Annotated in this window: 56 protein-coding genes and 5 tRNA genes (2 of these 61 only partly in view); 30 read left to right on the forward strand and 31 right to left on the reverse strand. The window is 59.0% G+C overall.

All coding sequences use genetic code 11. The features are described 5' to 3' along the window. The 7 genes from NN484_RS17790 to leuC all read right to left on the reverse strand — a co-directional run. Nucleotides 1–1977 carry the 5' portion of a motility hub landmark protein FimV gene (locus NN484_RS17790; protein ID WP_274657574.1) on the reverse strand. 669 nt of this gene lie to the left of the window's left edge, so 1977 of the gene's 2646 nt are visible here — the first part of the coding sequence; the start codon lies at nt 1975–1977; its stop codon lies beyond the left edge, outside the window. Between the two features lie 209 nt (nt 1978–2186). Continuing rightward, the gene (locus tag NN484_RS17795; RefSeq protein WP_215502500.1) at nt 2187–3197 is read right to left on the reverse strand and encodes an aspartate-semialdehyde dehydrogenase; all 1011 of its coding nucleotides are present in this window, start codon (nt 3195–3197) and stop codon (nt 2187–2189) included. Between the two features lie 274 nt (nt 3198–3471). After that, a complete protein-coding gene (asd, locus tag NN484_RS17800) occupies nt 3472–4584 on the reverse strand; it encodes an aspartate-semialdehyde dehydrogenase (RefSeq protein WP_003226428.1) in 1113 nt (370 codons plus the stop codon). Nucleotides 4585–4650: 66 nt separating this feature from the next. Then, nucleotides 4651–5733 carry a 3-isopropylmalate dehydrogenase gene (gene leuB, locus NN484_RS17805; RefSeq protein WP_003226430.1) on the reverse strand — a complete coding sequence of 361 codons (1083 nt, stop codon included), beginning with the start codon at nt 5731–5733 and terminating at the stop codon, nt 4651–4653. 54 nt (nt 5734–5787) lie between these two features. Further along, a complete protein-coding gene (locus tag NN484_RS17810; RefSeq protein ID WP_274657575.1) occupies nt 5788–6555 on the reverse strand; it encodes a class I SAM-dependent methyltransferase in 768 nt (255 codons plus the stop codon). Between the two features lie 112 nt (nt 6556–6667). Next, nucleotides 6668–7312, reverse strand: coding sequence for a 3-isopropylmalate dehydratase small subunit (leuD, locus tag NN484_RS17815; protein WP_274657576.1), 645 nt, complete (start codon nt 7310–7312; stop codon nt 6668–6670). 2 nt (nt 7313–7314) lie between these two features. Next, the gene (leuC, locus tag NN484_RS17820) at nt 7315–8745 is read right to left on the reverse strand and encodes a 3-isopropylmalate dehydratase large subunit (protein ID WP_274657577.1); all 1431 of its coding nucleotides are present in this window, start codon (nt 8743–8745) and stop codon (nt 7315–7317) included. 141 nt (nt 8746–8886) lie between these two features. Here leuC and NN484_RS17825 point away from each other — a divergent pair, with 141 nt between their 5' ends. The 3 genes from NN484_RS17825 to NN484_RS17835 all read left to right on the forward strand — a co-directional run bounded on the left by NN484_RS17825 (nt 8887) and on the right by NN484_RS17835 (nt 14902). Then, nucleotides 8887–9777, forward strand: coding sequence for a LysR family transcriptional regulator (locus NN484_RS17825; RefSeq protein ID WP_127650404.1), 891 nt, complete (start codon nt 8887–8889; stop codon nt 9775–9777). A 68-nt stretch (nt 9778–9845) separates the two neighbouring features. Next, nucleotides 9846–13151, forward strand: coding sequence for a sensor domain-containing protein (locus NN484_RS17830; RefSeq protein ID WP_127650402.1), 3306 nt, complete (start codon nt 9846–9848; stop codon nt 13149–13151). A 59-nt stretch (nt 13152–13210) separates the two neighbouring features. Next, nucleotides 13211–14902: a molecular chaperone HscC gene (locus NN484_RS17835; RefSeq protein ID WP_274657578.1), complete on the forward strand. Its 1692-nt coding sequence runs from the start codon at nt 13211–13213 to the stop codon at nt 14900–14902. Here the strand turns inward: NN484_RS17835 and NN484_RS17840 are convergent. The 12 genes from NN484_RS17840 to gltX form a co-directional block, all read right to left on the reverse strand. Beyond that, entirely contained in the window at nt 14899–17571 is a 2673-nt protein-coding gene (locus tag NN484_RS17840; protein ID WP_274657579.1) for a DUF805 domain-containing protein, read from the reverse strand. The genes NN484_RS17835 and NN484_RS17840 overlap by 4 nt on opposite strands. After that, the gene (locus NN484_RS17845; protein WP_127650396.1) at nt 17568–18263 is read right to left on the reverse strand and encodes a DUF1266 domain-containing protein; all 696 of its coding nucleotides are present in this window, start codon (nt 18261–18263) and stop codon (nt 17568–17570) included. The genes NN484_RS17840 and NN484_RS17845 overlap by 4 nt, the downstream gene beginning before the upstream one ends. Before the next feature lie 187 nt (nt 18264–18450). Next, nucleotides 18451–18897, reverse strand: a complete 447-nt coding sequence (locus NN484_RS17850; protein ID WP_127650394.1) for an Hsp20 family protein — start codon at nt 18895–18897, stop codon at nt 18451–18453. Nucleotides 18898–19019: 122 nt separating this feature from the next. After that, a complete protein-coding gene (locus NN484_RS17855; RefSeq protein ID WP_215502495.1) occupies nt 19020–19979 on the reverse strand; it encodes a tRNA dihydrouridine synthase in 960 nt (319 codons plus the stop codon). Nucleotides 19980–20156: 177 nt separating this feature from the next. Beyond that, a complete protein-coding gene (locus NN484_RS17860; protein ID WP_127650390.1) occupies nt 20157–20594 on the reverse strand; it encodes an acyl-CoA thioesterase in 438 nt (145 codons plus the stop codon). 48 nt (nt 20595–20642) lie between these two features. Then, nucleotides 20643–21476 carry an alpha/beta fold hydrolase gene (locus NN484_RS17865; RefSeq protein WP_127650388.1) on the reverse strand — a complete coding sequence of 278 codons (834 nt, stop codon included), beginning with the start codon at nt 21474–21476 and terminating at the stop codon, nt 20643–20645. Nucleotides 21477–21506: 30 nt separating this feature from the next. Then, nucleotides 21507–22046, reverse strand: coding sequence for a TetR/AcrR family transcriptional regulator (locus NN484_RS17870; RefSeq protein WP_215502493.1), 540 nt, complete (start codon nt 22044–22046; stop codon nt 21507–21509). A 181-nt stretch (nt 22047–22227) separates the two neighbouring features. Continuing rightward, a tRNA-Glu gene (locus NN484_RS17875) sits at nt 22228–22303 on the reverse strand. A gap of 77 nt (nt 22304–22380) precedes the next feature. Next, nucleotides 22381–22456 (reverse strand) — tRNA-Ala (locus NN484_RS17880). Nucleotides 22457–22509: 53 nt separating this feature from the next. Then, nucleotides 22510–22585: transfer RNA gene (locus tag NN484_RS17885), tRNA-Glu, on the reverse strand. Between the two features lie 79 nt (nt 22586–22664). Further along, nucleotides 22665–22740 (reverse strand) — tRNA-Ala (locus NN484_RS17890). Nucleotides 22741–22999: 259 nt separating this feature from the next. Next, the gene (gene gltX / locus NN484_RS17895) at nt 23000–24481 is read right to left on the reverse strand and encodes a glutamate--tRNA ligase (protein WP_127650384.1); all 1482 of its coding nucleotides are present in this window, start codon (nt 24479–24481) and stop codon (nt 23000–23002) included. A gap of 228 nt (nt 24482–24709) precedes the next feature. On the opposite strand from gltX, the gene NN484_RS17900 reads away from it, so the two are divergent. Then, complete coding sequence (locus NN484_RS17900) at nt 24710–25759, forward strand: HlyD family secretion protein (protein ID WP_274657580.1); 1050 nt, start codon at nt 24710–24712, stop codon at nt 25757–25759. Continuing rightward, the gene (locus NN484_RS17905; RefSeq protein WP_127650380.1) at nt 25749–27299 is read left to right on the forward strand and encodes an MDR family MFS transporter; all 1551 of its coding nucleotides are present in this window, start codon (nt 25749–25751) and stop codon (nt 27297–27299) included. The genes NN484_RS17900 and NN484_RS17905 overlap by 11 nt, the downstream gene beginning before the upstream one ends. A 151-nt stretch (nt 27300–27450) precedes the next feature. Here NN484_RS17905 and uvrB read toward each other — a convergent pair whose 3' ends face one another. Next, nucleotides 27451–29466 carry an excinuclease ABC subunit UvrB gene (gene uvrB, locus NN484_RS17910; protein WP_127650378.1) on the reverse strand — a complete coding sequence of 672 codons (2016 nt, stop codon included), beginning with the start codon at nt 29464–29466 and terminating at the stop codon, nt 27451–27453. Between the two features lie 337 nt (nt 29467–29803). On the opposite strand from uvrB, the gene NN484_RS17915 reads away from it, so the two are divergent. Together NN484_RS17915 and NN484_RS17920 are read left to right on the forward strand one after the other, a co-directional pair. Continuing rightward, on the forward strand, nt 29804–31000 hold the full coding sequence (locus NN484_RS17915) for an amino acid aminotransferase (protein ID WP_025111170.1): 1197 nt from the start codon (nt 29804–29806) through the stop codon (nt 30998–31000). 223 nt (nt 31001–31223) lie between these two features. Continuing rightward, a complete protein-coding gene (locus tag NN484_RS17920; protein WP_274657581.1) occupies nt 31224–31424 on the forward strand; it encodes a hypothetical protein in 201 nt (66 codons plus the stop codon). Here the strand turns inward: NN484_RS17920 and NN484_RS17925 are convergent. After that, complete coding sequence (locus NN484_RS17925; RefSeq protein ID WP_127650376.1) at nt 31421–31651, reverse strand: hypothetical protein; 231 nt, start codon at nt 31649–31651, stop codon at nt 31421–31423. The genes NN484_RS17920 and NN484_RS17925 overlap by 4 nt on opposite strands. Further along, on the reverse strand, nt 31648–31869 hold the full coding sequence (locus NN484_RS17930; protein ID WP_164747872.1) for a hypothetical protein: 222 nt from the start codon (nt 31867–31869) through the stop codon (nt 31648–31650). The genes NN484_RS17925 and NN484_RS17930 overlap by 4 nt, the downstream gene beginning before the upstream one ends. Before the next feature lie 10 nt (nt 31870–31879). Here NN484_RS17930 and NN484_RS17935 point away from each other — a divergent pair. Next, nucleotides 31880–31955: transfer RNA gene (locus NN484_RS17935), tRNA-Asn, on the forward strand. 203 nt (nt 31956–32158) lie between these two features. On the opposite strand, the gene NN484_RS17940 is transcribed toward NN484_RS17935, so the two are convergent. Then, nucleotides 32159–33685 (reverse strand): nucleobase:cation symporter-2 family protein, encoded by a 1527-nt coding sequence (locus tag NN484_RS17940; RefSeq protein ID WP_274657582.1) that lies wholly within the window; start codon nt 33683–33685, stop codon nt 32159–32161. A 254-nt stretch (nt 33686–33939) separates the two neighbouring features. Here NN484_RS17940 and NN484_RS17945 point away from each other — a divergent pair, with 254 nt between their 5' ends. Both NN484_RS17945 and NN484_RS17950 read left to right on the forward strand, forming a co-directional pair. Then, nucleotides 33940–34224: a BrnT family toxin gene (locus NN484_RS17945; RefSeq protein ID WP_215502488.1), complete on the forward strand. Its 285-nt coding sequence runs from the start codon at nt 33940–33942 to the stop codon at nt 34222–34224. A 3-nt stretch (nt 34225–34227) separates the two neighbouring features. Beyond that, complete coding sequence (locus NN484_RS17950; RefSeq protein WP_274657583.1) at nt 34228–34560, forward strand: BrnA antitoxin family protein; 333 nt, start codon at nt 34228–34230, stop codon at nt 34558–34560. Between the two features lie 2 nt (nt 34561–34562). On the opposite strand, the gene NN484_RS17955 is transcribed toward NN484_RS17950, so the two are convergent. After that, nucleotides 34563–35390, reverse strand: a complete 828-nt coding sequence (locus tag NN484_RS17955) for an arylamine N-acetyltransferase family protein (protein WP_215502486.1) — start codon at nt 35388–35390, stop codon at nt 34563–34565. 99 nt (nt 35391–35489) lie between these two features. Next, complete coding sequence (gene xth / locus NN484_RS17960) at nt 35490–36284, reverse strand: exodeoxyribonuclease III (RefSeq protein ID WP_127650366.1); 795 nt, start codon at nt 36282–36284, stop codon at nt 35490–35492. Between the two features lie 183 nt (nt 36285–36467). Here xth and NN484_RS17965 point away from each other — a divergent pair, with 183 nt between their 5' ends. After that, nucleotides 36468–36773 (forward strand): hypothetical protein, encoded by a 306-nt coding sequence (locus NN484_RS17965; RefSeq protein WP_274657584.1) that lies wholly within the window; start codon nt 36468–36470, stop codon nt 36771–36773. Nucleotides 36774–36860: 87 nt separating this feature from the next. On the opposite strand, the gene NN484_RS17970 is transcribed toward NN484_RS17965, so the two are convergent. Together NN484_RS17970 and NN484_RS17975 are read right to left on the reverse strand one after the other, a co-directional pair. Further along, nucleotides 36861–38429: a sensor domain-containing diguanylate cyclase gene (locus tag NN484_RS17970; RefSeq protein WP_127650362.1), complete on the reverse strand. Its 1569-nt coding sequence runs from the start codon at nt 38427–38429 to the stop codon at nt 36861–36863. A gap of 311 nt (nt 38430–38740) precedes the next feature. Continuing rightward, the gene (locus tag NN484_RS17975) at nt 38741–39406 is read right to left on the reverse strand and encodes a ribonuclease T2 (RefSeq protein ID WP_127650360.1); all 666 of its coding nucleotides are present in this window, start codon (nt 39404–39406) and stop codon (nt 38741–38743) included. 165 nt (nt 39407–39571) lie between these two features. Here NN484_RS17975 and NN484_RS17980 point away from each other — a divergent pair, with 165 nt between their 5' ends. Then, entirely contained in the window at nt 39572–40042 is a 471-nt protein-coding gene (locus NN484_RS17980; protein WP_215502484.1) for a hypothetical protein, read from the forward strand. A gap of 8 nt (nt 40043–40050) precedes the next feature. On the opposite strand, the gene NN484_RS17985 is transcribed toward NN484_RS17980, so the two are convergent. Further along, nucleotides 40051–40905 carry a LysR family transcriptional regulator gene (locus NN484_RS17985; protein ID WP_274657585.1) on the reverse strand — a complete coding sequence of 285 codons (855 nt, stop codon included), beginning with the start codon at nt 40903–40905 and terminating at the stop codon, nt 40051–40053. Nucleotides 40906–41006: 101 nt separating this feature from the next. Here NN484_RS17985 and NN484_RS17990 point away from each other — a divergent pair, with 101 nt between their 5' ends. The 8 genes from NN484_RS17990 (at nt 41007) to NN484_RS18025 (ending at nt 47433) form a co-directional block, all read left to right on the forward strand. Next, the gene (locus tag NN484_RS17990) at nt 41007–41648 is read left to right on the forward strand and encodes an FMN-dependent NADH-azoreductase (protein WP_274659314.1); all 642 of its coding nucleotides are present in this window, start codon (nt 41007–41009) and stop codon (nt 41646–41648) included. 90 nt (nt 41649–41738) lie between these two features. After that, nucleotides 41739–43445: a copper resistance system multicopper oxidase gene (locus tag NN484_RS17995; RefSeq protein WP_274657586.1), complete on the forward strand. Its 1707-nt coding sequence runs from the start codon at nt 41739–41741 to the stop codon at nt 43443–43445. An 11-nt stretch (nt 43446–43456) separates the two neighbouring features. Next, entirely contained in the window at nt 43457–44323 is an 867-nt protein-coding gene (locus NN484_RS18000) for a copper resistance protein B (RefSeq protein WP_274657587.1), read from the forward strand. A 31-nt stretch (nt 44324–44354) separates the two neighbouring features. Next, nucleotides 44355–44729 carry a copper homeostasis periplasmic binding protein CopC gene (gene copC, locus NN484_RS18005; RefSeq protein ID WP_127650350.1) on the forward strand — a complete coding sequence of 125 codons (375 nt, stop codon included), beginning with the start codon at nt 44355–44357 and terminating at the stop codon, nt 44727–44729. A 3-nt stretch (nt 44730–44732) separates the two neighbouring features. After that, nucleotides 44733–45602 (forward strand): copper homeostasis membrane protein CopD, encoded by an 870-nt coding sequence (copD, locus tag NN484_RS18010; RefSeq protein ID WP_274657588.1) that lies wholly within the window; start codon nt 44733–44735, stop codon nt 45600–45602. 58 nt (nt 45603–45660) lie between these two features. Continuing rightward, on the forward strand, nt 45661–46446 hold the full coding sequence (locus NN484_RS18015; RefSeq protein WP_274657589.1) for a transporter substrate-binding domain-containing protein: 786 nt from the start codon (nt 45661–45663) through the stop codon (nt 46444–46446). A gap of 130 nt (nt 46447–46576) precedes the next feature. Then, a complete protein-coding gene (locus tag NN484_RS18020) occupies nt 46577–47011 on the forward strand; it encodes a YeeE/YedE family protein (RefSeq protein WP_127650344.1) in 435 nt (144 codons plus the stop codon). 2 nt (nt 47012–47013) lie between these two features. Then, nucleotides 47014–47433, forward strand: coding sequence for a DUF6691 family protein (locus NN484_RS18025; RefSeq protein ID WP_274657590.1), 420 nt, complete (start codon nt 47014–47016; stop codon nt 47431–47433). A 19-nt stretch (nt 47434–47452) separates the two neighbouring features. On the opposite strand, the gene NN484_RS18030 is transcribed toward NN484_RS18025, so the two are convergent. Continuing rightward, the gene (locus NN484_RS18030) at nt 47453–47668 is read right to left on the reverse strand and encodes a hypothetical protein (protein WP_127650340.1); all 216 of its coding nucleotides are present in this window, start codon (nt 47666–47668) and stop codon (nt 47453–47455) included. A 99-nt stretch (nt 47669–47767) separates the two neighbouring features. Between NN484_RS18030 and NN484_RS18035 the strand changes: the two genes are divergently transcribed. Then, entirely contained in the window at nt 47768–48136 is a 369-nt protein-coding gene (locus tag NN484_RS18035; protein WP_425518789.1) for a DUF7079 family protein, read from the forward strand. A gap of 51 nt (nt 48137–48187) precedes the next feature. Here NN484_RS18035 and NN484_RS18040 read toward each other — a convergent pair whose 3' ends face one another. After that, on the reverse strand, nt 48188–48550 hold the full coding sequence (locus tag NN484_RS18040) for a DUF6124 family protein (protein WP_127650336.1): 363 nt from the start codon (nt 48548–48550) through the stop codon (nt 48188–48190). Between the two features lie 448 nt (nt 48551–48998). On the opposite strand from NN484_RS18040, the gene NN484_RS18045 reads away from it, so the two are divergent. The 9 genes from NN484_RS18045 (at nt 48999) to NN484_RS18085 (ending at nt 55903) form a co-directional block, all read left to right on the forward strand. Continuing rightward, nucleotides 48999–49544 (forward strand): PAAR domain-containing protein, encoded by a 546-nt coding sequence (locus NN484_RS18045; RefSeq protein ID WP_274657592.1) that lies wholly within the window; start codon nt 48999–49001, stop codon nt 49542–49544. A 10-nt stretch (nt 49545–49554) separates the two neighbouring features. Further along, nucleotides 49555–50337, forward strand: a complete 783-nt coding sequence (locus NN484_RS18050; protein WP_274657593.1) for a hypothetical protein — start codon at nt 49555–49557, stop codon at nt 50335–50337. Continuing rightward, nucleotides 50334–50693: a DUF7079 family protein gene (locus NN484_RS18055; protein ID WP_274657594.1), complete on the forward strand. Its 360-nt coding sequence runs from the start codon at nt 50334–50336 to the stop codon at nt 50691–50693. The genes NN484_RS18050 and NN484_RS18055 overlap by 4 nt, the downstream gene beginning before the upstream one ends. A gap of 107 nt (nt 50694–50800) precedes the next feature. Further along, entirely contained in the window at nt 50801–51520 is a 720-nt protein-coding gene (locus NN484_RS18060) for a putative periplasmic lipoprotein (protein ID WP_274657595.1), read from the forward strand. Beyond that, a complete protein-coding gene (locus NN484_RS18065) occupies nt 51463–52374 on the forward strand; it encodes a hypothetical protein (protein WP_274657596.1) in 912 nt (303 codons plus the stop codon). Before NN484_RS18060 ends, NN484_RS18065 begins: the two co-directional genes overlap by 58 nt. Before the next feature lie 323 nt (nt 52375–52697). Continuing rightward, on the forward strand, nt 52698–53684 hold the full coding sequence (locus NN484_RS18070) for a hypothetical protein (protein ID WP_274657597.1): 987 nt from the start codon (nt 52698–52700) through the stop codon (nt 53682–53684). A 1-nt stretch (nt 53685) separates the two neighbouring features. Further along, entirely contained in the window at nt 53686–54198 is a 513-nt protein-coding gene (locus tag NN484_RS18075) for a Panacea domain-containing protein (protein WP_274657598.1), read from the forward strand. A gap of 262 nt (nt 54199–54460) precedes the next feature. After that, the gene (gene dusA / locus NN484_RS18080; protein WP_274657599.1) at nt 54461–55456 is read left to right on the forward strand and encodes a tRNA dihydrouridine(20/20a) synthase DusA; all 996 of its coding nucleotides are present in this window, start codon (nt 54461–54463) and stop codon (nt 55454–55456) included. Between the two features lie 75 nt (nt 55457–55531). Next, complete coding sequence (locus NN484_RS18085; RefSeq protein WP_274657600.1) at nt 55532–55903, forward strand: DUF2388 domain-containing protein; 372 nt, start codon at nt 55532–55534, stop codon at nt 55901–55903. On the opposite strand, the gene NN484_RS18090 is transcribed toward NN484_RS18085, so the two are convergent. Further along, nucleotides 55904–55924, reverse strand: partial view of an undecaprenyl-diphosphate phosphatase gene (locus NN484_RS18090; RefSeq protein WP_127650326.1) — the end only. 810 nt of this gene lie beyond the right edge of the window; 21 of the gene's 831 nt are visible here — the last part of the coding sequence; its start codon lies beyond the right edge, outside the window; the stop codon is at nt 55904–55906.

Raw genomic sequence — 55924 nt, forward strand, 5'->3', positions numbered from 1 at the left:
CAGGCTCAGCTCGAACGCGCTGTCCAGATCGTCTGCCACTGGCGCAGGCTCAGGTGCAGGCGCCTCAGGCTCGTCGAGCAGCAGGTCCTTGACGTATTGCGCGTCCAGCTCGGCAGCGACCGCCGCTGCTGCCAGACCCGCAACAGCCACGACGGCCATGGCCGGGAAGCGTTTTTTCAGTTCTTCGACCTTGGCGAAGTTGTCGCCATTGGCCACCAGCTGACGCTCCTGACCGACGAACGCATCGCGGTCGCCCTGCTGACCGTAGACTTCCATCAGTTTCAGGCGCAGGTCGCTGCGTTGCGGCTCAAGGCTGACACCCTCTTCCAGCAGCGCAGCAGCCTGATTCAGGCGACCGGCGTTGATGTGCGACTGGGCCTTGTCCAGCACGTCATCGGAACGCTCGGCAGCCGGCGCAACCAGTGGCGCCGCAATCGGCTCAGCCATCACCACTGGCGTCACGACCGCTGCCGGGGCTGGAGCAAGCGCGGGTGCTGCGGTATTCAGCTTGACGCTGGCGGCAGGCACTTCCAGGCCTTCGAAGCTGCTTTCCGGCAGATCCTGTTCGGCGGAGAACTCTTGTTCCTCAGCCAGGGCACGCGCCATGCGCAGGTGCTTCTCGGCTTCCTGCTGGGCTTTACGGCGACGCGCCAGCAGCAACAGCAGAAGCAGCAGCACCACCGCACCGCCACCGATCAGACCCAACAGGATCGGATTGGTCAGCAGCTCGTTGAAAGTCTTGTCTTCATCGACAGCCGGTTTCGGCGCGACGACTGGCGTCTCGGCAGGCGTGTCGACCGGTGGCGCAATCGCCGATTCCGGGGTAGGCGCAGCTTCTGCCGGGGTCGCTGGCGGTGTCGCGGCCAGTTCGGCCGTGATCGCCGGCACGGCAGCGTTGGCGGCTGGCGCAGCGCCCGTACCGTCAGCCTGCATTTTCGCCAGTTGGTTGTTCTTCAGCTCGATCAGGCGTTGCAGCTTGTCCAGCTGGCTTTGCAGATCGGACATGCGGCTTTTCAGTTCCTCGTTGTCACGACGGGTCGTGTCGAGGCTTTCCTGAGTGACCGCCAGCTTGTTGCTCAAGGCCTTGGCATCGCCGGCCGGGCCCTTGCCTCGCGCCTTGGCGCTTTCGGCGGAAACCAGGCTCAGGTTGTCTTTGGCATTCTGGCCGGCACCGGCATTGCTGCGACCCCGTTTGGTGGCATCGAGCTGCTGCTGGCCGGTACCCGGCTTGGCGACATAACGACGGCCCTGACGCCAGGCTTCGTTCTGCGCGGCCACTTCAGCGATCGCTTTCGATTGCGGCAGCGCGGTGCTTTCGACCGAGTCCGGCAGACGCAGCACCTGACCGGTTTTCAGCCGGTTGATGTTGCCGTCGATGAACGCGTCCGGGTTCAGCGCCTGAATCGCCAGCATGGTTTGCTGCACGGAGCCACCGGTGCGCGCCTTCGCGGCGATTTCCCACAGGGTATCGCGCGGCGTGGTGGTGTATTGATTCGGGTGTGTGGCCCCGGTGGTCGGCGCCGTGATGGTCTGCGACGGTGCCGGTTGCGCGGCGGCGTCAGCGGTTTGCGGCGAGAACTTCGACGGATCGAGCAGCACGCTGTAGTCGCGCAGCAGACGGCCGTTGGGCCACATCACCTGCACGAGGAATTTCACCATCGGTTCCGACAGCGGTTTGCTCGAGGTCACGCGCAGTACGCTTTTGCCGCTGGCGTTGAGCACCGGGGTGAAGGTCAGATCGTTGAGGAAGGCCTGGCGATCGACGCCGGCCTTGGCGAAATCTTCCGGCGAAGCCAGGCTCGGCACCACTTCGGCAGCGGTGAGATCCTTGACGTCGAGCAGCTCGATTTCGGCCACCAGCGGCTGGTTCAGGGTCGACTTCAGGGTCAGCTCCCCGAGCCCGAGGGCATGCGCCATACCGGAGGACAGCGCCGAGGCGGCCGCTATTGCTAACACCAGTTTGCGAACTTGAACCATAGCCTCATCCTTTGTTTGAACGTTCCTCGGCCAGCGAGAAGATGTTGATTGCCGCTGCCGTAAGGCATTGCGCGCGACGACGACAGACTGCCGCGCGCGATCATTTCTTTGATGCCCCGGAAAGTCCCGGAGGGTGACACGTTATCAAGTGCTCCGGGCAAGCATAGCGCTCACCTAGAATCAGTCGACAAATTGTTGCCAAGTATCTTTTACAGCAGGTCTTTTATCAACAATTCAGCAACCTGCACAGCATTGAGGGCTGCGCCTTTGCGTACGTTATCTGACGTCAGCCACAGATTAAGTTCCGCCGGGTCGTCGACTCCGCTGCGCACGCGACCGACATAGACCACGTCCTGCCCCACCGCGTCACCCACCGCCGTCGGGTAATCGCCGGCTTCGACCAGCTCTATGCCGGGTGCATCTTCAAGTGCAGCGTTGACCTTTTCCAGGTCGACCGCGCTCGCTGACTGCAAGGTCACGCTATAGCTATCGCCAAAAAACACCGGGGCTTGAACGCAAGTTGCGGAAATCTTTAATAAAGGCTGCGCCAGCACCTGACGCAACTCGCGCACCAGGCGTTTTTCCAGCAACGTGTGGCCGTGGGCGTCCGGGGTGCCGACCTGGGCCAGCAGGTTGAAGGCCATCTGCCGATCGAAGAAAGTCGGCTCCAGCGGACGCATATTCAGCAGCTCGGCGGTCTGCCGCGCCAGCTCGGTCACGGCTTCGCGACCTTGCGCGGACACGGCCAGATTGGCGGTAACGTTGACGTATTGCAGGTCGATCAAGTCCAGCAGCGGCGCCAGCACCACAGCCAGCGTCGTGGCCGACGGGCTTGGGCTGCTGACCTGGAACGGCGCTTTCAGACCGGCGATGACCTCAGCATTGGCTTCCGGCACCACTTGCGGCGCCTGCTCGGCCGGCAATGCGCCGGAGAGGTCGATCAACGAGCAACCGGCCGCATGGACCCGCGCCGCGTAGCTCAGCGAGATCGCCGGGCCGGCGGCGAAGAACACCAGTTTGACCTTGCTGAAATCGAACTCGTCGACTTCGCGCACGCGCACGTTCTTGTTGCGGAACAGCACCGAACTGCCGGCGGATTCGCTGCTGGCCAGCAGGTGCAGGTTGCCGACCGGGAAGTCGCGCTCTTCGAGAATCTGTACGAGGGTTTCGCCGACAGTACCGGTGGCGCCGACGACGGCAATATCAAGGGTCTGGGTCATGGTGCTACCTCTGGCGAAACGGGGGGAGCGGCACTTTACCGGGTGACTGCCATGCAGGCAATTTCTGCCGGGCATTTGCGGCGTCTGCACCGGCCTCATCGCGAGCAGGCTCACTCCTACAGTGATCGGTGTTGATCAGAAAATTTGTGTACACCACCCTCCTTTGTAGGAATGGGCCTGCTCGCGATGAGGCCCGCCCGGGCAACCGAGAACCATCAGCCATAAAAAAACCCGCACCTCTCACAAGGCGCGGGTTCTTTCACGGCTCAAGCGATCAACGCTCCAGCAGGATCCGCAGCATGCGGCGCAGCGGTTCGGCCGCGCCCCACAGCAGTTGGTCGCCGACGGTGAAAGCACCGACGAATTGCGAACCCATGTTCAGCTTGCGCAGACGACCCACCGGGACATTCAGGGTGCCGGTAACCTTGGTCGGGCTCAGCTCCTGCATGCTGATGTCGCGGTTGTTCGGCACCAGTTTGACCCAAGGGTTGTGCTGGCTGATCAGCCCTTCGATGTCGGCGATCGGTACGTCTTTGTTCAGTTTGATGGTCAGCGCCTGGCTGTGGCAACGCATGGCGCCGATGCGCACGCAGATGCCGTCGACCGGGATCGGGCTCTTGAAGCGGCCGAGGATCTTGTTGGTCTCGGCCTGGGCCTTCCACTCTTCGCGGCTCTGGCCGTTCGGCAGTTCCTTGTCGATCCACGGGATCAGGCTGCCGGCCAGCGGTACGCCGAAGTTTTCGGTCGGGTATGCGTCGCTGCGCATGGCTTCGGCAACACGACGGTCGATGTCGAGGATCGCGCTGGCCGGATCGGCCAGTTGATCGGCAACTGCCGCGTGGGTCGCGCCCATCTGCTTGATCAGTTCACGCATGTTCTGCGCGCCGGCACCAGAGGCCGCCTGATACGTCATGGCGCTCATCCACTCGACCAGACCGGCTTCGAACAGGCCGCCCAGGCCCATCAGCATCAGGCTGACGGTGCAGTTGCCGCCGATGTAGTTCTTGGTGCCCGCGTCCAGTTGCTGGTCGATGACCTTGCGGTTGACCGGATCGAGAATGATCACCGCGTCATCGTTCATCCGCAGGCTGGAGGCCGCGTCGATCCAGTAACCCTGCCAGCCGGCTTCGCGCAGCTTCGGGAACACTTCGCTGGTGTAGTCGCCACCCTGGCAGGTCAGGATCACGTCGAGGGTTTTCAGCTCTTCAATGCTGTAAGCGTCCTTGAGCGGAGCAATGTCCTTGCCCACGGACGGGCCTTGGCCACCGACATTGGAAGTGGTGAAAAACACCGGCTCGATAAGATCGAAATCCTGCTCTTCCAGCATCCGCTGCATGAGCACGGAACCGACCATGCCGCGCCAACCGATCAGACCTACACGTTTCATCGCAACTACACCTTCTTGAAAAGTGGGCCACTGCTTTGTATTGAATTTCGCAGTGGGCCCGAGAGATTACAGATTCCGCAGCGCGGCGACTACTGCGTCACCCATTTCCTGCGTACCGACTTTAGTGCAACCGGCCGAATAGATGTCACCGGTGCGCAGGCCTTGATCCAGCACCACGCTGACGGCCTTCTCGATGGCATCGGCCGCATCGTGCAGATTGAAGCTGTAACGCAACATCATCGACACCGAAAGAATGGTTGCCAGTGGGTTGGCAATGCCTTTGCCGGCGATGTCCGGCGCCGAACCGTGGCAAGGCTCGTACATGCCCTTGTTGTTCGAATCCAGCGAGGCCGACGGCAGCATGCCGATGGAGCCGGTGAGCATCGACGCTTCGTCGGACAGGATGTCGCCGAACATGTTGTCGGTGACGATCACGTCGAACTGCTTCGGTGCGCGCACCAGTTGCATGGCGGCGTTGTCGACGTACATGTGGCTCAGTTCGACTTCAGGGTAATCCTTGGCGACCTGCTCGACCACTTCACGCCACAGTTGGCTGGACGCCAGCACGTTGGCCTTGTCCACCGAACACAGCTTCTTGCCACGGACCATGGCCATGTCGAAACCGACACGGGCGATGCGGCGGATTTCGCTTTCGCTGTACGGCAGGGTGTCGTAAGACTGACGCTCACCGTTTTCCAGGGTACGGGTGCCGCGCGGCGCGCCGAAGTAGATGCCGCCGGTCAGCTCACGCACGATCAGGATATCCAGACCGGCAACGATTTCTGGCTTGAGGCTCGAAGCATCGGCCAGTTGCGGGTACAGGATCGCCGGACGCAGGTTGCCGAACAGGCCCAGTTGCGCACGGATTTTCAGCAGACCGCGCTCAGGGCGGATGTCACGCTCGATGGTGTCCCATTTCGGGCCGCCCACCGCGCCCAGCAGCACGGCGTCGGCAGCACGGGCACGGTCGAGGGTTTCGTCGGCCAGCGGCACGCCGTGCTTGTCGATGGCAGCGCCACCGATCACGTCATGGCTCAGCTCGAAGCCCAGGCTGTACTTGTCGTTGGCCAATTCCAGCACCTTGACCGCTTCGGCCATGATTTCCGGACCAATACCGTCACCTGGGAGAATCAGAATCTGCTTGCTCATGCTTTCCTCGTGTCTTCAGTCGGTGCGCCACTGGTGGCGCGCCGGGAAAAATGCTTAGCGTTCAGCCATCAATACGATTACATCTGTACTGAACGAGCCGTCGGCATCAATCTCAAAATATTCGCGCACTTCGTTGCCCATCGACTGCTGCAACTGGCGGATCGCCGCGCGCATCACTTCGGGGGTGCGCATGCGCTCGACCCAACTGCTGTACTCCAGACGCAGCCGCTGACGGGTGGTGCTGCGGGTGTGCAGCCCGGCCTCGCTGACCTGGCGCAACCACTCACCGGCGGAATAATCGCGCACATGGCTGGTGTCGCGCAGCACTTCAACGCTCTGCAGGTAAGTGTCGAACAATGGGCTGCCCGGTGACAACACGTCGACGAACGCCGCCACGCCACCCGGTTTCAGCACCCGACGCACTTCGCGCAGGGCCACGCCGAGATCGCTCCAATGGTGCGCCGAATAACGGCTGAACACGAAGTCGAACTCGCCATCGGCAAACGGCAGACGCTCGGCGGCGCCGTTGACCGTGGCAATGTTGGCAAACCCGCGATCCACGGCAGCGGCGGCAACCACGTCGAGCATCTGCTGCGACAGGTCGTAGGCCACCACTTCCTTGACCAGCGGCGCCACATGAAAACTCACATGACCGGCACCGCAACCCAAATCCAGCACCCGGGCGTCGCCCTGCCCCGCCAGCTCAGCCTGTAGCAGCGCAAATTCAGTGCCTTGAGCGTGAACGGCGCTGCTCAGGTAGGCGGCGGCCTGTTCACCGAATTGCTTCTGTACGACCTGAGTGTGCTGGGCGGTGCTGGTCATTGGAACCTCCTTTTCAAGATCAAAAGATCGCAGCCTTCGGCAGCTCCTACAGGTGTACGACGCTCCATGTAGGAGCTGCCGAAGGCTGCGATCTTTTCGGTGTCACCTCAAATCAAGCGTCGCGGAACAACCAAGGCTGGCTCACGCGATGCCTGGCTTCGAACGCCGCAATTGCATCGCCGTCCTGCAAGGTCAGACCGATATCGTCCAGACCATTGAGCAAGCAATGCTTGCGGAACGCGTCGATCTCGAAGCTGTAGACCTTGCCATCCGGACGGGTCACGGTCTGCGCCTGCAGATCGATCTGCAATTGATAGCCCGGCTCGGCTTCAACCTGCTTGAACAATTCATCGACTTCAGCGTCACTCAAGATGATCGGCAGCAAGCCGTTCTTGAAGCTGTTGTTGAAGAAGATGTCGGCGTAGCTCGGCGCGATGATGCTGCGGAAGCCGTATTCCTCCAGCGCCCATGGCGCGTGTTCACGGCTGGAGCCGCAACCGAAGTTCTCGCGGGCCAACAATACACTGGCGCCTTGATAACGCTCGGCGTTGAGCACGAACTCCTTGTTCAGCGGGCGCTTGGAGTTGTCCTGGTACGGCTGGCCGACATCCAGATAACGCCACTCGTCAAACAGGTTCGGACCGAAACCGGTGCGCTTGATCGACTTCAAAAACTGCTTCGGAATGATCTGGTCGGTGTCGACGTTGGCACGATCCAGAGGCGCGACAAGACCCGTGTGCTGAGTAAAAGCCTTCATCGTTACTGTGCTCCTTGGATCAATTCACGAACGTCGATGAAACGACCGTTCACCGCCGCCGCAGCGGCCATGGCCGGGCTGACGAGGTGGGTACGACCACCGGCGCCCTGACGGCCTTCAAAGTTGCGGTTGGAGGTCGAGGCGCAATGCTCGCCCGATTCCAAACGGTCCGGGTTCATCGCCAGGCACATCGAGCAACCCGGCTCGCGCCATTCGAAACCGGCTTCGAGGAAAATCTTGTCCAGACCTTCGGCCTCGGCTTGCGCCTTCACCAGACCCGAGCCCGGCACGACGATGGCCTGCTTGATGGTCGAGGCCACTTTGCGACCCTTGGCGATCACGGCCGCCGCACGCAAGTCCTCGATGCGCGAGTTGGTGCAGGAGCCGATGAACACGCGGTCCAGTTGAATGTCGGTGATTGCCTGATTGGCGCTCAAACCCATGTATTTCAAGGCGCGGACGATCGAGTCGCGCTTGACCAGGTCCAGCTCTTTGGCCGGGTCCGGCACGTTCTGGTCAACCGCCAACACCATTTCCGGGGACGTACCCCAGCTGACTTGCGGCTTGATCTGCGCAGCGTCCAGTTCGACTACGGTGTCGAATTTGGCGTCGGCATCGGACACCAGGTCTTTCCAGGCTTCGACGGCCTGATCCCACTGCGCGCCTTTGGGGGCGAACGGACGGCCCTTGACGTACTCGACGGTCTTCTCGTCGGCCGCCACCAGGCCCACACGGGCGCCGGCTTCGATGGACATGTTGCAGATGGTCATGCGGCCTTCGACGGACAGGTCGCGGATCGCGCTGCCAGCGAATTCGATGGCATGGCCGTTACCGCCGGCGGTGCCGATCTTGCCGATCACCGCGAGGACGATGTCCTTGGCGGTCACGCCGAACGGCAACTGGCCTTCAACGCGCACCAGCATGTTCTTCATTTTTTTGGCGACCAGGCACTGAGTGGCGAGCACGTGCTCGACCTCGGAGGTGCCGATACCGTGCGCCAGTGCACCGAAGGCGCCGTGGGTCGAGGTGTGCGAGTCACCGCAGACCACAGTCATGCCCGGCAAGGTCGCGCCCTGTTCCGGGCTGATCACGTGAACGATGCCCTGACGGATGTCGTTCATCTTGAACTCGACGATGCCGTATTCATCACAGTTGTCATCGAGGGTCTGAACCTGCAAACGCGAAACCTGATCGGCAATGGCTGCGATGCCGCCCTTGCGCTCCGGGGTCGTCGGTACGTTGTGGTCCGGGGTCGCGATGTTGGCATCGATGCGCCAAGGCTTGCGCCCGGCCAGACGCAGGCCTTCGAAGGCTTGCGGCGAGGTCACTTCGTGGATGATGTGACGATCGATATAGATCAGCGCCGAGCCATCGTCGCGCTGCTTGACCAAATGCGAATCCCAGAGCTTGTCGTAGAGCGTTTTGCCGGCCATCAGACGGTTCCTCATCAGCTTGTTTCTATGCCCTGGGCTTATCAATAACCCTTTGGCTTGTGAGGCCGATCCTATGGGGTTAGATTAAATAACTCAAATTCATATTTTTTATGCTTTGGATAACAAACTGGAATACGACTCATGGATCTGGCCAACCTCAACGCTTTTATCGCCATCGCCGAGACCGGCAGCTTCTCCGGCGCCGGAGAACGCCTGCATTTGACGCAGCCGGCGATCAGCAAACGCATCGCCGGGCTGGAGCAACAATTGAAGGTGCGGCTGTTCGATCGACTGGGCCGTGAGGTCGGTCTGACCGAGGCCGGCCGTGCCCTGCTGCCCCGGGCTTATCAGATTCTCAACGTGCTGGACGACACCCGCCGCGCCCTGACCAACCTGACCGGCGAAGTCAGCGGCCGCCTGACGCTGGCCACCAGTCACCACATCGGCCTGCACCGCTTGCCGCCGCTGTTAAGGGAGTTCACCCGCCGCTACCCACAAGTGGCGCTGGATATTCAGTTCCTCGATTCGGAAGTGGCCTACGAGGAAATTCTCCATGGCCGCGCCGAACTGGCGGTCATCACCCTGGCGCCAGAGCCGCACACCCTGGTCAAAGCCACACCGGTGTGGGACGACCCGCTGGATTTCGTGGTGGCACCGGAGCATTCGCTGATCAGCAACGGCGCGGTGAATCTGGCGGACATTGCCGGTCATCCGGCGGTTTTCCCCGGCGGCAACACCTTTACCCACCATATTGTCCAACGCTTATTCGAGGCTCAGGGGCTGACGCCGAACATCGCCATGAGTACCAATTACCTGGAAACCATCAAAATGATGGTCTCCATCGGTCTGGCCTGGAGTGTTCTGCCGCGCACCATGCTTGATGAACAGGTCGCGCGCATACCTTTGCCGGGCATACAGCTCAGTCGCCAGCTAGGCTATATCGTGCACACCGAACGGACGCTGTCGAACGCGGCAAGGGCTTTCATGGCCTTGCTGGATGCACAAATCGATCTGCCAGGGACTCCCGGCTAACTTGTGCTAGTTCTATAGAGCCGCTGTCCCTGTGCCTAACGCCACCATCCGCTCAAGGCCCGTTAACAATGCCGAAATCTGTTGACCGAATTCCGCCGATGCCGCGTATTCAGGCCATTGATCCACGACGTTCCGAGCAGAGCTGGGAGAGTGCGCCGCAATTGCTCGCTGCGCTCAATGGCGCCCGGCTCGGCGCCTGGTATTGGGACATCGAGCGCGGGCAGATCAGCTGGTCACGGGGCACCCAGGCGCTGTTCGGCTTCGATCCACGGCAACCGCTGCCGCAGGATCTGGAATACCTCGACCTGTTGCCGCCCGAAGACCGGGCCAAAACCGTTCGCGCCTTCCACGCAGTGATTGCCGGCGCGCCGCTGGAACAGGCGATGCACCACCGCATCCGCTGGCCTGACGGCAGCCTGCACTGGCTGGAGATCAGCGGCAGTCTGCTACCGGACAAACACGGCCGCCCCCGAATGATCGGGGTGATTCGCGAAATCACCCACCAGCGCCAACGCGAGCAGGCTCTGAGCAGTTCGGAGAAACGTTTTGCCACACTCTTTCATCTATGCCCGAACATGGTGCTGCTGACACGCCAGGAAGACGGCCTGATCACCGAGGCCAACCAGTATTTCGAAAGCCTGTTCGGCTGGCCGGTGCAGAGCGCCATTGGCCGCACTACCCTGGAACTGGGCTTGTGGGTGTACCCGGAACAACGCGCAGAACTGGTGAAAAAGACCAAGGCCAAAGGCGAACTGGTGAGCATGGAAGTGCAGTTCCGCGCCAGCAACGGACAGATTCATGACGGCATCCTCAGCGCGCAGAAGGTCGAACTCGAAGGCCAGCCCTACCTGCTCAGCACCTTTCTCGACACCACCGAACGCAAAGCCGCCGAACACGCCCTCAAAGACAGCCAGGAACGCCTCGATCTGGCGCTGGACTCGGCGCAGCTCGGCACCTGGGACTGGCACATCCCCAGCGGCATGCTCTACGGCTCGGCGCGCGCCGCGCAGCTGCACGGGCTGGAGCCGATCCCGTTTCACGAGTCGTTCGAAGAATTTTTCGAAGGTGTACCCGGCGAAGAGCGCGACAGCATGCGCGATGCCTATCGCAGCCTGCGCGAAGGCCCGGCCGGCAACTATCAACTGACTTATCGCGTGCAACTGCCGGACGGCAGCTCGCGCTATCTGGAAAGCCGCGCCCGCCTCTACCGCGATGACAACGGCGCGCCGCTGCGCATGGCCGGGACGTTGCTGGACATCACCGATCAGGTCGAGCGCGAGCAACGCCTGGTGGCTTCGGAAGAGAAATTCGCCACGTTGTTCCAGGTCAGCCCCGACCCGATCTGCGTGACCCGACAGGACAGCGGCGAATTCATCGAAATCAATAACAGCTTCACCCAGACCTTCGGCTGGAGCGCCGCCGATGTGATCGGCCGCACCGCCGAAGACATCGGCCTGTGGGACGCTTCGGCGAAGAGCCTGCAACGCATCGAACGGGTGATCCGCGAACAGGGCCTGAGCAACGTCGCGATCATCGTCCAGCACAAGGACGGCCAGTCGCTGACCTGCGTGATTTCCAGTCGGCAGATCAGCGTCGGTGACCAGCCATGCATCGTCACCACCCTGCGCGACATCACCCAACAGCAGCGCTCCGAAGCCGCACTCAAGGCCAGCGAAGAGAAATTCGCCAAGGCGTTTCACTCCAGCCCCGATGCGATCACCATCACCGAGCGCGACACCGGACGCTACCTGGAGGTCAACGACGGTTTCTGCCGCCTCACCGGCTATCGGGCCGACGAGGTGGTGGGCAAAACCGTGTACCAGATCGGCATCTGGGCCGAGGAAAAACAACGCTCGGCGCTGCTCGCCGAACTGCAGATCAAGGGCCGCGTGCACCATCAGGAAATGCTCGGGCGCAACAAGCGCGGCGAGTTGCTGACCGTCGAAGTGTCGATCGAACCGATCACCCTCAACGAAACTGCGTGCCTGCTGTTGACGGCCCGGGACGTCAGCCTGCTGAAAAACGCCGAAGCGCAGATCCGTCATCTGGCCTATCACGACCCGCTGACCAACCTGCCCAACCGCGCCTTGCTGATGGATCGCCTGAGCCAGCAGATCGCCCTGCTCAAACGGCACAATCTGCGCGGGGCGCTACTGTTCCTCGACCTCGATCACTTCAAGCACATCAACGACTCGCTGGGTCACCCGGTCGGCGACACGGTGCTGAAAATCATCACCGCGCGGCTCGAAGCCAGCGTGCGCATGGAAGACACCGTTGCGCGTCTGGGTGGCGATGAATTCGTGGTACTGCTCAGTGGTCTGGAGGGCACGCGCAACGAGGTCAGCGCACAGGTGCGGGAACTGGCCGATACCCTCCGCGAACTGCTGTCGGAACCGATGTTCCTCGACGGCCAGCGCCTGCAAGTGACGCCGAGCATCGGCGTGGCGCTGATCCCCGACCACGGCTCGACCCCGACCGACCTGCTCAAACGCGCCGACATCGCGCTGTACCGGGCCAAGGATTCCGGGCGCAACACCACGCAGATGTACCACAACACCATGCAGAAAGCGGCCAGCGAACGGCTGCGCATGGAGACCGATCTGCGTCTGGCGCTGTCCCGGGGCGAATTCAACGTGCACTACCAGCCGCAGGTCGACGCGCAGGACAACCGTATCATCGGCGCCGAAGCCCTGGTGCGCTGGAACCACCCGGAACTCGGCGCGCAATCGCCCACCGAATTCATCAAGGTGCTGGAGGACAGCGGCCTGATTCTGGAGGTCGGCACCTGGATCCTCGACGAGGCTTGCAAGGCATTCAAACAATTGATCGCCTTGAAACTGGTCGACCCGCTCAATTTCAGCCTGTGCGTGAACATCAGCCCGCGGCAGTTCCGCCAGAACGACTTCGTCGAACGCATCGAACACAGCATGAGCAGCCATGGCCTGCCCTGCTCACTGCTGAAACTGGAGATCACCGAAGGCATCGTCATCCAGAACCTGGACGACACCATCAGCAAGATGCGCCGCCTGAAAAAACTCGGCGTGAGTTTCGCCATGGACGACTTCGGCACCGGTTATTCATCGCTGACCTACCTCAAGCGCCTGCCCGTGGACACCTTGAAAATCGATCAGTCGTTCGTCCGCGATGCGACCACCGACCCTAACGACGCCGAGATCATCCGCGCCATCGTCGCCATGGCTCGCAGTCTGGAGCTGGAGGTGATTGCCGAAGGCGTGGAAACACCGGAACAACTGGTGTTTTTGCAGGGGCTCGGCTGCCATTTGTATCAGGGTTATCTGCACAGTCGGCCGGTGGCGCTGGAGGAACTGAAAACGATGCTGGCGAGACGCGTGCAGCTTGCAACAGATCAATAATTGTCAGGATTTGCGACAACCTGTAGGGTCGCGTTTTTTGCGCCGTTTCGAGATCGATCATGCAGGATGCATCCCTTCCCCGCCCAGCCCTGCTGGGCATTGACCTTGGCACCACCAACAGCTTGATCGCCGTCTGGCAGGACGGTCAGGCCCGCTTGATTCCCAACGCCCTCGGCGAAGTGCTGACCCCGTCAGTGGTCAGCCTCGATGACGACGACACGATTCTGGTGGGCAAAGCTGCCCGCGCCCGCCTGACCACACATCCCGAGCGCACAGCGGCTGCGTTCAAGCGCTTCATGGGCAGCGACAGGCAGATCGAACTCGCAAGTCGCCACTTCAGCCCGCAAGAGTTGTCGGCGCTGGTGCTCGGCTCGCTCAAACAGGACGCCGAAGCCTTTCTCGGCCACCCGGTCTCTGAAGCGGTGATTTCGGTGCCGGCGTATTTCAGCGACGAGCAACGCAAACGCACGCTGTTTGCCGCCGAACTGGCGGGCCTCTCGGTGACACGCCTGATCAACGAACCGACCGCTGCCGCGATGGCCTACGGGCTGCACGAGCAAAAGTTCGAACGCACACTGATCTTCGATCTGGGCGGCGGTACGTTCGACGTCACGGTGCTGGAATACGCACTGCCGCTGATCGAAGTTCACGCCTCCACCGGTGACAACTTTCTCGGCGGCGAAGACTTCACTGCCGCGCTGTTGCAGGCCTGCCTGAAACACTGGCAACTGACCCCATCGTTGATCGACGCGCAAAGCATGGCCAGCCTTTGCGATGCGCTGGAACAGCTCAAGTGCAAACTCGGTGAAGGCACCCAACAACTGAGCTGGCGTCATGCCGACCGGTCATTTGAATGGTCGCTGGACGAAGCCGCCGCCGTGAAGATCTGGGAGCCACTGCTCGCCCGCCTGCGCGCCCCCATCGAACAGGCCCTGCGCGATGCGCGCCTGAAACCAAGAGATCTCGACAACCTGGTGCTGGTGGGTGGTGCAACGCGGATGCCGGCGGTGCAGCAAATGGTCGCCACGCTGTTCGGACGCCTGCCGTATCGGCATCTTGATCCGGATACAATTGTTGCGCTGGGGGCAGCGACGCAAGCGGCGTGCAAGGCGCGCGATGGGGCGGTGGAAGAACTGATCCTGACCGATGTCTGCCCGTACACGCTGGGAATTTCGACCATGCGTGGCGAAGGCATCAAAGGGGCTTTCTCGCCCATCATCGAGCGCAACACCATCATCCCGACCTCAAGGGTGGAGCGTTACCATACGACCTCTTCCCGACAGGAAGTCATCCGTATCGCGGTCTATCAGGGCGAACGTCCGTGGGTGCGCGACAACATTTTCATCGATGCCTTCGATGTCACGCTGACGCCCAGCGATCATATCCAGGCGCTGGATGTACGGTTCAGTTATGACATCAACGGTTTGCTCGAAGTTGACGTCACCCTGCTGGAGACGGGCGAACGCCACAGCCACAGCATCGACCGCAGCCCGACCGGGCTCGACGCGCAATCGCGCCAAGCCAGTCATGAACGCTTGAGTTCGCTGAAAATTCATCCCCGCGACACCCTTCCCAACCGGACCCTGCTGGCTCGACTGGAACGTGCGTGGACGCAAAGTCTGGGGGAAGAGCGCCAGCGTATCGCCGACTGGCTGGAGAGCTTCACCACGGTACTGGGCGGCCAGCGATCGGACGAAATCGCCGGCCACCGCTCACAACTCAACAAGGTACTGGATGAGTTGCGCCTCTAACCGATCAGTCGCCGCAATGTCGCTTGCAAACCACCGGACAGCGTGTCTTCACCACCACTGTCCGGTGGCACGCCGTAGCGATTGGGCAGCTTCTCCCCGGGAAAACCGAACAGTATCAGCGGCAGGAACGGCAGCACCGGCGACAGCATCACAAGAATCAGCAACATCGGAATGCCCCTGCCCATGTCATGCAAACGGCGCAGGACTGCAGCGAGCAGAAACGCCAGACCCAGCAGCAACACGATGATTCCCGACACAGGCGTTCCGCTGAGCAACGCCGCCACAGGCGTCACCAGCAACGCGCCAATCACCTGCCAGATAAACGCCCCGCGCCCCAGCCGGGTACCCAGACGCCAGAACGCAGTGGCGGGGGTTGGACGAGTTTCCGCCTTGGCCAGCAACAAACGCTCTGACCACGACAGCAACGCACTGAATGCGAAGCGCAGACCGAGTCCATTTTCCGGGTCATCTTTGGCCCGCTGCATGCGCAACAGGGTTTTCTGCCTCGGTACACCCAGATTGCCAAAACGCACCAGATCCTTCAGCACATCCAGCGCCAGGTAAAAGGCGTCGCCAACACCCTCCTCCGCCACCGCCTCACGCGGAGGATGAACGGGCTCCCCCTTGATCAGACTGTGACGGAAGCCGTCGAACCAGTCCTGAGGGTTGACCACCTCAGTGATACTTTCCAGCAGGTATTTGCGCTGTTGCGCATTGAGCAACGGATCGTGATACAGGACACCGCCCAAGAGCATGCGCCCGAGCAAATCCTCGTTGAAGCTAGCGATGTCGCTGCGCATGCACTCGAACAAACGGTCATTGCTCAACAGCCGAGTGCTGTCGAGCGCTTCTTGAACACTGAACAACTTGCGCGCGAGCAGCGAATGCACGGGATCCGCCGCTTGCAGCCAGCCGAGCAGGCCACTGGCGCTGCCCTGTTCGCGATTCAAGCGACAGAGCAGCGGCTGCAAACGTGCCAAGGGGTGTTCACGCGCAATGTTCATTGCGTCGATGCAGTGTGCCGATTGCGCGGCCAACCAACGCGTCGGCTCGTCGAGCGTGGCCAGCAGGTACATCGCCTGACGATGCCATTCCCAGACATCACAATGGCTATCGATTGCCGGAAGCAGCATGCCTTGCGCCGCCAATTGCGCTTGCAACTTAAGCATTTCAAGCCATTCGTCTCGTTTGTCGAGACTGAACGCTTCGGCCAGCCGCGCCAGCGATCGGGCGTCGTAAGCTCGCAAACGGCGCATCCACAGCAGGCTGAGCGCCTGCGGTTCGCCCTTTTCCAGCTCCGGTGGCAGCGTCGATGGCGAGTCGCTGGCCAGAAACGCTTCCAGGGCCAGGGGGATCGGCGCCCGGGTCAACCAGCAAATCTGCTGATCGGCTTGATACTGAAAGCCTTCCAGCACCAGTTGATCAAGTACATCCGACGGCTCGGGCGCCTCCATGATGCGTCGCAGCAATGGCACATCACCACGGTGCAAAGCCCAGGCGTGTTGGTAGAGCGTTTGCAGCGGACGGTCATCACTGTCAATGATCATCCACGCCAGCAACGGCAATTCGTCACCGCTGATGCGCCACTCAACGAAGGCATCGGCGATGCCTTGCAAGTCGAGCTGCCTGGCCCGGAACCAGCGCCCGAGTGTTTCCGGGCGCTGCGATGGACTGCCGTATTCCTGGGTGACATCGCTCAGATCATCGGACCAGTCGCGGAAGTTCTCCAGACGATCAAACGCCTGAATCAGCAGGGGCAAGCGTTGAGGCTGGTGACGCGCGCACAGCTCCAGCAGCCAGGTCGCAGCTTTCGGATGCTGATGTTCGCGCCACAGCTGTACCCACGCCTGCAGTGCCAACTCTTCCATTCCCAACGCACTGCGCTGACATGCCAACAGATACAGCCAGTCAACATCTTGAGGCGCAAGCCGATGCTGCTCACTGACGATATCGAGAAAGTCTTTACTGGCGATGCCGGCCTGACTGAACTGTATTGCCAGACGTTGCAACAAGCCATCATCAGCAGGCAGCGGAATACAGGTGTGAAGGCTGGCGAAATAACGGTAGTCATCCAGCGAAGCTTCTCGGTGCAGGTGATTCAGGGTGCGCACATACCAGAGTGTTTCCAGCTGCGCGGCAGCGGGCCAATGGCTCATCAAGGAGGTGTCGAACGGATCCGCCGCGTCGATACGCTGCAAAAACTCGTCGACATGCCGGGCGTTGTCAAAGTCCAGATCCAGCATGCGGCTTGCCCAGCCCAGGCGCTGGGCCAACAAACGGGCGCAGACATGGGAAATCGGGCCGGCGTCGAGCAACTCGCGCAACAATGGCCAACAAACTTCGTCCAGCACTTCCAGCGGCAGACGATCCAGCTCAAGGTTGAATGCCTGCCAGGCCGCTGGGTGGAACCGACGTGTTGAATCAAGCAGCAATGCGTCAAAGTCCGCCATCGTCTGATCGGCAGGACTTGCCTCATCGTCGGCCGGCTCATCCGGCTCGGCAGCTTCCTCACGGGCAAAGCGTAAAGCCAGCTCATAGGCTTCACGCAGCGCCTGAAAACCTTCAGGATCGGTTTCCGGGTGGTGTTGCGGCAAGCGCGCGCGATAGGCGCCGCGAATGGCGTCGTTGTCTTTGGTGGGCTCGATACCCAAGCGAATCCAGCAACTCATGACCAGTCGAACTCCCCTAGCGAGTCAGGCCGTTCGGGTAGCTGCAAGGGCATGTCCCATGGCAACTCTGCGAACAGCGCGCGAGCGTCACGATCAAGCTTTCTGATGACTACGGTGGTGCCTATGTAGTCGCCTTGCCGGTCATATTCGTGATTCAGCTCTTCGTCCTTGTTGCCGAGGCAATGCCAGAAGGCTTTACCAACGACAAAGCCATTCAGGTAGCTCGTCCAACTGTCGTAGTAGTACCGCGCGCGTGCCGCCATGCGACCGTGCAGCCAAAGGCTTTCGGTGAGATCTATCCAGCCGTGCAGCACCGCAGAACGCAGCAGAAAACCCATGCGGCCAATGTCCCAGGCACGGATGCCACCGGAACCGCACTCGCCAAATGTGCGACTGGCCAATTCGTAGAAAGCCCGCTGGCGGGTGTCGAGTGTTTCGAGCAAGGCTTGCCATTCGGACGGCAAACACCGCTCCCACTGCCGATAGGCTTCGTTCAACTGCGTAGCGTGGCCGGTGTCGGCAGTACTCAGCATGTCCAACAGTTGCTGGCGCGTCGTAATGCCCCAACCACCTTCGACATCGACATGTTTGAGATCAAAGCAATAGGTGGGTGCGGTGTAATCGGCGTCGGGATTGAGGGCGACCAAAGGCGCAGAAAGCGCATATAGCCAGCGCTGTTCCAATTCGTCCATGAACAAAGGCTCCGGGGCCAGCGGGATTAGGGAGTGCCGGCCTTGATGGCGCGGATTGTAAAGAGCTGCAACAGCAGCGGCAAACGTTGCGTCCGCTTTCTTTGCACGCACAAAAAAGGCCCCGACGTATCGGGGCCTTCATTCAGCGGCTCAGCGCCTGTTCAGACATTTTGTGTCTGCAAGTGAATCAGTGTTGCAGAGCCGGCTTCTGCGCCCCGTTGATCGGGATGCGCTTGGCTTTCGCCTCTTCCGGGATCACTCGCAGCAGGTCGATGCTCAGCAGACCGTTGCTCAGATCCGCAGCCTTGATCTCGATGTGATCGGCCAGACGGAAGGACAGCTTGAAAGCACGCTGGGCAATGCCCTGATGCAGGAAGGTCACGCCTTCGTTGGCATCACGCTTGCCGCCACTGATGGTCAGCACACCCTTCTCGACTTGCAGCTCCAGGTCTTCTTCCTGGAAACCGGCTGCCGCTACGACTATACGGTATTGATCGTCACCGTGTTTTTCCACGTTGTAGGGTGGATAGGTGCTGCCTGGCTCGTTGCGCAGGGCGGTTTCGAACAGGTCGTTGAAACGGTCGAAACCCACCGAGGAACGGAACAGTGGCGCGAGGGAAAAAGCAGTACTCATGGTTCAAATCTCCTGAAAACAAATCAGCAAGTTTTTGTGTCTCCGCGACCCGAATTCGGCATCGCGTACCCCTTAGATAGGGACCGCTGAAATGTTTTCAAGAGATTATTTGCAGATTTTTTTCACGCCGCTTCGGCGACCGGCAGGCCCAGCAAACGCGAGACCTGGTCCGGTTCTGTCTCGCGACGCAGCACGGTAAACAGCTCGGTGGCTTCGGGATAGTTGCGCGTCAGCATCGCCAGCCACTGCTTTAAACGACCCGGCGATTGCCGTGCGGTCATCTGCGCCTTGGCCTGCAGCCAGAAGTCCTGAATCAGCGGCAACAGCTCGGCCCAGGTCATCTCGACCACGTCTTCACCGGCACGCGCGGCAGCGATCTGTTTAGCCAGATCGGGGCGCGAGACCAGGCCGCGTCCGAGCATGATGTCTTCCACGCCGCTGATTTCGCGGCAACGCCGCCAGTCCTCGACGCTCCAGATGTCGCCGTTGGCGAACACCGGCACCTTGACCACGTCCTGCACCCGCGGAATCCACTCCCAGTGCGCCGGCGGCTTGTAGCCATCGACCTTGGTCCGGGCGTGAACCACGATGTGTTCGGCGCCGCCCTCAGCCAGCGCAGTCGCGCAGACCAGCGAGCCGTCCGGGCTGTCGAAGCCCAGGCGCATCTTCGCGGTGACCGGAATGTGCGCAGGCACTGCACGGCGCACATGCTCGACGATGCTGTTGAGCAGCTCGGGCTCCTTGAGCAGCACCGCCCCGCCCCGGGACTTGTTGACGGTCTTGGCCGGGCAGCCGAAGTTCAGGTCGATCACTTCGGAGCCTAGCTCGCAGGCCAGCGCCGCGTTTTCCGCCAGGCACACCGGATCGGAACCCAGCAATTGCACGCGCAGCGGCACGCCGGAACGGGTGCGGGCACCGTTGAGCAGCTCCGGGCCGAACTTGTGGAAGTAGGCCGGGGTGAGCAACTGATCGTTGACCCGAATGAATTCGGTCACGCACCAGTCGATGCCGCCAACGCGGGTCAGCACGTCGCGCAGGATGTCGTCGACCAACCCCTCCATGGGCGCCAGGGCAATTTGCATGGGGAAAACACTACTCAAGGAAAAAACGTGCGGCAGTTTACTGGATTACGAGAAAAACCACAGATCCCTGTAGGAGCTGCCGAAGGTTCGGGCCGCGTTCGGACGATCTTTTGATCTTGTTTTTTTACAATCAAAGTCAAAAGATCGCAGCCTCCGGCAGCTCCTACAGGGATCGGGTCAGGCTAAGGCCAGGATCGCCGGGCCGTAGCCTTCGATGAACTCCGCCGGCATGCGCTTGGGCTTGCCGCTGGACAGCTCGATACAGACGAAGGTGGTCTGGGCGCGCAACAGAGTGGCATTGTCGCTGGGGCGAATCAGCTGAAAATGCCGGGTCATTTTCAGGCGCTGGTCCCAATCGACGATCCAGGTCGCCAACTGCAGTTCATCGCCCTCGTAGGCGGCCGCCAGGTAATCGATTTCGTGACGCACCACCGCCATCGCCCGATCCAGGCGTCGGTACTCGACCAGATCCAGCCCCAGCCGCTGCGAGTGACGCCAGGCACAGCGTTCGAGCCAGGTCACGTACACCGCGTTGTTTGCGTGGCCCAGCCCGTCGATGTCCTCGGCGCCTACTTGCAGATCAATGGTGAACGGCGTTGCCCGATCCCAGCCCATGCCCCACTCCCGGTCAGATTATTTCAACCGGAGCAGTGTAACGGATGCTCAGGCCGATTGCCGTGCCTGAAGGCTGCGCCCCGCCAACAGTGATAACACGCCATCAACCACCCGAGGGTCGGCCAGCACGCGCTGGTGGCCACCGCTTTCCAGGCGCAACAAGCGACTGTCGAACCATGACTCGTGAATCAATTGTGATTCCTTGACCGAAACGAAGGTGTCGTCTTCGGCATGTACGATCAGGCCGGGCATATCCAGTTGATAGTGCGCGACATCCAGGGTCGCGGCGCGCATGCCGACGTCCTGCTCGACCTGCCGAATGAACGCGGAACGCGCCCTCGGCGGCATGCCGACGTAGCGGGCGAAACCACGTAGCACGCCGAGAATCCGTGCCGGAGCCGCGATGCTGACGAGGGTTTCGGTGCGCAAGCCCAACTGCACCGCAAGCATGGCACTGGCACCACCCATGGAGTGGCCGATCACGGCTTGCAACGGCGGCAGTTCGGCGGCGGCCTCAAGCATGGCGCGAGCGAACAGCACCACGTTGGCTTCACGCCCCGGAGAGCGGCCGTGAGCCGGACCATCCAGCGCGACGACGGTGTACCCTGCCTCGACCAGCGCGGTGATCAGCGCCGCAAACTGGGTGGGCCGCCCTTCCCAGCCGTGCATCAACAGCACCGCAGGTCCCTGCCCCCAGCGCAGCGCCGACAGGCCGAAGCGCAGGGTGATTCGTTCGGAGCTCGCCAGCAGCGGCAACTCCCAATCACGCAGCGGCAGCGCGCGCGGCGTCATGAACGCCAGGCGCATTTTGCTCGCCACTCGTTTCGGTGCAATCCAGCCCAAGGTGCCATTAACGCCGCGAACCCACTTCAACGTGTTCATCGCTCTCTCCTCAGGCGTATTGCCTTCAGGTCAACGCACCGCCGACTTGGCAGCGCGCAGCAATCGATCGGATAAATCGCCCGGGCCCAGCGCTCTTGCCAGCGCCAGACCACCCACCATCAACGCCACATCGGCCAACGCTTTGTCGGTGTCCTCGGGGCTGGACGCCAACTGCGCAATCATCAGTTCCAGGTGTTCGTTCAGCGCGATTCGGAACGACTCCGGCAAGCGCCCCAGCTCGCCAATAGAGGCTGGAATCGGACACGCCGCCTCACTGGAATCACGGTGCTTGCGCGACAGGTAGAACGCAGCGACCAGGGCGCGGCGCTCTTCACCGGTGAGCTGCGAGTCCATATCGGCAATCAGGTCGCGTCGACGGCCGAGCAATTGCTTGAACGCCTCGAGCATCATCGCGTCCTTGCTTTCGAAGTGCGCATAGAAACCACCGACGGTCAGGCCGGCGGCGCCCATCACTTCGCCCACGCTCGGGTCTGCCGGACCGCGCTGAATCAGCGCAGCGCTGGCAGCCTTGAGGATGCGTTCGCGGGTTTGAGCTTTTTTATCGTTCATCGTTGCCTCCGAATATTACGACTAGAATATTATTCGCATAATAATATTCTGCAAGTCGAGGATATGACCGCTGGTCTGAAGCACAGTGTAAGGAAAATGGAGAGTTGGCCAAACGCCAGACAAACAAAAGGGCCATTCAATAATTGAATGACCCTTATAAATCCCGCAGAGCGGGTAATCGTGGCGTCCCCTAGGGGACTCGAACCCCTGTTACCGCCGTGAAAGGGCGGTGTCCTAGGCCACTAGACGAAGGGGACGCAAACCCTTCTACAACTGATCAGTGCTGAGTGCTGATCGCTTCAAGGTCGGTGTGGCCAGACCTTGAAGTGTAAATTGGTGGAGCTAAGCGGGATCGAACCGCTGACCTCCTGCATGCCATGCAGGCGCTCTCCCAGCTGAGCTATAGCCCCGGATTTTTCGCCTCGCGGCGGAGCGACATCTTGCAACATCACTTCTGTAAAACTGGCGTCCCCTAGGGGACTCGAACCCCTGTTACCGCCGTGAAAGGGCGGTGTCCTAGGCCACTAGACGAAGGGGACGCAAACCCTTCTATACAACTGATCAACGCTGAGTGTTGATCGCTTCGGAGCCGGTGTGGCCAGGCTTCGAAGTGTAAATTGGTGGAGCTAGACGGGATCGAACCGTCGACCTCTTGCATGCCATGCAAGCGCTCTCCCAGCTGAGCTATAGCCCCTCATCGTTGATGTCATCGCTGAGGACGGGGCGAATCTTAAGGGCGTATCGAAAGCCTGTCAAACTTATTTTTGAAAAATTTCAAAGTTTTTTGTCGGCATAACAATCACTTACCGCCCTCCCCCCGAAAATCCGGGAGGTTTACGCGCACCGCCGACCTGTAGGAGCTGCCGCAGGCTGCGATCTTTTGACGTTGCTGTTTAAAGATCAAGATCAAAAGATCGCAGCCTTCGGCAGCTCCTACAGAGGGAGCCAAGCGTTTAGGCGATAGCGCCCAGCAGCTTTTCCCATTCTTTGTTTTCTTTCTTCGACACGCCGCCCAGCAGGTCAATCGCCTGGCGCAGACGGAAACGGGTCAGGTCGGGGCCGAGGATTTCCATCGCATCGAGCACCGACACCGAGCTTGCCTGACCAGTGATCGCGGCAAACATCAGCGGCATCGCGTCACGCAGTTTCAGCTCGAGGGATTCGACCACCGCCTGAATCGTTGCGGTGATGGTGTCCTTCTCCCACTGACGCAGGCTTTCGAGTTTCCACAGGATCAACTGCATCAACTGGCGAACCTGATCGCCGGAAAGCTTCTTCGACTCGAACAGCTTGGCGTCCGGGTTCACGCCACCGGCAAAGAAGAAGCCGCCCAGCGGTGCAACCTGGCTGAAGGTTTCCACGCGCCCCTGAACCAGCGGCGCGATCTTCATCATGTATTCGGCGTTGAACGCCCACTTCTGCACGCGCGCGGCGAACTCTTCCACCGGCAGATCGCGCAGCCACTGGCCGTTGAGCCACGACAGTTTCTCGATGTCGAAGATCGGCCCGCCGAGCGATACACGCTTGAGATCGAAGTTATCGACCATTTCCTGCAGCGAGAACTTCTCGCGCTCGTCCGGCATCGACCAGCCCATGCGGCCCAGGTAGTTGAGCATCGCTTCGGGCATGAAGCCCATGCGCTCGTAGAAGGTCACCGAGGTCGGGTTCTTGCGCTTGGACAGCTTGCTCTTGTCCGGGTTACGCAGCAGCGGCATGTAGCACAGCTCCGGTTGTTCCCAGCCAAAGTACTCGTACAGCAGAATCAGTTTCGGCGCCGATGGCAGCCATTCTTCGCCGCGCAGGACGTGGGTGATGCCCATCAGGTGGTCGTCGACCACGTTGGCGAGGAAGTACGTCGGCAGGCCGTCGGTCTTCATCAGCACTTGCATGTCCATGCGATCCCACGGGATCTCGACGTCGCCACGCAGCATGTCCGGCACCACGCACACGCCTTCGGTCGGCACCTTCATGCGGATCACGTGCGGCTCGCCGGCGGCCAGACGGCGCGCGACTTCTTCCTTGGACAAAAGCAGCGCGCGGCCGTCGTAGCGCGGGGTTTCACCGCGCGCCATTTGCTCGGCGCGCATCTGGTCCAGCTCTTCTGCGGTGCAGAAGCATGGGAATGCGTGGCCCATGTCGACCAGTTGCTGGCAGTATTTCTGGTAGATGTCACCGCGTTCGCTCTGGCGATACGGGCCGTGCGGGCCGCCGACGTCCGGGCCTTCGCTCCAGTCGATACCCAGCCAGCGCAGGGCGTCGAAGATCTGCTGTTCGGACTCGCGGGTCGAACGCAACTGGTCAGTGTCTTCGATGCGCAGGATGAACTCACCGCCATGCTGCTTGGCAAAGCAGTAGTTGAACAATGCGATGTAAGCGGTACCTACGTGGGGGTCCCCGGTAGGCGATGGCGCGATGCGAGTGCGGACGGTGGTCATGGCATGTCTCGAAAAGAATGAAAAGCAAAACAATCAAGCGGCGAATGGTAACAGGCGACACCCGCCCCGCTCCAGCAGGCAGGGCATTTAAGCCAAGTTTGCGGCTGGAACGCCCATACAGCGTGACGAATGGCCGAATATCAGCCGTTGGCATTTACCGTTTATCGGCTTCGTGCCAGATTCGCCTCCTGATAACTTTCCTTACAATTCCTCGACTACAGTTTGCCCATGCCTGCCCAACTCAAGCGTCGCCTGTTGATTTTCCTGCTGCTGGTTCTGTTGATTGCCGGGGGCTTCTTCGCCCATTGGTTTTTCAAGGGACGCTTTTATGAAAGCACCGACAACGCCTATGTCCAGGGCGAAATCACCCGTGTGTCGAGCCAATTGAGCGCGCGCATCGACGAAGTGCTGGTGCAAGACAATCAACACGTGGAAAAAGGCCAGTTGCTGGTGCGCCTCGAACCCAATGATTTTCGTCTGGCCGTCGATCGCGCCAATGCTGCCCTCGCCACCCGCGAAGCCGAGCGCCTGCAGGCGCAGAGCAAACTGACCCAGCAAGCCAGCCTGATCGCCGCCAGTGACGCACAAGTGGCAACCACCCAGGCCACGCTCGGCCGCTCGCAGATCGACTTGTCGCGCGCCGAAACCCTGCGCAAACCCGGTTACGTCTCCGAAGAACGGGTGACCACCCTCTCCGCCGACACCCACATCGCCCGTTCGCAAGTGGCCAAGGCCCAGGCTGATGCGCAGAGTCAGCGCCAGCAGGTCAATGCACTCGCCGCCGAGATCAAACGCCTCGACGCGCAGATCGCCAACGCCCGCGCCGACCTCGCTCAGGCCGAACTCAACCTGACCCGCAGCGAGATTCACGCTCCGATCAGCGGCCTGGTCGGCCAACGCGCCGCGCGCAACGGTCAGGTGGTGCAGGCCGGCGCCTATCTGCTGTCGATCGTCCCGGACGAAGACATCTGGGTGCAGGCCAACTTCAAGGAAACCCAGATCGGCCACATGCAGCCCGGACAAAAAGCCGAGCTGACCTTCGACGCCTACAGCGACACACCGATCGAAGCCCGGGTCGACAGTCTGTTCGCCGCTTCCGGTGCGCAGTTCAGCCTGCTGCCGCCGGACAACGCCACCGGCAACTTCACCAAAGTCGTGCAACGGATTCCGGTGAAGCTGACGTTCAAGGCCGACAACCCGCTGCACGGCAAGATCCGTCCGGGCATGTCGGTCACCGCCACCGTGAACATCAAAGACGCCCCGGACAATGGCCGGTGATCAACTGATCCGCCCCGCCGGCGAACCCACCCGGCGGGACTGGATCGCAGTGATGAGCGTGATGCTCGGCGCCTTTATGGCGGTGCTCGACATCCAGATCACCAACTCTTCGCTCAAGGACATTCAGGGCGCGCTGTCGGCGACGCTGGAAGAAGGCTCCTGGATTTCCACCTCGTACCTGGTGGCGGAAATCATCATGATCCCGCTGACCGCGTGGCTGGTGCAGTTGCTCTCGGCGCGGCGGCTGGCGGTGTGGGTGTCGCTGGGCTTTCTGGTGTCCTCGCTGTTGTGCTCGATGGCCTGGAGCCTGGAAAGCATGATCGTGTTTCGCGCCATGCAGGGCTTCACCGGCGGCGCGCTGATCCCGCTGGCGTTCACCCTGACCCTGATCAAACTTCCGGAACACCACCGCGCCAAAGGCATGGCAATGTTCGCCATGACCGCGACCTTCGCCCCCTCCATCGGCCCGACCCTCGGCGGCTGGCTCACGGAAAACTGGGGCTGGGAATACATCTTCTACATCAACATCCCGCCGGGGCTGATCATGATCGCCGGGCTGATGTATGGCCTGGAGAAGAAAGAAGCGCACTGGGAACTGCTGAAAAGCACCGACTACACCGGCATCCTCACCCTCGGTGTCGGCCTCGGTTGCCTGCAGGTGTTTCTCGAAGAAGGCCATCGCAAGGACTGGCTCGAATCGAACCTGATCGTGACCCTGGGCAGCATCGCCCTGCTGAGTTTGATCACCTTCGTCATCGTGCAAATTTCCAAACCCAATCCGCTGATCAACCTCGGCATTCTGCGCAATCGCAACTTCGGCTTGTCGAGCATCTCCAGCCTGGGCATGGGCGTCGGGCTATATGGCTCGATTTATCTGCTGCCGCTGTACCTGGCGCAGATCCAGAACTACAACGCCCTGCAGATCGGCGAAGTGATCATGTGGATGGGCGTGCCGCAGCTGTTCCTGATTCCGCTGGTGCCGAAGCTGATGAAGTTCGTTTCGCCAAAGTGGCTGTGCACCCTGGGTTTCGGACTGTTCGGGCTGGCGAGCTTTTCTTCGGGAGTGCTCAACCCGGATTTCGCCGGGCCGCAGTTCAATCAGATCCAGATCATCCGCGCCCTCGGTCAGCCGCTGATCATGGTGACCATTTCACTGATCGCCACGGCGTACATCCTGCCGCAGGACGCGGGGTCGGCGTCGAGCCTGTTCAATATTCTGCGCAACCTCGGCGGCGCGATCGGCATTGCCCTGCTCGCCACGCTGCTGGATGCACGCACCAAGACTTACTTCGATTATTTGCGCGAAGCCGTTGTGCCGACCAATCCGCAGGTGGCCGAGCGCCTGGCGTCGATGAGCGACAGGTTTGGCAGCGATACGGCGGCGCTGGGCAAGTTGAGCGAGATCGTGCATCAGCAGGCGCTGATCATGGCCTACAACGATGCGTTTCACTTTGTCGGGATTGCGCTGGGGGTCAGCATGCTGGCGATTTTGTTGACCAGGAAATTGCCGGAAGGGCTGAAGGCTGGGGAAGCCCATTGATTTGAAAATCAGTCCTTGTAGGAGCTGCCGAAGGTTCGGGCCGCGTGCGGACGGTCTTTTGATTTTGATTAAAAACAAGATCAAAAGATCGTCCGCACGCGGCCCGAACCTTCGGCAGCTCCTACAGGGGTTGGCGGTGTTCAGCCACTTTTCAAACTGCCAAAAGCCGCTCACGCAGTTTGGCAATCTCGTCACGCATCTGCGCCGCCGCTTCAAACTCCAGATCCCGCGCCAGCTGATACATCTTCTCTTCCAGCGCGCGAATGCGTTTGGTGATTTCGCTCGGCGAACGCAGTTCGGCTTCGTACTTGGCGTTTTCTTCGGCGGCCTTGGCCATGCCCTTGCGCTTCTTGCTGCGCGAACCCGGCACGGTGGCGCCTTCCATGATGTCGGCGACGTCCTTGAACACACCTTTGGGGGTGATGCCGTTGGCGAGGTTGAAGGCGATCTGCTTGTCGCGACGCCGCTCGGTTTCGCCGATCGCCCGCTCCATCGAACCGGTGATGCGGTCGGCGTAGAGAATCGCCCGGCCATTGAGGTTACGCGCTGCGCGGCCGATGGTCTGGATCAGCGAACGCTCGGAACGCAGGAAGCCTTCCTTGTCCGCGTCGAGGATCGCCACCAGCGACACCTCAGGCATGTCCAGACCTTCGCGCAACAGGTTGATCCCCACCAGCACGTCGAAGGTGCCGAGGCGCAGGTCGCGGATGATTTCGACCCGCTCGACGGTGTCGATGTCCGAGTGCAGATAACGCACGCGCACGCCGTGGTCGGCGAGGTAATCGGTCAGGTCTTCGGCCATGCGCTTGGTCAGCGTGGTGACCAGCACCCGCTCCTCCACTGCCACGCGTTTGGAGATTTCCGAGAGCAGGTCATCGACCTGGGTCAGCGCCGGACGCACTTCGACTTGCGGGTCGACCAGGCCGGTCGGACGCACCACTTGCTCGACCACTCGGCCCGCGTGCTCGGCCTCGTAGTTGCCCGGTGTTGCCGAGACGAAAATCGTCTGCGGGCTCACCCCTTCCCACTCGTCAAAGCGCATCGGCCGGTTGTCCAGTGCCGATGGCAGACGGAAACCGTATTCCACCAGCGTCTCTTTACGCGAGCGGTCGCCCTTATACATCGCGCCGACTTGCGGCACGCTGACGTGGGATTCGTCGATCACCAGCAAAGCGTCGGCCGGCAGGTAATCGTAGAGGGTTGGCGGCGCGGCACCGGCCGGGCGTCCGGACAGGTAGCGCGAGTAGTTTTCGATGCCGTTGCAGTAACCCAGCTCGAGGATCATTTCCAGGTCGAAACGGGTGCGCTGCTCCAGACGCTGGGCTTCCACCAGCTTGTTGTTGCTGCGCAGGTATTCGAGGCGCTCCTGCAACTCGACCTTGATCCCCTCGATGGCGTCGAGCAGGGTCTCGCGCGGCGTCACGTAGTGGCTCTTCGGATAAAAGGTGAAGCGTGGCATCTTGCGGATGACTTCGCCGGTCAGTGGGTCGAACGCGGAAATGCTCTCGACTTCGTCATCGAACAGCTCGATGCGGATTGCTTCCAGATCCGATTCCGCCGGATAAATGTCGATCACGTCGCCGCGCACACGGAACGTCGCCCGGGCAAAATCCATGTCGTTGCGGGTGTATTGCAGGTCAGCCAGACGCCGCAGCAAGGCACGCTGATCGAGTTTGTCGCCGCGATCGACGTGCAGCACCATCTTCAGATAGGTTTCCGGGCTGCCCAGACCGTAGATGCACGACACCGTGGTGACGATGATCGCGTCCTTGCGTTCGAGCAAGGCCTTGGTCGCGGACAGACGCATCTGCTCGATGTGGTCGTTGATCGACGCGTCCTTCTCGATGAAGGTGTCGGACGACGGCACATAGGCCTCGGGCTGGTAGTAATCGTAGTAGGACACGAAGTATTCGACGGCGTTGTTCGGGAAGAACGCCTTGAACTCGCCGTACAGCTGCGCGGCCAGGGTTTTGTTCGGCGCCAGCACCAGCGTCGGGCGCTGCACCTGAGCGATAACGTTGGCGATGCTGAAGGTCTTGCCCGAGCCGGTCACACCGAGCAGCGTCTGGTGCGCCAGCCCGGCTTCGATGCCCTCTACCATCTGGCGGATGGCTTCCGGCTGATCGCCGGCGGGCTCGAAGCGGGTGACTAGCTGGAATTCGGACATACACACCTCTGGGATCGCGGCGTTCCGAGCAAAGCGGAGCACCACGGGGACGACCGCAAACGACCGATGTCGCGCAAGAAAAAACCTGGATTGTGCTCAATGTGGAGTCGATTGCCTCGGCTTTCAAGGCAAACGTCCTACATCCGCTAAAGTCTCCGACAAGGCCAATCGACTAACGGTCAAGAAATAATCGGAAAAACTTACCCGAAAAGCCGATTCGCCTGTCGCCATTGTTCAGTGATGGCCTCTATACTAGCTCCCCGTTTGTGCACCGCTCTAGTGCATTCGGCTGGAGCGCGACACGTCCCTCCACTCTCCATTCAGAGCCGCCGTAATAATGAGCCTGTTCTCCGCTGTCGAAATGGCACCCCGCGATCCAATCCTGGGCCTCAACGAAGCATTCAACGCCGATACCCGGACCACCAAGGTCAACCTGGGCGTCGGTGTGTACTGCAACGAAGAGGGGCGAATTCCCCTGCTGCGCGCCGTGATCGAAGCCGAAACCATTCGCGCTGCTCAGCACGCTTCCCGTGGCTACCTGCCGATCGACGGCATCGCGGCCTACGACCAGGCGGTGCAGAAGCTGCTGTTCGGTAACGACTCGCCGCTGATCGCTGCCGGTCGCATCGTCACCACTCAGGCCGTCGGCGGGACCGGCGCACTGAAAATCGGTGCCGACTTCCTCAAGCAACTGCTGCCGAACGCCGTTGTGGCAATCAGCGACCCGAGCTGGGAAAACCACCGCGCGCTGTTCGAAACCGCTGGCTTCCCGGTGCAAAACTACCGTTACTACGACGCCGCCACCCACGACGTGAACCGTGCCGGCATGCTCGACGACCTCAACGCCCTGCCGAACGGCTCGATCGTTGTGCTGCACGCCTGCTGCCACAACCCGACCGGCGTCGACCTGACCCCGGCCGACTGGAAAAACGTGCTGGACGTGGTCAAGGCCAAAGGTCATGTGCCGTTCCTCGACATGGCTTACCAGGGTTTCGGCGACGGCATCGACGAGGACGCCGCGGCTGTGCGGCTGTTCGCTGAATCGGGCCTGACCTTCTTCGTATCGAGCTCGTTCTCCAAGTCGTTCTCGCTGTACGGCGAGCGCGTTGGCGCCCTGTCGATCGTCAGCGAGTCGAAAGAAGAAAGCGCGCGCGTGCTGTCGCAGGTCAAACGCGTGATCCGCACCAACTACTCCAACCCGCCGACCCATGGCGCCAGCGTTGTCGCCGCTGTGTTGAACAGCCCGGAACTGCGTGCTCAGTGGGAAGCCGAACTGGCAGAAATGCGTCTGCGCATTCGCGGCATGCGCGAGCAAATGGTTGCCCTGCTGGCCGAAAAAGCCCCGCAGCGTGACTTCAGCTTCGTTGGCCGTCAGCGCGGCATGTTCTCCTACTCCGGCCTGACCACCGAACAGGTGCATCGCCTGCGCAACGAGTTCGGCATCTACGCCCTGGACACCGGCCGCATCTGCGTGGCTGCGCTGAACCAGAGCAACATCAAAGCGGTAACGGATGCGATCGTTCAGGTCATCTGATTTCGCTTTGCAATGAAAAACGGGAAGCCTTGGGGCTTCCCGTTTTTTATTTGTCCGAATGAACGCCGCTTAACCTCTAGACTGCACCTGAATCCCATTGGAGGAGTGAGCCGGCTCGCGACAGCGGAGTGTCGGGCAATGATGCTTCGGCGGACGAGACGCTATCGCGAGCAGGCGCACTCCTACAGGTATGTGTACACCTTAGAATTTTGTGAGAACCCCTATGAAAAACGACAACCTGCGCGCCGACCGAGACGATCTGGATGACTTCATCCCTCGCACCACGGCCAAGCGCGACAAAAGCCTGGTGCGGCAAGTCGCCGCCGGGGTGTTTCTCGGCGGCCTGGCCCTGTGGCTGGTGCAACTGGCCGCCACGGCGGCTTACACCAAGCTGATGCTTGGCACGATTACCTTCGGCGGTTAAGCCAGTTCGGTCGCACGCTGACTGGCCGCATCGTCATAAGCGACGTACAGCGATTCGGCGATCTGGCTTTTGATCGCCTTGGTGCTTTCCAGGCCCAGCACAAACCCTTCGGCCTTGCCGCCAGCGCGGTTCAATTCTTCCGCGGTGCTGGCCTGGGTGATGGCATCGAAGAGTTTTTCGGCGTGCGGGCCGACGCCTTTGGGCAGGCTGATTTGCGCGACGCTCATGCGAGCACCTCGCGTGAACGGGAAACAAGAACGGGTTGATTCATGGCGCGTACCTTTTCGGCGAATGGCCGGCAGCGCGTGTGACCACTTCCGGGCAGCCATGGTAGACCTGTGAGGCGGTTCTGGTAATCGCCAATCACTGACAAATCACCGTCCGTCCTGATAAAACCGGAAAGTTTATAGTCGATGCTTGACTTCTCTTTTTGAATCAGTAACATACGCACCAATTCCGCAATAGCTCAGTTGGTAGAGCAAATGACTGTTAATCATTGGGTCCCTGGTTCGAGTCCAGGTTGTGGAGCCAAATAGCAAAGCCCCTGAATCGAAAGATTCAGGGGCTTTTTTGTGGGCGTTGGAAAAGTCAAAAGATCGCAGCCTGCGGCAGCTCCTACAGGTTGAAATGCATTCCTCTGTAGGAGCTGCCGCAGGCTGCGATCTTTTGATCTTCAAATGAAAAGGGCCGATCAGTCTCGTACTGATCGGCCCTTTTTCATTCACGAGCAACGATCAGACGTGCTCGCTGCTCTTCGCATGAGGCTTCGGCGCACCGTGACCATGGTCATGATCCGAATCGACCTCGATCACCGGCACTTCGTTGCCGTCGCAATCGTGCAGCTTGCCATCGCTGAAATAATCGCCTTCACGCAGCGCCGCCAGGTCGCGATAGCGCAGGGTCCGCTCCTCCGCCGCGGCAAACACCGACTGCTGATCCGAGTTACCGGCGGTGAAGTGGTTGAAGGTCAGGTTCAGCACGATCGCCATGATCGCCGACGAGCTGATGCCCGAGTGGAAAATGGTCGCGAACCAGCTTGGGAAATGATCGTAGAAGTTCGGCGCGGCAATCGGGATCATGCCGAAGCCGATCGAAGTCGCAACGATGATCAGGTTGACGTTGTTGCGGTAATCCACCTTCGACAGCGTGCGGATCCCGCTCGCCGCTACCGTACCGAACAGCACGATACCGGCACCGCCCAGCACCGAGGTCGGCACTGCAGCGATCACCCGGCCCATGAACGGCAGCAGACCGAGAATCACCAGGAAGATACCGCCGGTAGCCACCACATAACGGCTCTTGATCCCGGTCACCGCCACCAGCCCGACGTTCTGGGCGAACGCGCTCTGGGTGAACGAACCGAAGATCGGCGCAAACATGCTCGACAGCATGTCCGCGCGCAAACCGTTGCCCAGACGCTTGGAATCGACTTTGGTGCCGATGATTTCACCGACCGCCAGAATGTCCGCCGAGGTTTCCACCAGGGTCACCATGACCACGATGCACATCGACAGGATGGCGGCGAAGTGGAAGGTCGGCATGCCGAAGTGGAACGGCGTCGGGAAGCCGAACATCGGCCCTTGCGTGACACTGGAGAAGTCGGCCATACCAAGGAACACTGCCAGCACCGTGCCGATCACCATGGCCAACAGGATCGACAGACGCGAGATGGTCGAACTGCCGACCTTGCTCAGCAGCAACACCAGCACCAGCGTTATCGCCGCCAGACCGATGTTCTGCATGCTGCCGAAGTCCGGCGCATGGCTGTTGCCACCCATGGCCCAGCGCGCGGCCACCGGCATCAGCGTCAGGCCGATGGTGGTGATCACGATGCCGGTGACCAATGGCGGGAAGAACTTGGTGATTCGTGAGAACACCGGCGTGATCAGCAAGCCGATCAAAGACGCGGCAATCACCGCGCCCAGCACCGACTGGAAGCCGCCCTCCCCGCCACTGCTGACGATTGCGACCATGGTCGCCACACCGGAGAACGACACGCCCTGCACCAGCGGCAACTGACAGCCAAAAAACGGTAGACCCAGGGTTTGCAGCAGTGTCGCCAGCCCCCCCGCAAACAATGAAGCAGCAATCAACAAACCAATGTCCGCCGGCGACAGCCCGGCCGCCTGGCCGATGATCAGTGGCACCGCAACGATACCGCCGTACATGGTCAGAACATGTTGCAGGCCGTAAGCCATATTCGCGCCGACCCCGAGATTTTCGTCCTCGGGCCGTTGGTGTGAAACATGGGGCGTTTTCATGTGGGGGGTTCCCTGGTTTTTGTTATGCGCACACTGTATTCAATACTTGTGACAAATGTCCATAGAGTTGTATACAACTTGCTAGTCACATAATGAATAGGTAGCCACCCAACCTTCTATCCCCGCCACCACCATCGCTCACAAATCCGGCAACACATCCCCTCCTTCCCCCGGTTTTTATCGCACTAGGCTGAAGTGTTCATGGCGACCAGCGGTGCACCGGCGCTCTTTTTTATACATATAAAGTATGCATAATGAAGTCATTCCAGATTCAGTTCGACAAAAGCAAGAACGCAGCCAACAAACTCAAGCACAGGGGCGTCAGCCTTGCCGAGACCGAGCCGGTCTTTCACGACGAACGCGCCCTGACGATCGAGGACAACGACCATGACGAACAGCGCTGGATCATCCTCGGTCTCGATGGCAAAGGGCGTTTGCTGGTGGTTGCTTACAGTTATCGCGAAGCCAATGTCGTTCGAATCATTTCTGCACGTGTCGCCACACCGAGCGAACGTTGCGCTTACTTTCTGGAGGCTTGACCGATGAAAGACGAATACGACTTCTCGCAGGGCAAACGCGGGGCCCTGGCGCCCAACAAGGGCAAGACCCGTATCACCATCATGCTCGATGACGCCGTCATCGAAGCCGCCCGCACCGTGGCAGAAAACGAAGGGTTCGGTTATCAGACCGTGATCAACAACACCCTGCGCCATGCCCTGCTGGATGCCGAGAACAAACCGCAGCAGGCCGACTTGCCCCGCGCCGGGCAATTCAAGCAGGGGATTACCGCCGCCGACCTCAAGAGTCTGGAAAAAAAGCTGTCAGCGGCGGTCGGGGAAATCCGGCGGGTACTGGAGCCGGAAGCCAAGCCCTGAAATCAGGCGGGCACGAGCATCCGCGCCAGCGACTGACGCACATGCGGCTGATCAGGCAGACGCAGGTCGAATTCCTGCTCCAGCACTGCAATCAGTTCATCGACATCCGCCACCTCGCGCCGCTCACTGTCGCCCCCCATGCGATGAATCGCGAAGCTGCCGTTGTTCAGCGTGCGGCGCCAGCCATCGCCGGTACGCGCAACCATCAGGCGCCTGGCAAACGGTGATTCGGGGTGGGTCGAGACGTACCAGTTGCCGAGGGTGTAATCGATGTCTTCCTGGCGTTGCAGGTCAAACAGGTACATCGAGCGCCACTCGCCCGCGACATGGGCGCGCAGCATGTAGCCATCTGCCTGCTTCTCGATGCGATAGGACTCGTGCGGTGTCGGCTGTTCAGCCTCGGTATCGAGCAGCAGCGGCGCAGTTGGCACCATGCCGCCGAAGCCGACATCAGTGATGTAGCGCTCGCCGTCAATGACCACCAGGCTCAGGCGATGGGTGCGCGCCGCCCACGTGCCTTCGGGTTGCGCCAGCACCACGCGCCCCGAAATGCCACGCGCCTCGAAGCCCAGCTCCAGCAACAACGTCAGAAACAGATTGTTCAGCTCATAGCAGTAACCGCCACGGCCACCGTGGAGGACTTTTTGCTCGACCGACGCCAGATCGATCAGCACCGGTGCGCCGGTGATCGTCGACAGATTCTCGAAAGCAAAGACCCCGGTATGACGCAACTGCAATTGCCGCAGGGTCTCCAGGGTCGGTGCCGGTGGGGCATCGAACCCCAGGCGTTGCAGGTACAACGTCGGATTCGCCAGACGTGGCTCGCTCATTGCTCAGTCCTTTTGCATGTGACGCGGATCGCTGCGCCGATGGCCGACATGTATACGGGATTGCCCCTGGACTCCGACAATTGATTTCGCCAATCACCGCTACCGACGCTTGCGCGAACCGATGCGAATCCAGGTCGGTGCATGGTCGCTGGCGTGCGGCTCGTTGCGCACCCACGCGTCTACCCCGGCCTCGTGCAGATACGGGCTGAGTGCCGGGTTGAGCAGCAGATGATCGATGCGCAGGCCAGAGTTGGTTTGCCAGTGCTGACGGAAGTAATCCCAAAACGTGTAGAGGCGATCCTCGGGATACAGGTGGCGCAGCGAATCGGTCCAGCCCTGATCCAGCAACCGTTGATAACACTCACGGCTCTCGGGTTGCAGCAACGCATCCTTGAGCCAGGAGCGGGTGTTGTAGATGTCCATGTCGGTGGGCACCACGTTGTAATCACCGGCCAGCACCACCGGATGATCACTGCTTTGCAGGTCTTTTGCGTAGCGGATCAAGCGCTCGAACCAGGCCAGTTTGTAATCGAATTTCGGCCCCGGCTGCGGGTTGCCGTTGGGCAGGTACAGGCACCCGACCAGCACACCGTGCACCGCCGCCTCCAGATAGCGGCTGTGTTTGTCCTCGGGATCGCCCGGCAGACCGCGGCGGCTTTCCAGCGGTTGCGCATCGCGAGCGAGGATCGCCACCCCGTTCCATGACGCCTGCCCGTGCCAGATCGCGCCGTAACCCGCCGCCTCCAGTTCGGCGGCCGGGAAGGCACTGTCGACTGACTTGAGCTCCTGCAGGCAAGCGATGTCCGGCTGCTCGCGCTTGAGCCACTCCAGCAGGTTCGGCAGCCGCGCACGCAGGCCGTTGACGTTGAAGGTGGCGATCCGCAGGTTTTTCATGGTCCAGACTCCGGCGAATGGGGTGTGAAAATTGTGACCCTGTGGCGGCGACGGTGGTTGCATCGGATCATCCCGTGGTGGCGGACAACGCTGGACGTCGGAAACCGCTTGTCAGCCAATCGGCACCAACGACCACCGGTGTCAGACCAACGTCAGGTAACCGCCCCCTTCTGGAGACGTACCATGACTACGCGCCCACTCACCTCCTTGTTGCTCGCCGGCCTGCTCGCCACCGTCTCGGGTGCCACCTTCGCAGCGAACGACAGCGCCGGCACTTCCGGCACCAACCCCGACGTCAACAAAAGCACGCCCAAGCCACCGGACAATACCCCGGGCGCGCCTGCCGGCAGTAACAGTACTGGCAGTCCCGGTTCTGGCAACGGCACCGGTGTCAATGGCGGCGCCATGGGTTCGGGCTCGGGTGCTGGCGGCGGCACAGGCGCGGCCGGTGGCGGAACAGGTGGTGCAGGCGGTGGCTCGGGCAGCTGAATGAACCGGCGTGACGGTTGGTAGTAAGCCATGAACCGGTGGCGAAGGCGCTTGTTCCCCCCTCGCCACTGTGGATGCATGGATGCTTCAGCGATCCGACCGCATCAACTCGGCAACACTGGACTCCAGCGACAACACCGCCGCGCGATTACGCCCGGCATTTTTCGCCTGATACAGCGCTGCGTCGGCATGCTGGATGAACTCTTCCAGGCTGTCATTACCGCTGGGGATAAACGAATAGCAACCCAGACTGACCGTCAGATACCCGGTCGGCGAGCCGCTATGGGTGATGCACTTGTCCATCACACTGCGGCGGATCTGCCCGGCAATCGACAGGGTGCCGTTGATGTCGGTATCCGGCAGCAGCACCGCGAATTCCTCACCACCGTAACGCACCGCCAGGTCAGCCTTGCGCTGGCAGCAATTCTTCAACACTTGGGCCACCTGAATCAGGCAATGATCCCCTGCCACATGGCCGTAGGCATCGTTGTAGCGCTTGAAGAAATCGATATCGAGCATGATCAACCCGACCGGACTCGACTGCCGCGCACCGCGGGCAAATTCGATTTCCAGCGAACGCTCGAACAAGCGCCGGTTCGCCAGCCCGGTCAGGCTGTCGTGGGTGGCGATCTCCTCCAGCGCCCGTTGCGCCTTGCGCAGGTTCTTCTCGATGCGCTCGCCTTGACGCACCTGATGAATGAACACCCAGCCAAATAATCCCACGCCCAGAATCACCAGCGCGACGATCACGCTAGCCTGAAAGGCCCGTTCATACCAACCCTTGAGAATCGTGTCGCGCGACGAAGCCGCGGCGACCACCAGCGGATACATCCCCAACTGCCGATAGCCGTACAAACGCACCACACCATCGACCACCGATCTGATCGTCGCAGTGCCGGCCGGGGCTTCGGGCAGCAGTTTCGAGTAAATCCTGCCTTGCGCCAGCGATGAACCGATCAGGCTGTCGTCGAACGGCCGCCGCGCCAGCAAAGTGCCATCCTTCAGTCCGAGAAACATGATGCCGTTGTCATCGAGGCTGAAGCTTTTGAAGAACCGGTCGAAGTACGCCATCTTGATCCCGGCCATCAGCACGCCTTGAAAATGACCGTCGCGGTCGTTGATGCGTTTCGAGATCGGGATGATCCACTCGCCATTTTCGCGGCTGCGAATCGCCCGGCCGATGTGCGCCACGGTGGAAGCGTTCTGCAGGTGAAACTTGAAGTACTCGCGATCAGCCACGCTGTTGCCACGGGGCAGGTCCGGGTACGAAGTAATCACCCACTGGCCATCGCGGTCGAACAGGAACATGCCGTCCAACTGCTGCAGCTGCTGCACTCGGCGTGCGAAGGTTTTTTGCAGGCGAGGCCGTTGCGCGGCGCCGTAACCATCGTTCTCGACCCAGTCGACCAGACTGGTGAGCACCAGGTCCGCCGCCAGAAACGTGTCTTCGGCCTGCTGCGCCATGGCCCGGGTCAGGTTGGAAGAGGCTATCTGCGCGGTCGCCAGATCCTGGCGTCGCGTCTGCTCCAACTGCAAGTAGAGCAAGCCGGACAGGCACAGGCACACCGCAACGATAAACAGCGCTGCCGCCTTGCGCAGCGGCAGGCGTTTTAGCGTGCCGGGGGGTTGAAGCGGGTCGTGAATGGGGATTGTCAAAAACGTGTCCTGGGCAGGTACGACAGGGGCCGCAGCCCGAAACCCTTATTTTTTTGTGAGCGTAGCCCACCGGGGTGCGCACGGCAAACCCGCCGCGCCAACTCACGCCCGCCCAGTTGTATCGGCGCACAGGGCAATTGGATGAACTCCGCGCGTCGATTTATTTTCAGTTGTCGTTTGACGCGTGATCAGCGCCAATTATCAGGCAAGCGACTCTTTGCCGGAACACTCGAATTCACCAAAACCCTGTGGCAAGGGAGCTTGCTCCCTCGCCACAGATTCAGTGTTTGTCTTTGCTATTTTGCGTCACATCAACGCGACGGCGGCACCCGAATATCCCCGGCCCGGCACTGCGTCTTCACGCCCTTGCCGCACGCGCCAAACTGCAGATCCTTGCCCATGCACACCCGTACTTCCGAGAGTTCCGGGCCGCTGCAGATCACTGCGATGCCATTGGCCGGGATGCCCGGGTTGGCCTTGCGGAACAGGTCGGCGATTTCCTGGGCTTCGAAGTAGTACGAGCTGCTGAACGGTTGCAGCGCTTGCGGGATGTTCACCGCGCCGACAGCTTTGTCTGCCTCATCCAGATAACCCATCGCGCCCAGACCGCTGCAGGTGCCGTGCTTGGACCATTCGTGATCGAGCAGCTTTTTGGTCGGGAACAGCGTCAGGCCCTTGCTGGTTTCCGCCGCCGACAGCGTGGTCAGCGGTGGGCAGGATTCCGGCCAGCCGCCGTTGGCGTATTGCGGCCACAAGCCGTGCAGCACGAAGCCGTAGCCCTTGCCGGAACATTGCACGTCATCTTTGTGGGTGAGGCAGAACGTCGGCGACCAGGACAACGTCAGCAGGTAGTAATCGAACTGCCCCGCCACCGCTTCCGTTTGCACCTTGCTGGCGTTCGACTGACGCGCCGAACTCAGGCCGATGCTACCGGCCGTCAGCGCGATCAGCGCCAGAATTGTAAACAGCTTTTTCATGTACCCGCTCCTTGGGACGCCTGCGTCCGTGGTTTTCGATCCTGACCAGACTTGGCCAGCGCCGATTTCGACATGCTTGTGTTGCAAGCGCATGACGCAAGGCAACGCCGTACGCCGTTGAAAGGTCTACGATTAACAGGCAGACATCAAACCAAGGGATCCGAAATGAGTAAAGCAGACGAACTGGCCGCCAAGCTCAAGCAAACCCGGCACATCCATGCGGATGCCGCGCTGGAGATCGATTGCTGGCCGACGCAGGTCTATGACCTGTACCACCGCATCGAGGCCTGGCTGCAGCCAGTCACTGAAGTCGGCCTGAAAATCCGCCGCAATCCGACCCACGTTTGCGAAAGCTCACCCGATGGCGAAAGCCACGACTACGCGATCGACCAACTGGTGATAGATGCCAACCAACAAACCCTGACATTTGATCCCATCGCGCGGTTTACCGAGGACGGCGCCGGACGCGTGCAGATCACCCTGCCGGACCGCAACACCTATCTGCTGCGCACCGTCGATGAACACCACGAAAGCCATTGGTGGTTGCAGACGGTTGAGACCGGTCAGGAGCTGGATGCGATTGCGCTGACCGAGAACAACCTGTTGCAGGTGGTGCAGGAAGGCCTTGGCCTGTAACCCCACGGTCACTGCCGCCGTGTTGAACAAAACTCGACGATCACCTGCGATACCGAATCGAGCAGTTGCGGATCGGCATGCGGCGCGACGAACAAGCGGATTTGGGCGTCCGGCAACGCTGGCAAGCCCTGCTCCGCTCCCAGCGCGGCCAGACCGTGCCCCAGTTGACTGACCGGCATGGGGGCCACGGCAAATCCGGAGGCTGCCGCAGCGCGCAACCCGGCGGTGCTGGAGCACAGCATCGCGGTACGTTGCGCAATACCGGCTTGAGCCAACCTCACCAACGCCGCTTCGCGATACGGACACGGCTCGGGAAACAGTGCCAACGGTAAGGGCATCGGCAGTGGCGTGAACGGTTGTGCCGCCCATGCCCACACCAACGGCTCTTGCCAAAGCAGGCGCCCCGCATCACTGGCTTCACACAACGAACCGACGACCATGTCCAGTTCGCCCTGATGCATCTGGCTCAGCAACGTCCCTGGAATATTGACCTGAACATCGATTTCCATTCCTGGATGCTGCGCCGCGCAATCCTGCAACGCGCGCAACAACCGCGCCTCGACAAAATCCTCGGAAACGCCAATGCGAACCCGGCCTTGAAATGGCGTACGCGTGAGCTGCATCCAGGCATCGCGGTTCAACGCCAGAATCGCCCGCGCATAGGCCATCAGACGTTCACCGTCAGGGGTCAGTTGCTGGGAGCGAGTGGTGCGTTTGAGCAGCGGTTTGCCGACTTGCTCCTCCAGCCGCCGAAGATGACCACTAACGGCAGACTGGGTGAGATGGAGCTTTTCAGCGGCACGGCTGAAACCCTCCTCATCGACAACCGTGACAAAGGTCCTGAGCAACAAGGCGTCAAACATAGTTAGATACGTGATCAATGATTGGTTTGTTCACGATTTATAGTTTGAACCTAGCTATGTTGCAATGCCTCGCACTCATCAACCGCATGCCGAGGCCAAACGTGACCACCCTTCTGCACATCGAATGCTCACCCCGTAAACAACGCTCCGCATCACGGCAAGTCGCCCGCAGCTTCATCGAGCGCTATCAACTGCATCACCCCCAGATGCACATCGAAACGCTGGACCTGTGGGGGATACAGCTTCCAGAGTTCGGCGAACATGCGATGAACGCCAAATACGCCGGCCTCAGTGGTACGCCCCTGACACCCGCACAGCAATCGGCCTGGAATGAACTCAAGCACCTCGCGGCTTACCTGTACCGCGCCGACGTGATAGTGCTGTCGGTGCCCCTGTGGAACTTCAGCATCCCGTACAAGCTCAAGCACTTCATTGATCTGGTTTCGCAGAAAGACATTCTGTTCAACTTCGATCCTCAGCATGGCCTGAAAGGTTTGCTGAAAGACAAAATCGCTGTGGCCGCCTATGCCTGCGGGATGGACTTCTCTGCGCAATCAGCCACCCCAGTCGAGCGCTTCGACTTTCAGAAACCGTATGTGGCCGCCTGGCTCGGCTACATTGGCATCAGCGTGGTACATGAGTTGAGCGTCGAGAAGACGATTCTCGGCGAAGACATCGATCGTGACGCGCGGCTTGCGGCCTCACAGCAGGCGCGGGAACTGGCGGATCATCTCGCCGGCTGAACCTGTCAAAACTGTAATCCCCCTCTCAGCCAACTGAAAGCCAGCGCTGGTTAGTCTCCCCGTCATGTGTCAAACGGGGACTTCCAGCGCATGCCTTCCAACACTTCAAGACGCACCTTCGTCAAAGGCCTTGCCGCCAGCGGCCTGCTCGGTGGCCTCGGCTTATGGCGCGCGCCGGTCTGGGCGCTGAGCGGGCCGGGGCAGATCAACGAGCTGAGTGGCAGCGACTTCGAACTGTTCATCGGCGAAACCCCGGTCAACTTCACCGGCAGCCCGCGCACCGCCATGACCATCAATGGCAGCCTGCCCGGCCCGCTGCTGCGCTGGCGCGAAGGCGACACAGTGACGTTGCGGGTGCGCAACCGGCTCAAGGACAGTACTTCGATTCACTGGCACGGCATCCTCCTGCCGGCCAACATGGACGGCGTGCCGGGCCTGAGTTTTCACGGCATCGAACCGGGTGGTGTGTACGTCTACCAGTTCAAGGTGCGGCAGCACGGCACCTACTGGTATCACAGCCATTCCGGGTTGCAGGAACAGGCCGGGGTCTACGGGCCGCTGGTGATCGACGCCAAAGAACCGGAGCCGTTCCAGTACGACCGCGACTACGTGGTGATGCTCAGCGACTGGACTGACGAAGCCCCGGCCAGCCTGATGAAGACCCTGAAAAAGCAGTCCGACTACTACAACTACCACAAGCGCACCGTCGGCGACTTCATCGACGACGTCAGCGAAAAAGGCTGGGGCGCCACCGTCGCCGACCGCACGATGTGGGCGCAAATGAAGATGAACCCCACCGACATCGCCGACGTCAGTGGCGCCACCTACACCTTCCTGATCAACGGCCACGCTCCCGACACGAACTGGACCGGGCTGTTTCGCTCCGGTGAAAAACTGCGTCTGCGGCTGATCAACGGCTCGGCCATGACCTACTTCGACGTGCGCATTCCCGGGCTGAAAATGACCGTGGTCGCGGCGGACGGTTTGCACGTCAAACCGGTCAGTGTCGATGAGCTGCGCATCGCAGTGGCAGAAACCTACGACGTGATCGTCGAACCCGTCGCCGAGGCTTACACCCTGTTCGCCCAGGCCATGGACCGCACCGGTTACGCCCGCGCCACCCTCGCCACCCGCGCCGGTCTGGCAGCGCCGGTGCCTGCGCTGGATCCACGCCCGTTGGTGACCATGGACGACATGGGCATGGGTGGCATGGATCACGGCTCGATGGACATGAGCGCCATGGCGGGCATGGATCACTCGGCCATGGGCCCGATGCAATCGCACCCCGACAGCGAAAAAGACAACCCGCTGGTGGACATGCAAGCCATGAGCACCGCCCCCAAACTCAACGACCCTGGCCTGGGTCTGCGCAACAACGGTCGCCGCGTGCTGACCTACGCCGACCTGCGCAGCACCTTCGAAGACCCGGATGGCCGCGACCCCGGCCGCACGATTGAGCTGCACCTGACCGGGCATATGGAGAAATTCGCCTGGTCGTTCAACGGCATCAAGTTCTCCGACGCCGAGCCGCTGCGCCTCAAGTACGGCGAGCGCATTCGTCTGGTGCTGGTCAACGACACGATGATGACCCACCCCATTCACCTGCACGGCATGTGGAGCGATCTGGAAGACGAGAACGGCGACTTCCAGGTGCGCAAACACACCCTCGACATGCCCCCCGGCACTCGCCGCAGCTACCGGGTGACGGCCGATGCATTGGGCCGCTGGGCCTATCACTGCCATCTGCTCTATCACATGGAAATGGGCATGTTCCGCGAAGTTCGGGTGGAAGAATGAAGGGGCCGATCATGACTCGAATCACCGCGTTTTCTCTGGTGCTTGTCGGCACGTCGGCCATGGCCGCCAACGACATGCAAGGCATGGATCACAGCCAGATGCCCGGCATGGATCATTCGATGCAAAGCATGGACGACGGCATGATGCAGCCCGCCGCGCCGAGCGAAAGCCGCACGCCGATCCCGGCGCTGACCGACGCCGATCGCGCCGCCGTGTTCGTCAGCCCCGGTGGCCATCAGGTGCACGACAGCGCGATCAACAGCTACTTCCTCGCCGACAAACTCGAATGGCAGAACGCCGACGACGGCAGCGCTTTGGCCTGGGATCTGTCCGGTTGGATCGGCGGCGACATCGATCGCCTGTGGCTGCGCTCCGAAGGCGAACGCAGCAACGGCAAGACCGAGGACGCCGAGATCCAGGCCCTGTGGGGCCACGCGATTTCGCCATGGTGGGACGTGGTCAGTGGCGTGCGCCAGGACTTCAAACCGGGCGCGCCACAAACCTGGGCGGCGTTCGGTTTGCAGGGCATGGCGCTGTACAACTTCGAGGCCAAGGCCACGGCGTTTCTCGGCGAGGGCGGACAAAGCGCGCTGCGGCTGGAAGGCGACTACGACATTCTGCTGACCAACCGGCTGATCCTGCAGCCCACCGCCGAACTCAACGTCTACGGCAAAAACGACCCGCAACGGGGCCTCGGCTCCGGCCTATCGAACACTGAAGCCGGCCTGCGCCTGCGCTATGAAATCCGCCGTGAATTTGCGCCCTACATCGGCGTGACATGGAACCGCACCTACGGCAACACCGCCGATTACGCCCGCGAAGAAGGCGCGGATCGCAGCGAAGCACGGCTCGTGCTCGGCGTGCGGATGTGGTTCTGAATCCCATTAGAAAACAACCCAGAGGTCTTGCATGCGCACGTTGAATATCACCCTTGTACTCGCCAGCGGATTGCTCTTGAGCACCCTCGCCCAGGCCCACCCGAAACTGCTGTCGTCGACCCCGGCCGAAGGCGCTGACGGTGCGGCGCCCGGCAAGATCGAACTGCACTTTTCCGAGAACCTGCTGACCCAGTTTTCCGGCGCCAAACTGGTGATGACCGAGATGCCCGGCATGGCCCATTCGCCGATGCCGATGAAGGCCAAAGTCAGCGCCGGAGGTGACCCGAAAACCATGCTCGTCACCCCGCTCGCGCCGTTACCCGCCGGCACCTACAAAGTCGAGTGGCGCGCGGTGTCGTCCGATACGCACCCGATCACCGGCAACGTCACGTTCAAAGTGAAGTGAGCGATGGCTGAACTGATCAACATCCTCCTGCGTCTGGCGTTGTATGGGGATTTGCTGCTGTTGTTCGGGGTGGCGTTGTTTGCGTTGTACAGCGGTCACGCCAGCCTGCGGTTTAGCCCCCTGTTGCGCGGGTTGGCGTTGCTCGGCGCGCTGCTGTCGGTGGCGGGCCTGGTATTGATGACCCGCGCCATGAGCGGCGAAACGGAGTTCGCCGCGCTGTGGCCGCACCTGCAAATGATGTTGCTGGAAACGGAGGTCGGGCTGGCGTGGGCGCTGCGCATGCTGGCACTGATGGTGGTGTTGATCAGACCGGGTTGGGCGATCGCATCGATTGCCGGCGCGGTCGCCCTCGCCTCCCTTGCCTGGAGCGGACACGGAGCGATGGATGAGGGATCGCTGCGGTTCTGGCATTTCCTCAGCGACATCCTCCATCTGCTGGCGGCGGGTGCATGGTTGGGGGCGATGCTGGCGCTGGTGTTGCTCGCGCGCGGCCGTGTGGATGAAGCGCGGATTCGCCTGTTGACTCATGCGGTGAAACGCTTCGAATGGGTCGGCGCGGCGATTGTGCTGACGCTGTCGATCACCGGCGTGGTGAATTACCTGTTCATCGTCGGCCCGAGGCTGGATGACGTGCTGCTCGGCGCCTACGGGATGTTGCTGGCGATCAAGGTTTTGCTGTTTGCCGGGATGCTGGTGCTGGCCGCGTTGAATCGCTTTCATCTTGGGCCTGCGCTGGAACGATCGATACGCGACGGACAGCACGTCATCGCGGCAAATGCGCTCAGACGCAGCGTGCTGCTGGAGCTGGGCATGGCCCTGCTGATCGTGGCGTTGGTGGCGTGGCTCGGCACGTTGAGTCCGGACGCGGGATGACACCCGGGAGGGCCTTTCACTACACTGGCTCACCTTCCCTTTCAGAAGCCCGATCTCCATGACAATTCTAAAAAGCACCCTGATCCTTTGCGGCGCACTGACCTTGGCCGCGGGCGTTCGAGCCCAGGAAACCTCTTCGCACCTCGACAGCATCCAGCAACAAGGCCAGCTGCGCGTCTGCACCACCGGCGACTACAAGCCCTACACCTTCAAGCGCACCGACGGCGTTTTCGAAGGCATCGACATCGCCATGGCGCGCTCGCTGGCCGACAGCCTCGGGGTCAAAGTCGAATGGGTGCAGACCACTTGGAAAACCCTGATGCCGGACATGCAGGCCGGCAGGTGCGACATCGGCATGGGCGGCATCTCGGTGACGCTGGAGCGGCAGAAAAAAGCCTACTTCAGCAACACCCTCGACAGCGACGGCAAGATCCCGCTGGTGCGCTGCGCCGATCAGGCCAAGTACCAGACCATCGAGCAGATCAACCAGCCCAACGTGCGCCTAGTGGAACCCGCCGGCGGCACCAACGAAGCCTTCGTCCACGCCTTCCTGCCCAAAGCGCAACTGGCCCTGCACGACAACGTGACGATCTTCCAGCAACTGCTCGACAACAAGGCTGACGTGATGATCACCGACGCCTCGGAAGCCTTGTACCAGCAGAAACTCAAACCGGGGCTGTGCGCAGTGAATCCGCACCAATACATGCAGTACGGCGAGAAGGCGTACCTGCTGCCGCGCGATGACATCAGCTGGAAACTGTACGTCGATCAGTGGCTGCATCTGAACAAAGTCACCGGCAGTTATCAGAAGGTGATCGGTGAGTGGCTGGCTGTGCCGCAGTAAGTCTCTGCACCGGCACTCAACGGCGTAAGGTGACTTATCCGCTCAACCCGAATTCATTACGACGTCACCGTATCGGTTGAGCTGTACTGTTGAAACCGCACATCACTCTTTATTGCTATCGAGGCGCCCCATGAATGTCGACTGGCTCAATTTCACTCCCTGGTCGTCCCTGGCCGGTGGCGCGCTGATCGGGCTGGCTGCCAGCCTGTTCGTGGTCGGCAATGGCCGTATCGCCGGCATCAGCGGCTTGATCGGCAGCCTGCTGCAACGCAACAGTGAAGGCGCCAGCGAAAAAGCCCTGTTCCTGCTGGGCCTGCTGGTTGCGCCGCTGCTCTGGGCATTGTTCAGCGCGTTGCCGCCGATCGAGTTCCAGAACGGCTGGCTCGGGCTGAGCGTCGCGGGGTTATTGGTGGGGCTGGGCACACGCTACGGTTCCGGTTGCACCAGTGGCCATGGCGTTTGCGGCATATCGCGCCTTTCGCCGCGCTCGATGATCGCCACCGCCTGCTTCATGCTCAGCGGATTCGTCACGGTGTTTATCCTGCGCCATCTGCTGGGAGCCTGAACATGATCAGATTGAATGCATTCGTGGCGGGCCTGCTGTTCGGCCTCGGCTTGCTTCTGGCGGGTATGGCCAATCCAACGAAAGTCCTGGCATTTCTGGATGTGGCCGGGGCTTGGGATCCGTCGCTGGCACTGGTCATGGTCGGCGCCATTGCCATCGCCTTCGGCCCCTTGACCTGGGCGCGCCGGCAGCGCCAATCGCTATTGGGCAAGCCCATGCAAATACCCACCAAACGAGAACTGGATCGGCGCCTGATCGGCGGCAGTCTGTTGTTCGGTGTCGGTTGGGGAATAGCCGGTATCTGCCCCGGCCCGGCAGTGACCATCCTGCTGACGGGTCACTGGCAAGCGATCGTATTCGTGTTGGCGATGTTGGCCGGCATGTGGCTGTTCACGCTATTGGAAGCCCAACGCAAGCCTTAATCGCCGTAAAACCGCTTATTCAGTCGTCGTGCAGCATGCCAGAGCTGTACTGGTTCAGACTGCTGCCAATACTGTTGCCACCAAACTTCAGGGTCGTCGCATTACTGCGCCCCTCCGGCGACTGGCAATCGGCAGAAAAACAACTGGTGGTGGTCAACCCACCGCCGCCCGAACAGGCACTCAATACCGAGACAGCTGCAGCGATCAACAGCACTTTGACGACATTGGTGCGCATGGTACGGCTCCCCTGGGGATGATCTTGTCCCGGCATCGTAAGCCTTCGCCGCGCGTGGCAAGATGAAACTTTGCGGATCGACAGCACGGGTTCAGCTTCATGGGACACTCACCCACTCCTTGCGAGTTGTACAAAATCAGGGCCGCCCTGTCAGACATCTTTGTCGACACAGGAGTGGATTACCCCTACATCGCTGAGCAAATCAAAGGCTACGAGCCGGAACTGATCAAAAACATCCTCTACTCGGAAGTCGCCGTCGTCTGCGCCGACAACCTGGAATGCGTACTTCCCCCGATCTGGACAGGCTTCGAACCTGACTCGCTGAACCGGGAGATCGAGCAAATGCTGCTTGCAAACAGGACCAGCAGGATTCGGCGGCAACTTCATAAGCTACATACCGCCTGGCTGCGCTTCAGCTATCGCGACGTCTGGAAAGAACTGTCAGCCCACCTCAAACAATCGAGCTGATACACCCCTCCGTGGCACCGGCCTGACCGCTCGCCACAGAGGCACCACACCTTAGCCCTTCAACTCAACGTTATCCAACGCCTGATTCACCGCCAACTCCCCCAACATCACCACCTGCGCAATACCCAGCAGCGTCTTGCGGTGCGAGATATCCAGCAACGCGGCGAAATCGTTGAGCATGGTGGTGGCAGAACCCAGGGATTCACTGGCGTTGGCGAGCAGGGATTCGGTGTCGTACGCCGGGTTGGCGAGGAACATGGGTTGGGCGGTATTGGCGCTGGCCATGATCTGGCTGGCCGGGGTGAGGTAGTGATCGAGGGCGCGCTCGGCGGCTTCGTGGAGTTTGCGGGGGTCGAGGGATTCGTAGGGGGATGCGGGGTCGGTTTCTGGAGGATTCGGTGTTGGTTTGAACATGGTGTAACTCCTGACGGATAAACGAAAAGGAGCCATCACTCTCGCTACCAAACGAAGGGTGGAGGCCATACGCAGGTTGGTAGACCGGTCGTCAGGAACCCCGGCGCATCCGAAGACGCCCCGCGCATGACCACCATAAAACGAAGACGAGAAACGCCCTCGCAAGACAGTAGTCTTGTGCTTCTGACGGAGACGGGCTACCAAACCCGATCACTGGTTTTCAGTGACGTAGAGACGATAGAACCCGTGAGCTAGAGGCACAAGCCGGCGGATTCTGTCTTAGGTGTAGGGGATGGTGCAAGGTGGTGTAGGTCAGAGGCAGTGCCGACAACCACATTTTAAACATGCTGGATCTCAACCGTTTAAATTGAAGGCGCTGTACCAAGGCACGGGTCGAAACAAGTCTGATAAAGTCGGCACCGGTTCATTCGTTGACAGGGAGTCAAACATGGCAAAGCCAGCCGCACGCATCACCGATCCCACCAGTTGCCCAATGCCTGGGCACGGCCCCAAAGCCATCGCCTCCGGTTCCCCCGACGTATTCTTCGACGGACTTGCAGCCGCCCGAAAAGGCGACACTTGCACTTGTGGCAGTGCATTGGCATCAGCGGTTTCAGGGACAGTTTTCATAAACGGCAAAAACGCCGCGCTTGTCGGCACCACTGGTACGCATGGAGACGTTGTGATTGGTGGATCGGGAACAGTGATCATCGGTGACTCCCATACACCAGCTGCTTTTACAGCCCCTACCCCGATCATCGTTCACCCTGGTTGGATCAGCTTCAATATTCCAGGGGAGGAGTCATATCAGGGCATGAGTTGCACCGCACACTTTGACGACGGATCTACCCTATCAGGCGTTTTTGATAACACTAACACTGTGAAATTTCTCAATATCCCCGGGAAAATCTGTCACAAGCTTGAATTCGGTACACAAGAGGAATCGGCCGCTGGTTCGATCTTCGATACGTTATTCAACGCTTCTTTGAAATAAGGATTTTTTCATGACTGAACCATTGCTCGTCACGGGAAGCTACGTTGTCCAGAAAGCACACGCGCTCGAAAATTCGCCCTTGGATATGGCTATTGCGGGAATGGAAGGTGCTGCTACAAGATTTTCTGTTGACGCTATATCGGATGCAAAAGTACGCACCAACTACATGAACAACATCAAACGTATGTCAGTGGAAACAAAAGCCGAAGTCGCTGCTGGAAGGCTCAGTGCTAAAGAAGGAGCAGCGTTTTGCCAAGAGATGCGAAACAGAATCTTGCTAGAGCATCGAAAATATACTTCGGCACAAGGCGTGGCCTTTGCCGAGAGAAAAAAGAGACTTCCTCCAACGCTTCAGGAAACACTAGATAAATACGCACTAAAAACCGCAAAAGTGGAGTACAGCAAACTTACTCCGGAACAAAAAAGCAAAGTTTACTATGAGATTCTTGACTCAGCAGGTCGGGACAATGCACCGGTAAGTAGGGGAACCAAGAAATTAAGAATTATGGGAAAAGTCGGTTTATTGGTCACCGCCACCTTCGCCGTTTATGAAATTATGAATGCTGACAACAAAGTGAAGGAAACAGCCAGACAAGGAATCATCATCGGCGGTGGTGCTGCGGGTGGTGGGTTGGCGGGTTTGGGCGTTTCCGCATTTTGCGGGCCTGGTGCCATTGCATGTGCTGTAGCAATCGTCTTGGCAGGCAGTATCGCAGGAGGCATTGCTGGTAGCGTTGTTGCTGATACCTTTGATGAAGAGTTGGAGGAATTTTCCAAATGGGACACTCTATGACAAAGCAACAAAGAGCGGATATTCGCTGGGCATTGTCAGACGCATTCGTTGATAACGAAGTCGACTATGCTGCGATCGCGCGGCAGACAGAAGAGTTTGATAGAGACGAAATCAAACGAATTTTGTTTGAAGAGGTAGCGCCTGTTTGTCACTCCAACCTTGAAAGCACACTTCCTACAATATGGCTTTGTTTCAATAGAGCAGAATTAGAAGACAACATTGAAAAAATGTTGGGGGCAAAAAAAAACAGCTGGTTTAAAAGAAAAGCCAACACCTTACTGGTGACGTGGCTGAAGAGCAGATACAAATACATCTGGATAGAAATAGAAAATCAGTACCAAAACATCAGCCAATAACAAACGTCGCAGTGAAGACGATTGCGTCATCCTTTTTTTCTTGAGCTATACTCAAACGTGAAAAACACATAACTGAGCCAAAATATAATTACTTCAAGGACCGATACATGAAAGAAAAAATAATCGCAATCTTTCTTGCATGTTTACTACTCGCTGCTTGTTCTGACCCAAAGCAGGCCAAACTTCCTGCCGACGTCAGTAAATGGTCAGAGGACAAAAGGCTAATGGAAGCTGTTGGTAAACTCGATGAAAGCGATAGAAAGCTGTTTGGCGGCTATGCTGCCCGGCAAGTGGTGGCCAGCACATTCGGCGGTAGCAAAGTTGTTGCAGATTCAACACTGGGTGATGCGCTGAAAACACAACAGGTCTGGATCGAAGCCAAAGCTGCCGAAGCGGAAAAACAAAAAGCCCTGGCTGAGCAAGTAAAACAGCAACAGCTTGTGGCACTGAAAGAAATGAACGGAACGCTTACAGCGTCTCTTCTCAAACTGAAATTGAATCCTGCCGACTATAAAAACAAGCAATACAGCGAATATTTTTCCATTGAAGTCGCACTTCACAACAATACGACTGAGGCCCTATCTGGCGTAAAGGGAACGGTTGTACTTAGTGATATGTTTGGCGATCCTATAAAAAGAATTGGCCTCACCAACGATATCCAGATCGACCCAGATCAAACGTATATCTATAGCGGGACAATGGATTACAACCAATTTCAGGCTGCCGATAAAAAGCTGGCTGCTTCCGATACTGAAAAAATGAAATTTGAATGGGTGCCAGACACTTACATTTTCACCAGTGGAAAAAAGCAAACCATGCCAAAGTGACACCAACAAAAAGGGGTGGGGGCAGATTAATTTGCAACTTAAAAATGCAGAATAAAATTAATCGCCCCCCATTTTTTGCCCCTTGTTCACGCCGACCAACATGGCTCAACAAATACAGGCCAGCAAAACCAATGTTAAACACTGGAATATTCATATTCGCCTTTTTTGCTTATTTTTTTATGACCTATCTTTTCAAGCTAGCGATTTACAAGTACTCAGAATTTAAAAAACCACCTCTCCCTGCCTGGAAAGAGGGTCAAGAATTAGCGCTAATCTTTAGTCCTGACTTGTGGTGGGCCTTCAGATTCAAAAACCGCATATACGACCCTGAGCCTGAAAAAATAAAAACACATTGCAAGAAATTCGTACAACGCAACAATGCATTCAACTTATACTTTAGCTTTTCCTTCGGCTTACTAACACTAATCATTGGCAGTTCTTTTCCCATATCGTATCTCGGACAGCTACTATTATGCCTTTCGATTATTCGATTTATCTCTAGAAGCTATGAAATTACTTATGCCTTTACAAAAGATGCCTTTCAAGATCCAGAAACAGCATCAGCTACAAACCTGAACAGTAAAGAACGAATCAAGCTTGCGATGAAAAGCTATATCGAGATCTATTTTTACTCAGCACCGGCATATCTAATTCTTACCAAAGGCTTCGATCCATGGGCCGCCATTAGCCTTTCACTCAACGTAGGGACTCTAACAAACGTGGGTCTTGCATTCTCTAACGTATGCAGTGGATTCGGAATAAACATTATATTTTTTCAAGTATTCACAACATTAAGCCTTATAATTTTCAGCTTGGCGATGTATTTGGCTCGCACTGAAAAAAATCAACATTAAACCCTCTTAACTTTATAATAACCATAAAATCAAGCCCCAAAAAGTGGCAGCTTTATTTTCAGCGTAAAAACATCAAATAAAAAACCAACATATGGTGACAGATTTATTTATCACTTAAAAAATAAATCTGTCCCCTTTTGATGCCTTTTGATGAAGCACATTCGATCAAAAAAATTGACGATTCATGTATAACACCGCAACCAAAAAATACACCTGTCAATTTTCTCACCAAACAATTTCATGTACACTTGATCGGAGACTTTATTTTTTGAAATCATTTTGATATCATTTGAAAAAATATGTATTCATATCGGACTTGATACATGTCATCAAATATCGAACAAAAAATCAGACAGAGCATTGTTAATGCAGAAATCGATCGTGAAGCCGACAAAAAAATCGAGAAATGGCTTGTTTACCTAAGCAGAATACTAAATAAATCAAAGTTTGAAATTGGAAACTATCTAGCAAGACTGATAGTAAAGCTTAGCAAATACAACCTTCCTCTAACTATACTTTGCTCTGTAGCATTCAGCTATATCGCTCTCAGCGAAGACGTCAGAGCGGCAACACGACGTATCGTACCCGCCCCCATTCGATTGTATTTTATTGAAAAATACAGTGTCACAGAAATAACTCTTGCTTTGGCAATAGCAACAATAGTTATTGCAGCCTGGCTACTTTGCTCCACATCGCTTAGCGACATCATATTAAAAAGACAAAACAAACGCCTTTCCAAAGAGCTTGACTTGCTCAAGCAAGTGCACAACAGCAAATCCATAGACTGCACAGATCTCTTTAGCAAATATCTTTACTCAATGTATAGAAAATATGGGTACGACATTACAGAGCGCATAAGTCTCTACATACTTGAACTTGACCACTTCCGATGTATCGGGAGATACTCCGACAACCAGAAGCAGACGGAACTGCCGAAAAAAATGTACCCCAAGGAGCTAGGATTAATAGGACAGGCTTGGGTGGAAGGTAAGTCATCCGCAGAAAACCTCCCTGATCCAAAAACAAACATGGACGACTGGATCGCGTCAAACAATGAACTTGGCGTCACGATTTCTGAGAACACCCTTCGCGCCCTTGGAATGAAAAGCAGATCTCTTCATTGCCTTAGAATAAAAAACAGCAAAAGCACATCTGTAGCTGTAATCGTATTTGAGTCGACCAAAACCAGTTTGCCAAACTCGATAGAAAAGGATTTTGGAAAAAATGAGTCTAGAACCATAGCAAATCTGCTGGACGCACTTAGGCCTCATATGGTTAGCCTTGAAATCGCAAATCGGGCAGGATTCTAAAATGACAAGCACTTTAATAAACATTATCAATTTTATACTTTCGGAGCAAACCGACCGCTCTGGAATATCCATTTCGAAACTTACAAAAATCATTTACCTAATCGATTGGCGATCGTCAATCACAATCGGACGACAGATTACGGATTTACAATGGCACTCCAACATCCATGGCCCCTACACAAAAACCATACTTGACGAGTCAAAGAAAGAAAAAAACATAATAATCACAACAACAACCAACGAACTAGGGAATAAAAAAACCTTTCTTACTTTAGAATACCCACGAAAACTTGAATTAAATCGTGACATTATTGACACTATAAACTTTGTACTTGACGCCACTAAAAACAAAATAAACCGCGACTTAAAAAAACTTGTAGACTCCACATACCCAATAGTCTCAAGCGAAAAATACAGTGAACTAGACCTTGCCCAGAAAGCTATGGAATACAAAAATTATTTAGTCAGCACACAAAAATACCGAAGCAACCTCAACAAACCAGAAGACAAATAATTATGCACTCACTTACACATCAATACTTTACAAACCGAAGGTCGCTTGGTGCATAGCCTTTAGATGATTGACTCTACTAGCCATGAACCTGCAGAACTGATTTGTGAAAATGTGAAAACGGGGACTAATTTACTTTCGCCCCTTTTCACACTGCATCCCGTTAACACACCAGTCAGACGCCCCCAAGCCCCACCTCCCCATTCCTGATAAACTCCCACCTCCCACCTCCCACCTCCCAGCCCCACCCATTCCAGAACCGCCAATGTCCCCAATCACCGCCACACCCGCCCCACTCTCCCGCCGCTTCTCCGTCGCCCCGATGATGGATTGGACTGACCGCCATTGCCGTTTCTTCCTACGCCTCCTGTCGAAGAACGCCCTGCTCTACACCGAAATGGTCACCACCGGCGCGCTCCTCAACGGCGATCACGAACGCTTCCTCCGTCACAACGAAGCCGAGCACCCGCTCGCGTTGCAGTTGGGCGGTAGCGTTCCATTGGACTTGGCAGCCTGCGCCCGCATGGCCCAGGACCACGGTTACGACGAGGTAAACCTAAACGTGGGCTGCCCGAGTGATCGGGTGCAGAACAATATGATCGGTGCGTGCCTGATGGGGCATCCGCAGTTGGTGGCGGATTGTGTGAAGGCGATGCGTGATGCGGTGTCGATTCCGGTGACGGTGAAGCATCGGATCGGGATCAATGGGCGGGACAGTTACGCCGAGTTGTGTGATTTCGTCGGTACGGTGCGGGATGCCGGGTGTACCAGTTTTACCGTGCATGCGCGGATTGCGATTCTGGAGGGGTTGTCGCCGAAGGAGAATCGCGACATTCCGCCGTTGCGTTATGACGTGGCGGCGCAGTTAAAGGCGGATTTTCCGGAGCTGGAGATTGTGCTGAACGGTGGGATCAAGACGATGGAGGCCTGCCATGAGCATTTGCAGACCTTTGACGGTGTGATGCTGGGACGTGAGGCTTATCACAATCCGTATTTGCTGGCGGAGGTGGATCAGCAGTTGTTCGGCAGCAGCGCGCCGGTGATCAGCCGGGCCGAGGCGCTGGCGCAGTTGCGGCCTTATATTGCCGAGCATTTGCAGGCCGGCGGCGCGATGCATCACATCACGCGGCATGTGTTGGGGCTGGGCACCGGGTTCCCGGGGGCGCGTAAATTCCGCCAGTTGTTGTCGGTGGATATTCACAAGGCCAAGGATCCGCTGGCGCTGCTGGATCAGGCGGCCGAGTTGCTTGCAGGCCGTTGATTGATGGTTTGAATGTGCGGGCAACGAATGAGCGTTGCCCGGAGTTTTGTTGTACTGACAGGATGTCTTTTGTTTATGCCCGCGTTTAATTTCACTGGTTTCAAACGCTACACCCTTCTTTCCTTGGTCTGCGTCACGTCCAATGTTTACGCGCACTGCGACGGTCTCTGCATCGGACGTACCGATACGCCGTGGGAGGCCACTCAGTTGTCCGGCTTTACCTTGGCGTCCTTATTGCTCGCGCCGTTTTCTGCCAGCCAGGAAACCACTGAGAGCCACAAACGCGTTTACTCCGCCGAAGAGCTGGAGGATGCGCGTCTCTACCTCGCCAGCGATGGCATGCTGCAAGCCGCGTATTTCACCTCGGCCTTGCAGCGCTACCGTCAGAACTCGCCCGACTCGGCGTTGAGCGACCTCGCCGTTGCGACGTTGATCAGCAGCCAGTGATCACGCCGCCGCTGCCGTCCA

This window comes from Pseudomonas serboccidentalis (assembly GCF_028830055.1).
GTDB lineage: Bacteria > Pseudomonadota > Gammaproteobacteria > Pseudomonadales > Pseudomonadaceae > Aquipseudomonas > Aquipseudomonas serboccidentalis.

What these genes read in the sequence shown, in the direction of transcription:
- NN484_RS18030 (WP_127650340.1), bottom strand. Translation starts at nt 47,668, where the DNA reads ATGCGCACCAATGTCGTCAAAGTGCTGTTGATCGCTGCAGCTGTCTCG.
- NN484_RS18000 (WP_274657587.1), top strand. Translation starts at nt 43,457, where the DNA reads ATGACTCGAATCACCGCGTTTTCTCTGGTGCTTGTCGGCACGTCGGCC.
- NN484_RS17860 (WP_127650390.1), bottom strand. Translation starts at nt 20,594, where the DNA reads ATGGGCTGGGATCGGGCAACGCCGTTCACCATTGATCTGCAAGTAGGC.
- NN484_RS18020 (WP_127650344.1), top strand. Translation starts at nt 46,577, where the DNA reads ATGAATGTCGACTGGCTCAATTTCACTCCCTGGTCGTCCCTGGCCGGT.
- NN484_RS18070 (WP_274657597.1), top strand. Translation starts at nt 52,698, where the DNA reads ATGTCATCAAATATCGAACAAAAAATCAGACAGAGCATTGTTAATGCA.
- leuC (WP_274657577.1), bottom strand. Translation starts at nt 8,745, where the DNA reads ATGGCCGGCAAAACGCTCTACGACAAGCTCTGGGATTCGCATTTGGTC.
- NN484_RS17870 (WP_215502493.1), bottom strand. Translation starts at nt 22,046, where the DNA reads ATGAACGATAAAAAAGCTCAAACCCGCGAACGCATCCTCAAGGCTGCC.
- NN484_RS18085 (WP_274657600.1), top strand. Translation starts at nt 55,532, where the DNA reads ATGCCCGCGTTTAATTTCACTGGTTTCAAACGCTACACCCTTCTTTCC.
- NN484_RS18015 (WP_274657589.1), top strand. Translation starts at nt 45,661, where the DNA reads ATGACAATTCTAAAAAGCACCCTGATCCTTTGCGGCGCACTGACCTTG.
- NN484_RS18025 (WP_274657590.1), top strand. Translation starts at nt 47,014, where the DNA reads ATGATCAGATTGAATGCATTCGTGGCGGGCCTGCTGTTCGGCCTCGGC.
- NN484_RS17830 (WP_127650402.1), top strand. Translation starts at nt 9,846, where the DNA reads ATGCCGAAATCTGTTGACCGAATTCCGCCGATGCCGCGTATTCAGGCC.
- NN484_RS18035 (WP_425518789.1), top strand. Translation starts at nt 47,768, where the DNA reads ATGGGACACTCACCCACTCCTTGCGAGTTGTACAAAATCAGGGCCGCC.
- NN484_RS17950 (WP_274657583.1), top strand. Translation starts at nt 34,228, where the DNA reads ATGAAAGACGAATACGACTTCTCGCAGGGCAAACGCGGGGCCCTGGCG.
- NN484_RS18045 (WP_274657592.1), top strand. Translation starts at nt 48,999, where the DNA reads ATGGCAAAGCCAGCCGCACGCATCACCGATCCCACCAGTTGCCCAATG.
- NN484_RS17985 (WP_274657585.1), bottom strand. Translation starts at nt 40,905, where the DNA reads ATGTTTGACGCCTTGTTGCTCAGGACCTTTGTCACGGTTGTCGATGAG.
- NN484_RS17975 (WP_127650360.1), bottom strand. Translation starts at nt 39,406, where the DNA reads ATGAAAAAGCTGTTTACAATTCTGGCGCTGATCGCGCTGACGGCCGGT.
- NN484_RS18055 (WP_274657594.1), top strand. Translation starts at nt 50,334, where the DNA reads ATGACAAAGCAACAAAGAGCGGATATTCGCTGGGCATTGTCAGACGCA.
- leuD (WP_274657576.1), bottom strand. Translation starts at nt 7,312, where the DNA reads ATGAAGGCTTTTACTCAGCACACGGGTCTTGTCGCGCCTCTGGATCGT.
- NN484_RS17850 (WP_127650394.1), bottom strand. Translation starts at nt 18,897, where the DNA reads ATGAGTACTGCTTTTTCCCTCGCGCCACTGTTCCGTTCCTCGGTGGGT.
- NN484_RS17915 (WP_025111170.1), top strand. Translation starts at nt 29,804, where the DNA reads ATGAGCCTGTTCTCCGCTGTCGAAATGGCACCCCGCGATCCAATCCTG.
- NN484_RS18040 (WP_127650336.1), bottom strand. Translation starts at nt 48,550, where the DNA reads ATGTTCAAACCAACACCGAATCCTCCAGAAACCGACCCCGCATCCCCC.
- NN484_RS17900 (WP_274657580.1), top strand. Translation starts at nt 24,710, where the DNA reads ATGCCTGCCCAACTCAAGCGTCGCCTGTTGATTTTCCTGCTGCTGGTT.
- NN484_RS17920 (WP_274657581.1), top strand. Translation starts at nt 31,224, where the DNA reads ATGAAAAACGACAACCTGCGCGCCGACCGAGACGATCTGGATGACTTC.
- NN484_RS17965 (WP_274657584.1), top strand. Translation starts at nt 36,468, where the DNA reads ATGACTACGCGCCCACTCACCTCCTTGTTGCTCGCCGGCCTGCTCGCC.
- NN484_RS18050 (WP_274657593.1), top strand. Translation starts at nt 49,555, where the DNA reads ATGACTGAACCATTGCTCGTCACGGGAAGCTACGTTGTCCAGAAAGCA.
- NN484_RS17845 (WP_127650396.1), bottom strand. Translation starts at nt 18,263, where the DNA reads ATGGACGAATTGGAACAGCGCTGGCTATATGCGCTTTCTGCGCCTTTG.
- leuB (WP_003226430.1), bottom strand. Translation starts at nt 5,733, where the DNA reads ATGAGCAAGCAGATTCTGATTCTCCCAGGTGACGGTATTGGTCCGGAA.
- NN484_RS17835 (WP_274657578.1), top strand. Translation starts at nt 13,211, where the DNA reads ATGCAGGATGCATCCCTTCCCCGCCCAGCCCTGCTGGGCATTGACCTT.
- xth (WP_127650366.1), bottom strand. Translation starts at nt 36,284, where the DNA reads ATGAAAAACCTGCGGATCGCCACCTTCAACGTCAACGGCCTGCGTGCG.
- NN484_RS17955 (WP_215502486.1), bottom strand. Translation starts at nt 35,390, where the DNA reads ATGAGCGAGCCACGTCTGGCGAATCCGACGTTGTACCTGCAACGCCTG.
- NN484_RS17855 (WP_215502495.1), bottom strand. Translation starts at nt 19,979, where the DNA reads ATGCAAATTGCCCTGGCGCCCATGGAGGGGTTGGTCGACGACATCCTG.
- dusA (WP_274657599.1), top strand. Translation starts at nt 54,461, where the DNA reads ATGTCCCCAATCACCGCCACACCCGCCCCACTCTCCCGCCGCTTCTCC.
- NN484_RS17840 (WP_274657579.1), bottom strand. Translation starts at nt 17,571, where the DNA reads ATGAGTTGCTGGATTCGCTTGGGTATCGAGCCCACCAAAGACAACGAC.
- NN484_RS17945 (WP_215502488.1), top strand. Translation starts at nt 33,940, where the DNA reads ATGAAGTCATTCCAGATTCAGTTCGACAAAAGCAAGAACGCAGCCAAC.
- copD (WP_274657588.1), top strand. Translation starts at nt 44,733, where the DNA reads ATGGCTGAACTGATCAACATCCTCCTGCGTCTGGCGTTGTATGGGGAT.
- uvrB (WP_127650378.1), bottom strand. Translation starts at nt 29,466, where the DNA reads ATGTCCGAATTCCAGCTAGTCACCCGCTTCGAGCCCGCCGGCGATCAG.
- NN484_RS17940 (WP_274657582.1), bottom strand. Translation starts at nt 33,685, where the DNA reads ATGAAAACGCCCCATGTTTCACACCAACGGCCCGAGGACGAAAATCTC.
- NN484_RS17810 (WP_274657575.1), bottom strand. Translation starts at nt 6,555, where the DNA reads ATGACCAGCACCGCCCAGCACACTCAGGTCGTACAGAAGCAATTCGGT.
- asd (WP_003226428.1), bottom strand. Translation starts at nt 4,584, where the DNA reads ATGAAACGTGTAGGTCTGATCGGTTGGCGCGGCATGGTCGGTTCCGTG.
- NN484_RS18075 (WP_274657598.1), top strand. Translation starts at nt 53,686, where the DNA reads ATGACAAGCACTTTAATAAACATTATCAATTTTATACTTTCGGAGCAA.
- NN484_RS17995 (WP_274657586.1), top strand. Translation starts at nt 41,739, where the DNA reads ATGCCTTCCAACACTTCAAGACGCACCTTCGTCAAAGGCCTTGCCGCC.
- NN484_RS17925 (WP_127650376.1), bottom strand. Translation starts at nt 31,651, where the DNA reads ATGAGCGTCGCGCAAATCAGCCTGCCCAAAGGCGTCGGCCCGCACGCC.
- copC (WP_127650350.1), top strand. Translation starts at nt 44,355, where the DNA reads ATGCGCACGTTGAATATCACCCTTGTACTCGCCAGCGGATTGCTCTTG.
- NN484_RS17980 (WP_215502484.1), top strand. Translation starts at nt 39,572, where the DNA reads ATGAGTAAAGCAGACGAACTGGCCGCCAAGCTCAAGCAAACCCGGCAC.
- NN484_RS17795 (WP_215502500.1), bottom strand. Translation starts at nt 3,197, where the DNA reads ATGACCCAGACCCTTGATATTGCCGTCGTCGGCGCCACCGGTACTGTC.
- NN484_RS17865 (WP_127650388.1), bottom strand. Translation starts at nt 21,476, where the DNA reads ATGAACACGTTGAAGTGGGTTCGCGGCGTTAATGGCACCTTGGGCTGG.
- NN484_RS17905 (WP_127650380.1), top strand. Translation starts at nt 25,749, where the DNA reads ATGGCCGGTGATCAACTGATCCGCCCCGCCGGCGAACCCACCCGGCGG.
- NN484_RS17825 (WP_127650404.1), top strand. Translation starts at nt 8,887, where the DNA reads ATGGATCTGGCCAACCTCAACGCTTTTATCGCCATCGCCGAGACCGGC.
- NN484_RS18060 (WP_274657595.1), top strand. Translation starts at nt 50,801, where the DNA reads ATGAAAGAAAAAATAATCGCAATCTTTCTTGCATGTTTACTACTCGCT.
- gltX (WP_127650384.1), bottom strand. Translation starts at nt 24,481, where the DNA reads ATGACCACCGTCCGCACTCGCATCGCGCCATCGCCTACCGGGGACCCC.
- NN484_RS18065 (WP_274657596.1), top strand. Translation starts at nt 51,463, where the DNA reads ATGGGTGCCAGACACTTACATTTTCACCAGTGGAAAAAAGCAAACCAT.
- NN484_RS17930 (WP_164747872.1), bottom strand. Translation starts at nt 31,869, where the DNA reads ATGTTACTGATTCAAAAAGAGAAGTCAAGCATCGACTATAAACTTTCC.